Source organism: Micromonospora noduli (genome assembly GCF_003264475.1).
Taxonomy (GTDB): domain Bacteria; phylum Actinomycetota; class Actinomycetes; order Mycobacteriales; family Micromonosporaceae; genus Micromonospora; species Micromonospora noduli.
Genome location: NZ_PYAC01000012.1, coordinates 397307 through 454977 on the forward strand (window position 1 = coordinate 397307; position 57671 = coordinate 454977).

General features: G+C 70.1%; 47 protein-coding genes and 4 tRNA genes (2 of these 51 running past the window's edge). 22 read left to right on the forward strand and 29 right to left on the reverse strand.

What is annotated here, in order from left to right; genetic code table 11:
- Window positions 1-388, reverse strand: partial view of a MurR/RpiR family transcriptional regulator gene (locus MED15_RS16570; RefSeq protein ID WP_112582219.1) — the 5' portion only. It extends 464 nt beyond the left edge of the window; 388 of the gene's 852 nt are visible here — the first part of the coding sequence; the start codon lies at window positions 386-388; the stop codon falls past the left edge of the window.
- Between the two features lie 131 nt (window positions 389-519).
- Between MED15_RS16570 and MED15_RS16575 the strand changes: the two genes are divergently transcribed.
- The 3 genes from MED15_RS16575 (at window position 520) to MED15_RS16585 (ending at window position 6391) form a co-directional block, all read left to right on the forward strand.
- Entirely contained in the window at window positions 520-2121 is a 1602-nt protein-coding gene (locus MED15_RS16575; protein ID WP_112736111.1) for a hypothetical protein, read from the forward strand.
- Window positions 2122-2273: 152 nt separating this feature from the next.
- Window positions 2274-4217 carry a trypsin-like peptidase domain-containing protein gene (locus MED15_RS16580; protein ID WP_146754646.1) on the forward strand — a complete coding sequence of 648 codons (1944 nt, stop codon included), beginning with the start codon at window positions 2274-2276 and terminating at the stop codon, window positions 4215-4217.
- 95 nt (window positions 4218-4312) lie between these two features.
- Complete coding sequence (locus tag MED15_RS16585) at window positions 4313-6391, forward strand: sialate O-acetylesterase (protein WP_146754647.1); 2079 nt, start codon at window positions 4313-4315, stop codon at window positions 6389-6391.
- On the opposite strand, the gene MED15_RS16590 is transcribed toward MED15_RS16585, so the two are convergent.
- The 6 genes from MED15_RS16590 to MED15_RS16615 form a co-directional block, all read right to left on the reverse strand.
- A complete protein-coding gene (locus MED15_RS16590; protein ID WP_167457662.1) occupies window positions 6388-9843 on the reverse strand; it encodes an acyltransferase family protein in 3456 nt (1151 codons plus the stop codon). The two genes, MED15_RS16585 and MED15_RS16590, sit on opposite strands and share 4 nt — an antisense overlap.
- Before the next feature lies 1 nt (window position 9844).
- Entirely contained in the window at window positions 9845-11176 is a 1332-nt protein-coding gene (locus MED15_RS16595; RefSeq protein WP_167457663.1) for a lipopolysaccharide biosynthesis protein, read from the reverse strand.
- 26 nt (window positions 11177-11202) lie between these two features.
- Window positions 11203-12270 carry a glycosyltransferase gene (locus MED15_RS16600; protein WP_112725623.1) on the reverse strand — a complete coding sequence of 356 codons (1068 nt, stop codon included), beginning with the start codon at window positions 12268-12270 and terminating at the stop codon, window positions 11203-11205.
- Complete coding sequence (locus MED15_RS16605) at window positions 12270-13235, reverse strand: glycosyltransferase family 2 protein (RefSeq protein WP_167457664.1); 966 nt, start codon at window positions 13233-13235, stop codon at window positions 12270-12272. Before MED15_RS16605 ends, MED15_RS16600 begins: the two co-directional genes overlap by 1 nt.
- A gap of 90 nt (window positions 13236-13325) precedes the next feature.
- Window positions 13326-14966, reverse strand: a complete 1641-nt coding sequence (locus tag MED15_RS16610) for a sugar transferase (protein WP_244220476.1) — start codon at window positions 14964-14966, stop codon at window positions 13326-13328.
- An 87-nt stretch (window positions 14967-15053) separates the two neighbouring features.
- Window positions 15054-16127 carry an LCP family protein gene (locus tag MED15_RS16615; RefSeq protein ID WP_112582204.1) on the reverse strand — a complete coding sequence of 358 codons (1074 nt, stop codon included), beginning with the start codon at window positions 16125-16127 and terminating at the stop codon, window positions 15054-15056.
- 238 nt (window positions 16128-16365) lie between these two features.
- On the opposite strand from MED15_RS16615, the gene MED15_RS16620 reads away from it, so the two are divergent.
- From MED15_RS16620 to MED15_RS16630, 3 genes are all read left to right on the forward strand, one after another.
- Window positions 16366-17199 (forward strand): O-methyltransferase, encoded by an 834-nt coding sequence (locus tag MED15_RS16620; RefSeq protein ID WP_112725619.1) that lies wholly within the window; start codon window positions 16366-16368, stop codon window positions 17197-17199.
- Window positions 17200-17203: 4 nt separating this feature from the next.
- Window positions 17204-18022 (forward strand): MOSC domain-containing protein, encoded by an 819-nt coding sequence (locus MED15_RS16625; RefSeq protein WP_112601778.1) that lies wholly within the window; start codon window positions 17204-17206, stop codon window positions 18020-18022.
- Between the two features lie 111 nt (window positions 18023-18133).
- A complete protein-coding gene (locus tag MED15_RS16630; protein ID WP_244220477.1) occupies window positions 18134-19123 on the forward strand; it encodes an expansin EXLX1 family cellulose-binding protein in 990 nt (329 codons plus the stop codon).
- A 4-nt stretch (window positions 19124-19127) separates the two neighbouring features.
- On the opposite strand, the gene MED15_RS16635 is transcribed toward MED15_RS16630, so the two are convergent.
- From MED15_RS16635 to bcp, 4 genes are all read right to left on the reverse strand, one after another.
- On the reverse strand, window positions 19128-19655 hold the full coding sequence (locus MED15_RS16635) for a GNAT family N-acetyltransferase (RefSeq protein WP_208646665.1): 528 nt from the start codon (window positions 19653-19655) through the stop codon (window positions 19128-19130).
- Between the two features lie 91 nt (window positions 19656-19746).
- Window positions 19747-19829: transfer RNA gene (locus tag MED15_RS16640), tRNA-Leu, on the reverse strand.
- The gene (locus MED15_RS33500; protein WP_208646669.1) at window positions 19815-20669 is read right to left on the reverse strand and encodes an HNH endonuclease signature motif containing protein; all 855 of its coding nucleotides are present in this window, start codon (window positions 20667-20669) and stop codon (window positions 19815-19817) included. Before MED15_RS33500 ends, MED15_RS16640 begins: the two co-directional genes overlap by 15 nt.
- Window positions 20670-20768: 99 nt before the next feature.
- Window positions 20769-21245 carry a thioredoxin-dependent thiol peroxidase gene (bcp, locus tag MED15_RS16650; protein ID WP_091393498.1) on the reverse strand — a complete coding sequence of 159 codons (477 nt, stop codon included), beginning with the start codon at window positions 21243-21245 and terminating at the stop codon, window positions 20769-20771.
- Window positions 21246-21445: 200 nt separating this feature from the next.
- On the opposite strand from bcp, the gene MED15_RS16655 reads away from it, so the two are divergent.
- From MED15_RS16655 to MED15_RS16670, 4 genes are read left to right on the forward strand one after another with little or no spacing between them, the layout of a single operon-like run.
- Window positions 21446-22162, forward strand: coding sequence for an energy-coupling factor ABC transporter permease (locus tag MED15_RS16655; protein ID WP_112736116.1), 717 nt, complete (start codon window positions 21446-21448; stop codon window positions 22160-22162).
- Complete coding sequence (locus MED15_RS16660; protein WP_112601775.1) at window positions 22159-22584, forward strand: PDGLE domain-containing protein; 426 nt, start codon at window positions 22159-22161, stop codon at window positions 22582-22584. The genes MED15_RS16655 and MED15_RS16660 overlap by 4 nt, the downstream gene beginning before the upstream one ends.
- Before the next feature lie 14 nt (window positions 22585-22598).
- A complete protein-coding gene (cbiQ, locus tag MED15_RS16665) occupies window positions 22599-23369 on the forward strand; it encodes a cobalt ECF transporter T component CbiQ (protein ID WP_112601774.1) in 771 nt (256 codons plus the stop codon).
- Window positions 23366-24124 (forward strand): energy-coupling factor ABC transporter ATP-binding protein, encoded by a 759-nt coding sequence (locus tag MED15_RS16670; RefSeq protein ID WP_112725615.1) that lies wholly within the window; start codon window positions 23366-23368, stop codon window positions 24122-24124. Before cbiQ ends, MED15_RS16670 begins: the two co-directional genes overlap by 4 nt.
- On the opposite strand, the gene MED15_RS16675 is transcribed toward MED15_RS16670, so the two are convergent.
- From MED15_RS16675 to MED15_RS16690, 4 genes are read right to left on the reverse strand one after another with little or no spacing between them, the layout of a single operon-like run.
- Window positions 24108-25220 (reverse strand): hypothetical protein, encoded by a 1113-nt coding sequence (locus MED15_RS16675; RefSeq protein ID WP_112736118.1) that lies wholly within the window; start codon window positions 25218-25220, stop codon window positions 24108-24110. The two genes, MED15_RS16670 and MED15_RS16675, sit on opposite strands and share 17 nt — an antisense overlap.
- Entirely contained in the window at window positions 25217-25933 is a 717-nt protein-coding gene (locus MED15_RS16680; protein ID WP_112698747.1) for a DsbA family protein, read from the reverse strand. The genes MED15_RS16675 and MED15_RS16680 overlap by 4 nt, the downstream gene beginning before the upstream one ends.
- A complete protein-coding gene (locus MED15_RS16685) occupies window positions 25926-26450 on the reverse strand; it encodes a MauE/DoxX family redox-associated membrane protein (RefSeq protein ID WP_112582186.1) in 525 nt (174 codons plus the stop codon). The genes MED15_RS16680 and MED15_RS16685 overlap by 8 nt, the downstream gene beginning before the upstream one ends.
- Before the next feature lie 32 nt (window positions 26451-26482).
- A complete protein-coding gene (locus tag MED15_RS16690; RefSeq protein WP_112698749.1) occupies window positions 26483-27073 on the reverse strand; it encodes a sigma-70 family RNA polymerase sigma factor in 591 nt (196 codons plus the stop codon).
- Between the two features lie 172 nt (window positions 27074-27245).
- Between MED15_RS16690 and MED15_RS16695 the strand changes: the two genes are divergently transcribed.
- The 3 genes from MED15_RS16695 to MED15_RS33830 all read left to right on the forward strand — a co-directional run bounded on the left by MED15_RS16695 (window position 27246) and on the right by MED15_RS33830 (window position 30834).
- Complete coding sequence (locus tag MED15_RS16695) at window positions 27246-28913, forward strand: copper resistance CopC/CopD family protein (protein WP_112601771.1); 1668 nt, start codon at window positions 27246-27248, stop codon at window positions 28911-28913.
- Window positions 28914-28930: 17 nt separating this feature from the next.
- Complete coding sequence (locus tag MED15_RS16700; RefSeq protein WP_112601770.1) at window positions 28931-29665, forward strand: YcnI family copper-binding membrane protein; 735 nt, start codon at window positions 28931-28933, stop codon at window positions 29663-29665.
- A gap of 149 nt (window positions 29666-29814) precedes the next feature.
- The gene (locus tag MED15_RS33830) at window positions 29815-30834 is read left to right on the forward strand and encodes a hypothetical protein (RefSeq protein WP_208646676.1); all 1020 of its coding nucleotides are present in this window, start codon (window positions 29815-29817) and stop codon (window positions 30832-30834) included.
- 120 nt (window positions 30835-30954) lie between these two features.
- On the opposite strand, the gene MED15_RS16710 is transcribed toward MED15_RS33830, so the two are convergent.
- On the reverse strand, window positions 30955-32238 hold the full coding sequence (locus MED15_RS16710; RefSeq protein WP_112736120.1) for a glycosyltransferase 87 family protein: 1284 nt from the start codon (window positions 32236-32238) through the stop codon (window positions 30955-30957).
- 72 nt (window positions 32239-32310) lie between these two features.
- Here MED15_RS16710 and orn point away from each other — a divergent pair, with 72 nt between their 5' ends.
- Complete coding sequence (gene orn, locus MED15_RS16715; protein WP_112730828.1) at window positions 32311-32901, forward strand: oligoribonuclease; 591 nt, start codon at window positions 32311-32313, stop codon at window positions 32899-32901.
- 112 nt (window positions 32902-33013) lie between these two features.
- Window positions 33014-33089 (forward strand) — tRNA-His (locus MED15_RS16720).
- A 111-nt stretch (window positions 33090-33200) separates the two neighbouring features.
- Here MED15_RS16720 and MED15_RS16725 read toward each other — a convergent pair.
- Together MED15_RS16725 and MED15_RS16730 are read right to left on the reverse strand one after the other, a co-directional pair.
- Window positions 33201-34493, reverse strand: a complete 1293-nt coding sequence (locus MED15_RS16725; RefSeq protein ID WP_112736122.1) for a L,D-transpeptidase — start codon at window positions 34491-34493, stop codon at window positions 33201-33203.
- 250 nt (window positions 34494-34743) lie between these two features.
- Entirely contained in the window at window positions 34744-36006 is a 1263-nt protein-coding gene (locus MED15_RS16730; protein WP_112582177.1) for a L,D-transpeptidase, read from the reverse strand.
- A 187-nt stretch (window positions 36007-36193) separates the two neighbouring features.
- Between MED15_RS16730 and MED15_RS16735 the strand changes: the two genes are divergently transcribed.
- Window positions 36194-36269 (forward strand) — tRNA-Lys (locus MED15_RS16735).
- A gap of 108 nt (window positions 36270-36377) precedes the next feature.
- Here MED15_RS16735 and MED15_RS16740 read toward each other — a convergent pair.
- Window positions 36378-36848, reverse strand: coding sequence for a TspO/MBR family protein (locus MED15_RS16740; RefSeq protein WP_112725614.1), 471 nt, complete (start codon window positions 36846-36848; stop codon window positions 36378-36380).
- Between the two features lie 109 nt (window positions 36849-36957).
- Between MED15_RS16740 and MED15_RS16745 the strand changes: the two genes are divergently transcribed.
- Window positions 36958-37266: a hypothetical protein gene (locus MED15_RS16745; protein ID WP_112605750.1), complete on the forward strand. Its 309-nt coding sequence runs from the start codon at window positions 36958-36960 to the stop codon at window positions 37264-37266.
- Window positions 37266-39926 carry a DUF4132 domain-containing protein gene (locus MED15_RS16750; protein WP_112736124.1) on the forward strand — a complete coding sequence of 887 codons (2661 nt, stop codon included), beginning with the start codon at window positions 37266-37268 and terminating at the stop codon, window positions 39924-39926. Before MED15_RS16745 ends, MED15_RS16750 begins: the two co-directional genes overlap by 1 nt.
- A gap of 2 nt (window positions 39927-39928) precedes the next feature.
- Here the strand turns inward: MED15_RS16750 and MED15_RS16755 are convergent, their stop codons facing one another.
- Window positions 39929-41593, reverse strand: a complete 1665-nt coding sequence (locus tag MED15_RS16755) for a Na+/H+ antiporter (protein ID WP_112736126.1) — start codon at window positions 41591-41593, stop codon at window positions 39929-39931.
- Between the two features lie 233 nt (window positions 41594-41826).
- On the opposite strand from MED15_RS16755, the gene MED15_RS16760 reads away from it, so the two are divergent.
- Window positions 41827-41902 (forward strand) — tRNA-Lys (locus tag MED15_RS16760).
- 7 nt (window positions 41903-41909) lie between these two features.
- Here MED15_RS16760 and MED15_RS16765 read toward each other — a convergent pair.
- From MED15_RS16765 to MED15_RS16795, 7 genes are all read right to left on the reverse strand, one after another.
- A complete protein-coding gene (locus tag MED15_RS16765; protein ID WP_244220478.1) occupies window positions 41910-43160 on the reverse strand; it encodes an MFS transporter in 1251 nt (416 codons plus the stop codon).
- A gap of 127 nt (window positions 43161-43287) precedes the next feature.
- Window positions 43288-43632, reverse strand: a complete 345-nt coding sequence (locus MED15_RS16770; protein ID WP_112582170.1) for a YnfA family protein — start codon at window positions 43630-43632, stop codon at window positions 43288-43290.
- 34 nt (window positions 43633-43666) lie between these two features.
- A complete protein-coding gene (locus MED15_RS16775; RefSeq protein WP_112582168.1) occupies window positions 43667-44116 on the reverse strand; it encodes a MerR family transcriptional regulator in 450 nt (149 codons plus the stop codon).
- Window positions 44113-44445: a hypothetical protein gene (locus MED15_RS16780; RefSeq protein WP_112736130.1), complete on the reverse strand. Its 333-nt coding sequence runs from the start codon at window positions 44443-44445 to the stop codon at window positions 44113-44115. The genes MED15_RS16775 and MED15_RS16780 overlap by 4 nt, the downstream gene beginning before the upstream one ends.
- An 85-nt stretch (window positions 44446-44530) precedes the next feature.
- Window positions 44531-44983, reverse strand: a complete 453-nt coding sequence (locus MED15_RS16785; protein WP_112582165.1) for a MerR family transcriptional regulator — start codon at window positions 44981-44983, stop codon at window positions 44531-44533.
- A complete protein-coding gene (locus MED15_RS16790) occupies window positions 44983-46482 on the reverse strand; it encodes a SulP family inorganic anion transporter (RefSeq protein ID WP_112736132.1) in 1500 nt (499 codons plus the stop codon). The genes MED15_RS16785 and MED15_RS16790 overlap by 1 nt, the downstream gene beginning before the upstream one ends.
- A gap of 259 nt (window positions 46483-46741) precedes the next feature.
- The gene (locus tag MED15_RS16795) at window positions 46742-49864 is read right to left on the reverse strand and encodes a hypothetical protein (protein WP_146766724.1); all 3123 of its coding nucleotides are present in this window, start codon (window positions 49862-49864) and stop codon (window positions 46742-46744) included.
- A gap of 76 nt (window positions 49865-49940) precedes the next feature.
- Here MED15_RS16795 and MED15_RS16800 point away from each other — a divergent pair, with 76 nt between their 5' ends.
- Complete coding sequence (locus MED15_RS16800) at window positions 49941-50525, forward strand: SDR family NAD(P)-dependent oxidoreductase (protein ID WP_181541732.1); 585 nt, start codon at window positions 49941-49943, stop codon at window positions 50523-50525.
- Window positions 50526-50601: 76 nt separating this feature from the next.
- Window positions 50602-50952 carry a DoxX family protein gene (locus tag MED15_RS16805; RefSeq protein ID WP_112725607.1) on the forward strand — a complete coding sequence of 117 codons (351 nt, stop codon included), beginning with the start codon at window positions 50602-50604 and terminating at the stop codon, window positions 50950-50952.
- Window positions 50953-50960: 8 nt separating this feature from the next.
- On the opposite strand, the gene MED15_RS16810 is transcribed toward MED15_RS16805, so the two are convergent.
- Window positions 50961-51668, reverse strand: a complete 708-nt coding sequence (locus tag MED15_RS16810) for an ABC transporter ATP-binding protein (RefSeq protein WP_112725606.1) — start codon at window positions 51666-51668, stop codon at window positions 50961-50963.
- A 20-nt stretch (window positions 51669-51688) separates the two neighbouring features.
- Window positions 51689-54562, reverse strand: coding sequence for an FtsX-like permease family protein (locus MED15_RS16815; RefSeq protein ID WP_112736136.1), 2874 nt, complete (start codon window positions 54560-54562; stop codon window positions 51689-51691).
- A 262-nt stretch (window positions 54563-54824) separates the two neighbouring features.
- On the opposite strand from MED15_RS16815, the gene MED15_RS16820 reads away from it, so the two are divergent.
- A protein-coding gene (locus MED15_RS16820) for a glycoside hydrolase family 3 protein (protein ID WP_112736138.1) crosses the window boundary here: on the forward strand, window positions 54825-57671 show its 5' portion. 138 nt of this gene lie beyond the right edge of the window; only the first 2847 of its 2985 coding nucleotides appear in the window; the start codon lies at window positions 54825-54827; its stop codon lies off the right edge, out of view.

The window sequence follows — 57671 nt, forward strand, 5'->3', positions numbered from 1 at the left end:
TTTCGGCGAGCAACCGCCCGGTCTCGGCGATCCGGTCCCGGTCGGCGAGCTGACCGGCCAGTCGGTCCAGGTTGCCCATCTCCGCGCGTACCGCCTGCTGGAGTTCGTTGCCGGCGTCCGTCGATCCGCCCGGAGTCGAGCCGGTGAGGTCGCGCAGCCGGCGGCGCAGCGCCGGGTAGCCGTCGTGGCCGAGCGCGACGGCGAACCGGGTGACCGACGGCTGACTAACGCCGGCCAGCTCGGCAACCTCGGCGGCGGACAGGTACGCCACGCCGGGGGCGTGCTGCACCAGACAGTGCGCGATTCGGCGCTGGGTAGGGGTGAGCCGCACCCCTTGGAACAGGTCGAGCACCCGGTCAGCGGGTGCCGCGACAGCTCCTTCATTCATGAGCTGACTCTATGCATAGAAACTTTCATAGACAACCACCTCGGGTCACCCCCGCCCCCCGTTCGGCCGTCATGACTCGTAACATGCGGGCGTCCAGCGCGAGCAGCATCGCGCCAGCGAGAAGGAGCGTCGTGGTCGCAGTCGAGGACGCCCCGCCCGTTCGCGCCACCCCGCCGGCACCCGCCCGGCGCGTCCGGGCGACGGTCGGCGAGGCGCTGCCGATCATCGCTCTCGTCGGGGCCTTCTTCGTCGTCAACGACATCCGGTCGTGGCTGACAGCCCAGTACTGGGGTGACGAGGCGTGGGTCGCGCTCTCGGTCCGTTTCCCCCTCGCCGATCTGCCGGTGACGACCTCATCGAGCCCGATCGGGTGGAGTTTCCTGCTCCGGCTGGTCCCGGACATCGACCACCTCCGGGTCGTACCCCTCGGTTTCCAACTGCTGACCGTTGTCGCCGCCTACTTCTTCGGTCGTGCTGTTGGCCGGAACCGTGCTCATGGCGTCCTCATCGGCCTTGTGACCGGGCTCGTGGTCCTGCTCCTGCCGGCCCAGCAGATCCGCCACGACCTGAAGCAGTACACCGCTGACGCTGCGGTGGCGGTCTGCCTGCTCGCCCTGGCCGCCTGGACCGAGCAGTCGTGGTCCCGATGGCGGCTCGCCGTCGTGGTAGCGGTGGTCTTCGTTGGGATGCTGTTGAGCCACACGACCGCGATCATCGCGCCCTGCGTGTTCGGTGGCCTGCTATTCGCCGCTGCGGTGCTCTCTCGACACCGGTCGCGGACTGTTCGAACAGCGGTCGCCGGCCTCGCTGCTGGAGGGCTTGCGGCTGCCGTCTACTTCGGTGTCTCCGTCCGCGCGGACAACGACGCCATGCACGGCTACTGGACCTCCTACTTCCCGACCCTCACCTCGCTTCCCGGATACCTCGTGGCCCGGATCAGCAATCTGCTCCCCCTGCTGGGCGTCCCCGGATGGGTCCTCGTCCCACTGCTGCTGCTCGGTGTGCTGACCCTGGTGCGTCAGGGACGCCCTGGCACAGGCGTTGCCGTCCTGCTGGTACCGGTGGCGGCTACCGGGCTGGGGCTCGCGCAGATCTACCCCCTTCTCGACCTTCGCACGTCGCACTTCCTGCTCGTGCTCACCGCGGTGGTCGCCGGCGTTGGCGTCGCGGGACTGGCTGACCTGGTCGCGATGGCGATCCGTCGTAGTCGGCCGGTCGTTGTCCCCAGCGTGATCTGCGCGCTGCTGCTGTCCAGCTACGCGGTCGCCAATCAGCGTTGGTGGCGCTTCGATGGCGACGAGGCCGGCCTCTGGCGCAACCACAGTGCGGTGACGACCATTGGGTCCGCCACCCGCTACGTCGCCACACACGCCGGCCCGAACGACATGGTGGTTGTCGCCGGACCGGCCTGGTTCGGATTCGCGCTCTACTCCGACGACCCGCTCGAACTGGTCGCGCCCGTTGCCAGCACCGTGGGCTTCACTGTGGGCATGCCCAACCGACCGAACGTGGTGCTTCCTCAGGTCGACCCGGCCGGCGGCGCGCGGAGCATCCAGCGGGCCCTGGACGAGATCCTGACGCAGGCATCGATGCGGCCACCGGGAACGCAGGTGTGGCTGGTACGGACCTCTACCCATCCGAGCGAGCCGGACTGGCGTGCCGCGCTGGCCGCCTACCAGGTGCGCCCGGTCACCGCCGGGCCGGAGCCGGTCGTCGTGATCAGCAGGAGGTGACGGCGGGAGCGAGCGGCCCTTCGGAGGGCTGCGAACCGGCATCGGCTCGCTGACAACCCGCACGATGGTTGATCTTTCCTTCCGTCGACCGGCGGGTGGCAAGTTGTGTGCCGCTCGGTACTATCCGCAGGGCGTCGAGCGGAGGAGTGCCAATGCAGCCGGAGGGCCCATACCGGTTTACCCACATGTTGGGCGGATCGCCGGTGGGTAAGGCGTGGGCCGCTATCGATGGGCAGGGCCGTTTCGCTACCGTGGCGGTGCTGGATGCCGCAGTGGCCGCCGACGTCAAGTGGCGACAATCGTTCGTCAGTGTGGCGAACGCTCTCGCCCAGTCGAGCGACGGCCCTGCGTTCACGTACGCGGACTTCTCCGCGGCGAGCCCGTGGGTCGCGTACCCCGCTGAAGCTGGGCCTGGGGCGGCGCGACTGTTCCAGGCCCTCGGCGTCGAGTACCAGGCGGTTGACGTCGCACCGCAGCCTGTGTCGGGTGTGCCGCAGCCTGTGTCGGGTGTGCCGCAGCCTGTGTCGGGCGTGCCGCAGCCCGTGTCGGGCGTGCCGCAGCCCGTCTCCGGGGGCCCGCCAGCGCCGTGGGCCATCCACGGCAACCCGATCCCTGGCCAGGCGGGCGACTCGACCACCCAGCCCGTCTCGGCCGCCCCGGCGTCGCCCGCTGGCGAAACGGCCTCCGCGCACACGGTTCAGATGCCGGTTGTCCAACCCGGCGTGCAGAGCGAGCTGCCCACGCACGATCCGTTCGCCGCGCCCGTCCGTCGGATCAAGCCGTCCCCGCCACCCAAGCGGCGCACCGGGCTGTGGGCCGCGCTCTCCGCGCTGGCCATGGTTGTGGTTGTGGGCGGTGGAGTCGGCATCTGGGCGGTGACGTCCGGCGACCCCGCAGATCCAGTGCCCACGCCCCCGGTGACGTCCACTGCCTTCCCAGGGGAGGCGAAGGCGCTTCCTGGCCTGAAACCATGGGCGGAGGCCGCCCTGCGAAGCCCCGAGGAACGTGCGTTGGCGGTGGCTGGACCGTCCATGGTGTTCCTTGAAGCAGTCTTCACCGGGTACCTCCGAAACAAGGCCGACAACGCGCTGCTGCGCGAGGGCCCGGTCACCGTCAGCCGGCGCTGCAGCGGGTTTGTCATCAACCACGGTGGTTATGTCCTCAGTAACGGGGTCTGCCTGCAACCGCCGCCCGAGATCCTGCTCGGCGGTGCCCTGAACACCGTGGCCAATGTGCTGGTTTCAGAGGGACGACTCGCCGCGAAGGACCTGGATGCCTTCGTCAGGGACCGACTGAAGACCTCGGCATTCACCGGCAAGGGCGCGGCCGATCAGCCCGAGTTGAAGCTGTACGGACAGCTCAATGTCGCCAAGGGTGACGTGACGGCGGCCCCAGCGGTGAGTGGCGCGGTGGTGCGGACGCTTCCCGTCGAAGCGGGCAACCTCACACTCGTCAAGCTCGCACAGGAGAATCTACCGACCGCTGAGCTGAACCCGTCTGCCGTCGTCGCCGCGGACACCTCCGTCATGCTCCTCGGCTACGACACCACGGATACCACCTACCGGTCCGCCGAATACAGAGTGGAAACCAAGACGGTGACCGTCAGCGGGGTGGACGATCGCTCGGCACTGACCGTCTACCGCGTCAACGAGGACTTGGGGCCCTACTCGAAGGGCGGCATAGCCATCGACCCGAGTGGACGCGTCATCGGCATGGTGGATTCCGACCTGCTGCGCACGGACAAGGCCAACCGCATCCTCGTGCCGGTCTCCACAATGGTTGGTCTGCTCGGTGCCGCAGGGATCGGCAACGATCTCGGCCCGGCCGACAAGGTCTATCGCAGCGGGCTGGAGGCGTACTTCGCCGGCGACGAATCGACAGCCGCGGCACGCTTCGACGAGGCGGCCAAATCGTCGCCGGCCAATCTGCTTGCCCAGTCCTACCGCGAGGCCGCCATGGCGAGCGGTCGGAACGGTGGCACGTCGGACCGACCCGCATGGGCGGTGCCGTTGCTCGCTGGTGCCGGTGGGGCCCTGGCCGTCGGGCTTGTGGTGCTAGTGGTGCTCGTCCTCGGGCGTCGTAGAGGCAGCTACTAGGAGGTCCACGGTTGCCCGGTCCCATCCCCGCATTGGGCCGTCTTTGGTCGGTGCCTCGCCTCGCCTGGGTCGCTGCCGGTGTTGTCGGGTTGCTGGTGGCAATCGTCGTCGCGGTTGACTGGCCACCGTCGCACGGCGGCCGGCCCACCGCCGCCTGGTCGGCGCCGGAGTTCGACGACGCGCAGCGACCGGTGACGCCAGTCGACGACACCGCCTGCTCCGCCAATGCCGGCGGCATGGCCGGGTTTGTTCCAGTTAGTGCCGTCGACCTACCCGAACGGGGGGACGGTCGGCCCCCGGCCCCCGTCTTCGACAAATCCGCGACCATCACCGGCGGATTCGACCGGGTCGGCTACTGCCTCGAACTGGACCGCCCAACCGGCCGACAGTGGGTCTGGACGGCAATGGCACCCTTCACCGACGACGTAAACCGGCTGGGCCTGCCCGACCGATCTGACCCGATCGTCCGGCAGCGCGTCGCCGACCTGGAAGTCGCCACGAACGTTCCCGGGCTTACCACCGGGACCGGGCTCACCGGCTATCTGGAGATCTGGCCCAACAGCTATCGTCCTATCGCCTCCCGCCAGATCCCCGCCGCGTCGACTCAGAAGTACGACGCCGACGACGATCCCCAGATCGCCGACTTCTATGGCTCATTCCAGGTGCATCGTGTGGCCGCGAACCGGCCAGCCGCCGAGGTGCCACAGACGATCCTGGCCGTCAACGGCTTCACCCAACGGGGCCGGCCGCTCTCCCTCGGCATCGGATCGGCGCCGGCCGGCAGCTCCGACTGGACCTTCGCCGACAACGCAGGTGCGCTCGGGCAGCGGCGCCTGACCGTGTATGCCCGCCCAGCCCTCCTCGCCGTCGATCAACATCCTGCGGACCGGCAGTTGTACCAGCGGGACGAAGCGGGCGGCGCGACGGTGCTGGTGGCCGGGCGGGCCGTGAACGCGCAGGCCGCCGCAGTGCGGATGAAGGTCGTCAGCGGCTCCGAAGCCTGGGAGGAGAGTGCGGTGATCCGTCCCGGTGGCGCTTTCTCACTCCGCCACCGGATCTCCGCAGCGCTGCGTACGTACCGGATCGACCTCTATGTGCTCGGCGACGGTGTGCATCGTCGCGTCGCCCGGTGGGAGGGTGTCGTGGCCGGCGACGTGTACGTGATCCAGGGCCAGTCGAACGCTGTCGCGGCTGCCTACCGTGGATCGTCGGGGGACGAGGAAAACGAGTTCATTCGCAGTTTCGGTTCGCCGACCCCGGACCCGAGCTTCTCGGCGGCCGAGCGGAGTTGGAACTACGCGGTTTCCGACATCATCCTGCAGCCTGGGTCGGTGGGTCAGTGGGGGATCCGGACAGCACGGCGGCTGGTGGACGCGTACCAGGTGCCGGTGGCCATCCTCAATGGTGGTTTCGCCGGAAAGACGGTGTCGTACTTCCAACGCAGCGACGTCGACCCCGGGGACGTACGTACCAACTACGGTCGGCTGCGCCAGCGTCTCCTTGCCGCAGGGCTGTTCGGCCAGATCCGGGCGGTCTTCTGGTACCAGGGCGAGGCTGACCGAAACGACGCCGCCGGGCACATGGTCGGTTTCACGAACCTGCTGCGTAACTGGCGTGCCGAGTTGGGCACGGACAGCCGCTACTACGTCTTCCAGGTACGGACGTCACCCTGCGATGACAGCTCGCCTGGCCCGCTGCGAGAGGCCCAGCGGCGGATGGCGGACACGCTGGGGGTGACAGTGCTGTCCACCAGCGGCCTTGCCGGCCGACAGAACTGCCACTTCGCGTGGGAGAAGGGTTACCGGGAACTCGGTGACCAGGTCTTTGCGACGGTGGCTCGTGATCTTTACGGGGGTCCGGCCGCCGGGGTGGCGGCGCCGAACCCCCGGTCGGCGACATTCGTCGACGGCCGTACCCGAGTCGTCATTCAGCTCCGCGACAACGACCGGCTCACCGTCAACCCCGGGGCCGCGGCCGACTTCCGAATCACCCGCAGCGGGGTTGCCGTCAGCCGCGTGGAGTACCGCGACGGTGGCCAGTTGGAGCTGACGCTTACCGGCCCCGCGTCCCCCACGAGCGGCGTCAGCTATGTGGGCCGGACCGCGCCGGGGATCGTCACTGGTCTCGGGGCCGGCCTGCTGGCCTTCCAGGACCTGCCGATCGGTGATGCCTAGCCGCCGGGCAAGGCGGCGGGCGTCGTCAGCGCCTTGGCCAGCAAGGGCCGCAGAGCTGCCGTCAACAGAGGCGCGACGCTGCGGGCGTACTCGCTGGTGATGTGTGACGCGTCCCGCCGTACGACCACGCCGTTCACGAACGCGGGACAACGGTCGTCAGGGGCGCAGAACCACCCCCGGGTCGGCACGTACGCGGATCCCGCTTCGCTCCACACGCGTTCGTCGGCCTCCGCGTACGACTGCCACAGCGCCGGAATCTTCGCCACGCAGTCCTTCGGGCTGGAGAAGCGGGTGGCACAAGCGGTCGGGTTCATCGCCGGAGGCGGGGGCTGAAGGGCAACCACCTCGCCGGCGGGTGAGAGCCACCCCCTCGCCGTCCTGGCCGATGCCTCCCAGATGGGCAGCGAGGGCTTCCCGCCCTCTGCCTGCAGCCGCTGTGCGTAGGTGTTGGTCACGATGACCAGCGCCGGCTTCACGTCGGCGATGAACGACCGCACGATCTCCTTGTGGGCCGGGCAGGCCCGGGTGATGCTGTCGTCGTCGGCGACGGTCGTCGCCGACAGCAGCGGGCAGCCGACGTAGGTCATCGGGTGGACCGTCCAGCCCTGCGGCTCCAGCGCAGCTCGGATGGCCGGCAGCCACGCGACGGCGGTCGAGTCGCCGACCACCACTGCCAGGCGTTGCGGATCGACGTTGACAGCGGAACAGTCCCGGCCGCGCGGCGTGGCCGGTCCGCAACCCTGGGAGTCCTCCCGGGCGAAGCCCTGCCGACCCACCTCGGACAGGGCGGGGGTGACTGGCGGCCACTCTTTCGCCCGCAGCGCCTCCTTGACCTCAGCGGCCAGTGCGGTCTCGCTCGTGAAGGCGGCGGGGTTCGGTGCGGGCGGCCGGGATCCGGGGCCGAATGCGACCACGGTGACCAGGACCACGCCTGCGGTGAGGGCCGCGACCGGTGCGCCCCACAAGAGACCGCGCACCCGGGAGCGGGGGCGGCCCGATTCTCGCGGCTTGCTGTCCAGCCACGAGGAGCGCCGGATCGGGTCCTCCAAGAGGTGGTACGAGGCGACGGACAACAAGGCGGTGCCGGCAAGCACGACGAGTTGCGTCTTGCTGCTCTCTGCCGGCAGCACCGCGCCGATCAGGACGATCAGTGGGAAGTGCCAGAGGTAGAGGGAGTAGGAGATGTCGCCGACATACCGTGACGCGGGATTCGTGAGCGGAAACATTCGCGGCGCGCCGCCGGCACCACCTGCCACGACCAACACCGCGGCGAGCACCGGCAGCACCGCACCCGGGACCGGGAATGGTGTCTGGGGGCCCACGAGGAAGAGGGAGGCGATCAGACCTCCGAGGCCGACCCACTGCATGGCGAGCCGGACCCGGGCCGGTAGGGCCGCCCATCGGTGTGCCGTCAGCGCGATCAGCCCACCCACCGCCAGTTCCCAGGCGCGGGAGAAGGTCGAGTAGTACGCGTCGGTCGGGGAATGTCCGGTCTGCCACAGGCCGAAGGCGACTGAGGCGAGGGCCAGCACCGTCATGATGCCGCCGAGCACCCACCGTGCTTTCGGTGCGGTCCAGCGGAGCCGTTGGGCGGCGAAGCCGAGAACCAGTGTGATCAGGACCGGCCAGACGAAGTAGAACTGCTCCTCAACCGAGAGCGACCAGTAGTGCCGTAGCGGCGACACCGGCCCGTCCGCCTGGAAGTAGTCGGTGCCGGCGGCGGCAAAGCGCCAGTTGGCCGAGAAGAGGCCGGCGGCCAGGGCATCCCAGGCTGTCGCGCGCAGGCGCTCGCCGATGAACAGCAGTGACGCCGCGAGATAGGTGGTGACAAGGACCAGCAGCGCCAGCGGAAGGATCCGCCGGATCCGGCGTCGATAGAAGTCCGTGAAGGAGATCCTGCCGGTCCGCTGGTGTTCCTTCAGCAGCAGGCCGCTGATGAGAAACCCAGAGATGACAAAGAAGACGTCGACTCCGACGAAGCCGCCAGCCGGCCAGTGGAAGACGTGGTCGGCGATCACTACGACGACGGCGAAGGCCCGGAGCCCTTGAATATCCGGACGGAAACTGGAAACGGCGACCGTCGCACCAACTGGCATGGACGTTCCGGGGCTGGTCGGTGGTGCCGCAGCGGCATGATTCCGCCCCGTCAGCCACTTGAGGCTGGTGAGCGGCCCTGGCCGGTCTACCAGGTCCACCGGTCCCGGCACCGAGGTGCGGGCCGAGGATGCGGACACCGAAGCGGTCAGCATCAGCAGCATGGCGATCCAGGTCAGCCCGTCAGCCGACAGCGGGTTCCACACGACTTCGGTGAACGAGTAGATGACAAAGAGGACGAGCGGGGTCTTTGCGGAGAAGGCCCGTCCGTCGACGACTGGTCGGTGCAGCAACGCAGCCAACCAGAGGCCCCACAATGTCAGCGCGACGAAGCCCCCGGAGAAGATGGCCAAGACGTAGCCGGAGTGGAAGAAGTGATGAGGCGCATCGCCGATGTCCCGGAGGTAGTACCACTTCGAGACCCCGACGCCGGTAACCTCCGACCCTGCGATGTAATCGCGAACGTGGACCCAGATGTTGCCACGGTTGCTCAGAGTGGTCTTGGACGCGCTCCAGGTCAGGTAGGTGGCCGCTCCCACGGCGCCGACGACCAAGGCAACGCAGAACGCGAAGTTGATCTGCGCGTACGCTCGCCGCCGCTCGAGGAGCGAAGCGCCGAGCAACCATCCGCCTACCGCTGCGAGGGCCAGGAAACTGGTGCGGGATCCGGTGGCAATGATGATCAGCAGGCAGAACGCCACAGCGGACCACCGCTCCCAGCGACGCAGGCCGGAGACCGCCGCCACCGCCGTGAACGAGGCGATCATGGCAACGTAGTTCTCAGAGTCGTAGAAACTTTTGAACAGTGCCCCGGCCAGCGAACACTTCTCCAACTGCCCGCCGGTGCAGGCTCGCCACGACTGCTCATACAGGGCGGTCGGGATGGTCAGCAGCGCCAGGACCGCCAGCCCGGTGTAGGCCACCGCCCGGACACTCACGGCGGTGCGGGCAGCCATCAACCAGACGGCGAGCAGCACGAGCGCGGCCGCCGCGTAGGCCGGCAACCGCGAACCGTAGAACCCGCTCCCGGTGAGGGCGTCGACGCCGGTGGACCAGGCCAGCAGCGCGCCGGCCATCGCGATCGAGATCCGCAGCCACACGTCGGAAGGGCCGCGCAGAACCGCACGGCCGGAGAGCACCAGCCAGGCCAGCAGAGCGATCAGCAACACGCCGATCAGCGCCGAGCTCTTGTCGCCGACGAGCGCGGGCGCCGCGTTGGTGAGCACGGCGAACCCGATCAGAACGACAGCTGTCGCACGGTCGCCGAAGGCGGCGGCGATGTTCCGCGGGACTCGGACCAACCACAGGGCTACCGCGACGCCACCGACGGTCAGCAGGACACCGAAGATGGTGGTCACGTCAGACCCTTTCTCGGTCAGCTGCCGATGCCGCCTCAGCATCGGCTTCGTGGGGCGGGTCGCGTCGCAGGGCAGCGACGAGGCACCCCCACAGCAGGACGGCGAGCAGAGCGTCGCACACCAGACTCGACACGACCGCACCCTGCCACCCGTACGCCGGAATCAGCCAGACGTTCAGGCCGGCGTTTACCACGCCGACCGCAATCTGGGCCACCGTCCGGCGTCCCTGCATCCGGGCACCGGACAGGGTATCGGCGGCGAGGTAGTGGATCGCCTTCAGTACCAGCAGTGCGCTCAGGCCCTGCAGGGCAAGGGTGGCGGCCTCGTATTCGGGGCCGAAGACCACTGGCATCATCCAGGCGAACGCGACGAGAAGAAGGGATGCCGGCACGCTGAACGCCAGGTAGCGCGGCAGCAGCTTGCGTGTGAGCCGCAGTGCGGCTCGAGGGCCGTTACGCCCGGCCTCGAAGAAGTTGGGATACGCGACCGCCGCCATCGACCGGGCGGGCGTGTACGCGAAGTCGACGACGCGGTACGCCGCGGCGTAGATGGCCGCGCTCTCCGTGGTCCCCAGCTTGGAGAGCATCACCTTGTCGAGATCGTTGTACACGGTCTGAGCGGACAGACCCACTGCGAACAGCATGCCGGTCCGCGCCTGCGCCAACGATCCCCGGACTTCCAGCGGAGTCCGACCTGACCCGCGTAGGCCACCCAGAACCACTGCCACGCACACCACCGTCGACAGCAGCACCGAGGTCACGGCCCAGGCGTGCAGGGTGACCGGGCCGGCTGCCGCGGCCAGCACGATGACCCCGACCAACCGGGAGACCTGCAGCAATGCGGGAATGACGGAGGCGAGCAGGATCCGGCCCCGGGCCTGGACGGAGGCGGCCACCGCCTCGATGAGGCGCCAGGCCACCAGATCGGCGAAGGCCAGACAGAAGAGGTCGATCAGGCTCGCCTGGGCACCCCAGATCAGCGCGCCCGCCGCAGCGACCAGCACTGTTGCACCAGCACCGAAAACCACCGACAGCAGCAGCCCTCGGGCCAGGTGCCGGGCCCACTCGGCGGGCGCGTCGGCATGGCTCTGGAAGATCAGGCTCGGTGCTCCGGCCGACGCGAACGGCGAGATGACCGCCACCAAGGCCGTGATGCCGACGAAGAGGCCGTACGTGTCGATGGGCATCTCCCGCGCCAGCAGCACGAAGAGTGCTCCCTGGGCGAGGGTCCGCAGCAGGGTTCCCACGAAGAATCTGCCGGACTTGCGCAGGAAGGCGTCACCTCGGCGGGGTGCCCGATGACGTGGTGAAGCGCTGCGGTCCGGCTCGCCCACGAGGTCGACTGCTCCTTGGGCGAGGGTCATCGTCGTACCGCCTCCACCCACTGTCGGCTGATCCGGGCCGGATCGAAGGCGACAGAGCGGGCGTGCCAGGCCTTCTCGAACTCGACGGGCCCGGGCCGGCCGACACCCGTCAGATGCCTGATCGCCTCGGCGAGGGCGGTCGAGGTCGGGGCCGTCGTCAGCACGCCGGGCACCAGGTCCGGCACCATCTCGTCGACGGCCGACACGGGCATCGCGGCGACGGGGAGTCCCACTTCGGCGGCCTCCACGAGGCTGAAACCGAAGGTCTCCGCCAGCGACGGGTGGACGAGCAGGTCGGCGTCGGCCAGGAGCCCGCGGACGTCGGGGATCCGGCCGAGGAAGGTCACCCGATCCGCCAGGCCGCGCTCGCGCGCCCGGGTCTCCAGCAGTGTCCGCTCCTCGCCGTCTCCGGCAAGCGTCAGGTGGTAGGCGGTGGGCAGTTCCGCGAGCGCGTCGATCGCGCACAGGTGGTTCTTCAGCGGGCGGAGCGCGCCCGTGGTGACCAGCCGGACCCGTGCCGGGTCGGCGACCGGCCGGGGCGGGACGAACGGCGCGGTCGGCACCGGGTTGGGGATCGTGACGACGCGCGACCCCGAGTGCAGATTGCGCACCGTCCGGGCGACGCCGTCGGACACCGCCACGACGAGCCGTGGCCGGAGGGCACCGAACCCGGACGCGCGGGCGAGCATCCGCACCCGACGGTCGGCCCGCATTCGCTCGGGCAGCAGCGAGTGCTCCCAGGCGATGAAGGTCCGAGATGAGCCAGCCAGAGCCGCCCCGACGGGCACGCTGCCCCACAACCCGCTGGCGACGACCTCCACGTCCGGGGGGAGGCTCCGCAGCCGGCGGCGCAGCGGGGGTACAGCTTCCACCAGCCGGGTGAGCCGCGACCCGAGGTCCAGGGTGTCGACGTTGAGATCGTCGAGCCCGTGCGGAACTCCCCGGGACAGAACGGTCGCGGACACCTCCACGCCGTGACGGGCGAGCCCACGCATCACCAGGACTGCGGCGCGCTCCATGCCGTAGTACGGCTCGAGCTGCGGCAGTACGAAGTGCAGACGCATCAGTGTGGCCGTTCGGTCTCAAGCGGTCGAGTGGGGCTGCTGGTGGCCTTCGACTTGCGCATGGCGACCCGTTCCAGGGTCGATCGGGGTACCAGCCCGAGCGCCGCCAGCACCGCGTTCCGGGCCGACGGAGGCGAGTTGCGGCGGATCGCCCGCACCATCTCCCGCACGCCCTCGCGGTCTCGGGCCTGGAGAGCGTAGCGGAGGGTCTGGGCCGCGATGAAGTCCGAGAAGGTCCCCGGTGCCCACACTCCCTCCCAACGCTGGGCCCAGTGCCACGAGGTACGCCAGTCGGCGCCGGCCGAGATCGACCCGGGGCTGCCCACCGTGTAGATCGCCGTCGCCTCCTTTACCTGGACGATCTTCACCCGGGGCAGCCGGGCGACCCGGACCAGCCAGTCCCAGTCCTGGTGTCGGGGGAGCGTCTCGTCCCAGCGGCACTCGGTCGCCAACTCGTACGTGGTCAGGAGCGTCGACGTGGGCAGTGACTGCCGGCCGATGCCGAGGTGACGGCGGCGGAACAGGTAGTCCTCCGGCAGCATGCCGTCGGGGATCACCTCGGCGGGGGCCGGTGTCGGCAGCGGCTCGGCGCCGTCCTTGCGTTGCAGGATCCGGGATGACACGACGGGGCGGAACCCGGCCGCCGCGACCCGCTCGAGCGCGGGCACCTGTGCCGCCAGTTTGGTCGGCAGCCAGGTGTCGTCGTCGTCGAGGAACGCGACGTGGCTGCCTGGGATGGCGTGGGTGACTCCGAGGTTGCGGGCGTACGACCCGCGTCGGCCGCCGCCGGTGCAGACCACCCGGTCGATGTGCTGCCCCAGGTTTCGCACCGTCTGCGGCACCTCCGGGGTGTCACAGACGACCACGATGTGTACGGATGTGCCCTGCTGGGATCGGGCGGAGAGCACCGCGTCGGCGATGCTGGGGCGGCCCGTGGTGGGGATCACGACGGATACGTTCGGCATTGCGTTCTCCATGCGTTGGGGGTACGACCGGCACACCGCCGCCGGGTACGGCCGTAGCCGTACCCGGCGGTGTGCCGGTGCGTTGGCGGATCAGCGGCCGCCGGCGCGGAACACCTCGGTCACCGTACGGAGCACCACCTTGACGTCGAGCCAGAGGGACCAGTTCTCGATGTAGAAGTTGTCGAAGCGGGCCCGGTCGGAGATCGGGGTGTCGCCGCGCAACCCGCTGACCTGCGCCAAGCCGGTGAGCCCGACCGGGACGCGGTGGCGCATCGCGTACTGGGGGTATTCGGCCGAGAACTTCTCGACGAAGTAGGGCCGCTCGGGCCGGGGACCGACCACGCTCATGTCGCCACGGAGGATGTTCCAGAGTTGCGGGAGCTCGTCGAGGGAGGTCCTTCGCATGATCCGACCGATCGGCCCCACCCGACGGTCGTTGGCGATGGACCAGTTGGTCTGCGACTCGTGCTCGTCGACGGGGCGCATGGACCGGAACTTGATGATGTTGAAAGGTCGGCCGTGCCGACCGATGCGCTCCTGGTAGAAGAAGATGCCGGGGCCGCCGTCGATGAGCGTGGCGACCGCGCAGATGAGGAGCACCGGGCTCAGCAGGAGCAGCGCCACCGAGGCGAAGGCGATGTCCGACGCGCGCTTGAGTGCGGACTGCGGGCCGGAGAGGGTGATGTCGCCGATGCTGACGACCGGGACCGCGCCGATGTGGTCGCCGTGCGAACGGGACCCCCAGAGGGGGGTGGCTGCCCACAGGTCGCACTCTGCCGTCCGTGGCCGGGCCAGGATCTCCATGAGAGAGGTCTCGGAGCAGTTCGCGTCCGCGACGATCACCACGTCGCACTCGCGCAGCCGTACGAGGCTGTCGAGGTCGTCGAGGGATCCGATCAGCGGCAGCGCCGACGGGCCGTCCGGGGTGTCGACACAACCCACGAAGCGCAGGCCGTACTGGGGGTAGCGGCGCAGGAGCCGGGCGAGTTCCACGGCGGTGGGGCCACTGCCGACGATGATGGTGTTGTGCTCGACCCACCGGCGCTTGCGAGCGACGATGGCGAATTCGCGGGTGACAGCCCGCCCGAGGATGACCAGCCCTGCCGACGCGGCGACACCGCGGGTGAAACCGAAGACGTACTCGGCGGATTCGTGGCGCATCGCCGCGACGATGGCGACCGCGGACGCCGCGGCCAACAGACGCCCGCAGAGGCTCGGCACCTCGTCGAGGAAGCTCACGTGCCGTCGTGCCCGGTAGAGGCCGCCGCTGGCGAAGACGATCACGGTCAGGACCGTCATGGCCAGGGTGCCGCGCCAGTACTGCTGAGTGACAAGCAACGGCGTCAGCAGTGCCAGGACGTCGACCGGCGCGGTCATCATCCAGGCCCGCAGCCACCGGGTCCTTGTCGAGGCGCGCGAACCGGCGTAGGGCAGGACAGCTGTCGTGTCCAGGCCGGCGCGAGACTCGTGCTTCTCAGGCGCAGGCGCAGGCGCAGGTGCCGGTGCTGGCGAGGCCGAGCGCCGGTCGGCGGGCGACGGGACGGCCGGGGTCTGGTAGCCGGAAGGCTGGTAGCCGGCGGGCTGGTAACCGGGGAACTGGTAGGCGGGAGGGCGACTCCCGCCGCGGCTCCCCTCGTCGTCCCCCTCACCGTCGCCCTGGGCATCGGTGGCGTTGCCGTCGCGGTCATCGGCCGGTACCGGCCGATGCCACATGGCGGGCTGATTGGACATTGTGGACCTCCCCGTGAGGACCGGCTGACCTGGCCGGTCCGTAACTCAGGACAAGGCGGCGGCCGGCAACAGCCACCGGCCCAGGTGTTACTTGGCGCTGGCGAGAATCTCGTCGACGGAGTCCCGGCGCACGGCATCGTAGAAGGTCTTTGCCTTCTCGGTGTTCGCGAAGACGACGCTCTCGCTGCCCACTCGACCGGTGCCCTTCGTCGGGCTGGTGACGAAGGTGAGATTACGGCCGCGGAGGCTCCGCAGGTCTGTCGCCATGCTGACGAGGGACATCTTCTCGTCCACCGCCACGGCGCTCGAGGTCGCCTTGACGAAGGAGTTGAGCCGCCCGGGATTGGTGACGATGCCGCCGGACACGGCCTTGTCGAGGATGGCCTTGATGACCTGCTGCTGGTGACGGATGCGGGCGAAGTCGCCGTCGGCGAACTGTTTGCGCTGGCGGGAGTAGTCCAGGGCCGTCTCACCGTCCATCCGCTGCACTCCTTGCTCGAACTTGCGGAACGGCGGGTGGATCGACGTGAACGACTTCTCCGCGTTGATGTCGACGCCGTCCAGGGCGTCGATGATTTCCTTGAAGCCGGCGAAGTCGACGATCATGACGTGGTCGATTCGCACCGTGGTGAACGATTCGACTGTTTGCACCATCAGCGGAATGCCACCCCAGGCGTACGCTGCGTTGATCTTCGCGTCGCGGCCGCCGTGCCCCCCGTTCTTCGCCTTCGGCACGTTCACCCAGGTGTCCCGAGGGATCGAGACGAGTTGCGCGCTGGACCGGTCCTTCGGGATGTGCGCGACGATGATGGTGTCCGTGCGCGAGCCGCCCGTGCTCTCCGGGTCGCGGGAATCGCTTCCCAGGATCAGGATGTTCATAGCGCCGTTGGCCACCGCCTGCGGACGCCCCTCCTCGGGAACGTCGGCGAAGGCATCCACCCGGTCGATGTCCTTCTCGACAGAGCGGAGATAGAGGGCGCCACCGATCATGCCGCCGCCGCCCAGGATCGCCGCGACTACCAGGCAGATGACAAGGACACGACGCCAGCGAGGGCCACGACGTCGCCGCTTGCCTCCGGCCGGGACATCCTCGTGCGGATCGGCTGCGTGTGGATCGAAGAATTCGGTGTCGGCATCGGTGTACCGCTGAGCACCAGACATGCCGGCGATGCTACTGATTGCGGGTGCCTGTCGTGCACCCTCGTCCTTTCGGGCATCGTGTGCCTGCCGACCGGTGCGGCGAACCCGGCCCTGCGTCCGGACGGACTGCCGGTAACGCCGGCCCGGGAGCGCTTCCCAGGCCCTATTCTGCTGCCCCGACGGTGGGCGGGAACACCGTAGCCATCGGCTTTCGCGATGACCCTCCCGCTGCCGCCCGAACCCTGCTACAACGGCACCCGTGGATCGAATCAAGCTCCGACGGGCCGTCGCGCGTACCCCACTCGCCCCGATTGCCGCCTTTCCCAAGAGGCTTCGCACTGTCGCGCGGCACGACGCGAAGGTGCTGCGCCGCTCGGCGCGCTGGCTGCTGACCTCCCGCGAGCACCACAACTACACGTACGACCTCACCTCGTTGAGCCGCAACCACCTCGCCTGGTTCGTCAGCGTGGTCTGCGACATCCCGGTCAAACAGGTACGGGCGTACCTCGGCGAGATCGAGTCGGACGACGGACTGCGCCAGCACCTCCTGGCAGCGATCGCCGCCTCCGACCGGCGCGGCCTCGCCGACAAGGAGATCCGCTACGCCCGGCGGATCGGTTGGTACGCCATCGTCCGTGCCACCCGCCCCACCCACGTCGTCGAGACCGGTGTCGACAAGGGACTCGGCAGCGTCGTCCTGGCGTCCGCCCTGCTGCGAAACGCCCAGGAGGGGCACCCGGGCCGTGTCACCTCCCTGGACATCAACCCCGAGGCGGGCTACCTCGCCCGGGTCGCGCCGTGGTCGGAGGTCGTCGACCTGGTGATCGGCGACTCGATCGCCTCGATCGGCGCGCTGGACCGCCCGGTCGACCTGTTCCTGCACGACAGCGACCACAGCCGCGCCCACGAGAAGCGTGAGTTCGACGCCGTGGAGCCCAAGCTCGCCCCCGGCGCGATCCTGCTCACCGACAACGTCACCAGCACCAACGTGCTCGCCGAACACGCCGAACGCACCGGCCGGCGGTTCCTCGCCTACCGGGAGAGCCCGGCCAACCACTGGTACCCGGGCGACGGGATCGGCGTGGCATGGTAGCCGGGTGCGGCTGACCTCGATTCACACGTACCCCATCAAGGGTTGTCACCGGCTCGACCACGACGGCGCGTTCGTGCACCAGTGGGGCCTGGCCGGCGACCGGCGCTGGATGGTCGTGGACGCCGACGGGGTCGGCGTCACCCAGCGGGAGACGACCCGGCTTGTCGACCTGCGCGCCTCCGTGCGCCCCGGGGGTCTGTCGCTGCGGGCCGACGGGCAACCCGACCTCGACGTGCCCGAGCCGGCCGGCGGCGAACCGGTAGCGGTCCGTACGTTCCGCAGCCGCACCTTCCCGGTCCCCGCGCTGCCGGCCGGCCAAGCAGCCGACGACTGGCTCGGCGCCCTGCTCGGTCGACCGGTCCGACTGGTCTGGCTGGCCCAGCCGACCCGCCACCTGGCCGCCGGGACCCGCGAACACGACACCGGTGACCAGGTCAGTTTCGCCGACGCCTACCCGGTGCTGCTGGCGAACGCCGCCTCCCTCGACGCCCTCAACGACTGGCTGGCCGAGGCGGGCGAGGAACCGGTGCCGATGACCCGGTTCCGACCCAACCTGGTCGTCGACGGTGCGCCGGCCTGGGCCGAGGACGACTGGGTCGGTCGGCGGCTGCGCATCGGCGACCGGATGTTCCAGGCCGCCGGGCCGTGCGACCGCTGCGTGGTGACCACCACCGACCAGGAGACCGGGGTACGCACCAAGGAGCCGCTGCGCACCCTCGGGCGGCACCGCAACATCAAGCAGAAACTCCTCTTCGGACTGAACCTGGTGCCGCTCGACAGCGGACCCCTGGCGGTGGACGCCCCGATCGTCGTCGCGCCCTGACCGGGCCGCCGACCAGCAATCGGCACGCCACAGTCACCGTCCGTCGATGCTGTCTTAGCTTTGGCTTAGCCCGCTTGTCGGTACCCGACCGGGTCCGGCAGCATCGCCGTCGTGACGGACGGAAGCGCTGTCGACATCAACATCGACCTGGACCACCCTCCAGAGGACCGGCCCGCGCCGTCGTCCGGCGCGAAGCCCTGGCTGGTCGCCACCGGCGTCACCGTCCTCGCGGCGACGCTCGGGCTCACCCTCACCCTGCGCTCCGGCTCCACCCCGGCCTGCGCCGCCGGCCGGACGCTGGCCGCCGCGCCACCCACCGGCAACGCCACGCACACCGGCAAGGCCACCTTCTACGACTCCAAGGGCGCCGGCGGCAACTGCTCGAACCCGGCCGCCCCGGCCAACCGGCTCTACGTCGCGCTCGGTCCGGCCGAATACTCCGCCGGTGCCGCCTGCGGCGGATTCCTCGACGTCGTCGGCCCCAAGGGCACCGTCCGAGTGCTCATCATGGACCAGTGCCCGGAGTGCGAGCCCGGCCACCTCGACCTGTCCCGCGAGGCGTTCGCCCGGATCGCCGACCCGGTCCAGGGCCTCGTTCCGGTCACCTACCGCGCGGTGGTCAACCCGCCGCTGCCCGGACCACTCACCTTCCGGATCAAGGAGGGCGCGTCGCAGTGGTGGTTCGCCGTCCGCGTCGGCAACCACGGCAACCCGCTGCGGTCCGTCGAGGTCCGGCAGCGTGACAGTGACCCCTGGCAGTCGGCCGCCCGGCAGGACTACAACTACTGGCTGATCGCCTCCGGCGCCGGGCCGGGCCCGTTCAACGTCCGGGTCACCGACGTGTACGGCAACCGGGCCACCGTCGGCGGCATCCGGATGGCACCGGGCCAGGTGCAGAACAGCACGGTCCGGATGTACGCACCCGGTGCCGGGGCGGCCACACGCCGCACGCCCGCGTCGACCCGACCGCCGAGCAGCCGACCCGCCGTCACGCCGACGCCGACTCGTCGCTCGGTCGAGGTGGCGAGGACGAGCGCTCCGGCCACCGACGCGCCGACCACCAGCTCGGCCCGGGCCAACGCCCGGTGGTGCGAGGGCTGACCGGTCAGTCGGCCACCGTCAGATCGAGCCACATCAGAATCTCGTCCCGGTCGTCATCGGGTGCCACCCGCAACGCGCCCGGCAGCCGGCCGATCTCCCGGTAGCCGAGGCGGCCGTAGAACTTGTCCAACCCCAGCCCGTCGCGCACCGTGATGTGCAGCGCCTCGTGGCCCAACTCCCTGCCCAGCCGGGCGGCCTCCATCATCAGCGCCGAGCCGTAGCCGGCGCCCTGGGTGTCCGGGTGGACCATCACCCGCTTCAGCACACACCAGTGCGCCGTCAGCGGAAAACGGTTGTCACTGAAGATCAGCATCGCCGTCAGCCGGTCCCCGGAGTAGCCGACCAGCAGCCGGTCCGGTCCGTCCGCGATGCCGGCGAAGGTCGGATCGGCGGTGACGTGCACGTCGGTGGCGGTGACCGGTGGCACGAAACCGACCGCCCCGCCGGCGTTGCTGACGTCCACCCAGAGGTCGACGATCTCGGCACGTAGCTGCGGGGTCAGGTCGGGATCAAGGACGAAGCGCAGACTCACGCCCGCCATCCTGACCCAACGACCAGGGCCGCGGCCCGCGACAGTGACGCGCCCGACAACCGGCGTTCAGCACGTGTTTTTCGTTGTCCTGTGCGGGAGAGGGGATTCGAACCCCCACATCCTTCCGGATACAGGTTCCTAAGACCTGCGCGGCTGCCATTACGCCACTCCCGCCAACTCCCTGAGTTTAGAGTGTCTGGCTTCGGCGGTGTTGAGCCCGGCCTCCTTGAGGATGGTCGAGATCGTGCCGTGACCAACTCTGCATCCCCCACCAGGCAGATTGCGGAGAACGCTGGACAGCCGCTTCGGTCCGACATCCGGGTGCGCCAGTGCCTGTTCTATCACCGCGTCGCGATAAGCCATCGAACGCCAACTGCGGCTCGGACGCGGCTTCAACACGCCGTCCTGCTCGAGCCTTCGCCGAGCCTTGTGCAGGAACGCCGGAGTCCAGCCCAACTGCCGTGCCGCCTCCAGGGCCGTCACCTGCTGTGCGTCGACCCGACCGAACAGGTCGACGAGTTCCGTCCGGGTGGCCGGTCGGCGATCGGAGCCGGTCGTCCCGCCGCAGCGTTCATCCCCATCGGTCGGAGTCGTGAGAATGGGGAGGTCGGAAGCCCGTTTTCCTCGTCCGGCGTAGGTAGCGGTCTGGCTGTGGCAGTTCGGGCAGAGGAGCCGCAGGTTCGGAGGCCGGTTGTCGAGAAAGTCCCCGTTGATGTGGTCGACGTGCAGGATGAGCGACGCGCCTCGCCACACCGGCCCTATCCCACAGCCCTCGCACTCCTCCGGCACGCCGAGTGTGCCCAGCGCCCACTTCAACCGCACGCCGGGCGTCCGGCGGGACCCGTCGGGCAGCACAACCAGAAGCTGCGCGGATGTGGTGCGCCGTTCGCCGCGCCGCCCCTTGTTGTGGGCCTGCCTCGTGAAGTGCGACGTGTCGATGCCGAACCGCTTGAGCTGCCGGCTGATGTGCGCGTGTGAGCCACCGCTGACGCGTACGCCGAGCAGCCGCATCACCTCGGTGATGTTGCGGGCGACGGCGGCAGCGGCGGCCAGCGCTTCGGGCGTGTATTTGTATCGAACCACTGACGGACCGTAGCGATCCGGTACGACAGGTCAGTCCAGGCCGAGGTCGCGGCGGAGCTTGGCGACGTGTCCGGTGGCCTTGACGTTGTAGAGCGCCCGCTCGACCTTGCCGTCGGCGTCGATCACGAACGTCGAGCGGATCACGCCGGTGACGGTCTTGCCGTAGAGCTGCTTCTCGCCGTACGCGCCGTAGGCGGTCAGCACCGACTTGTCCGGGTCCGACACCAGCGGGAAGGTGATGGCGTCGCGTTCGCGGAACTTCGCCAGCTTCTCCGGCTTGTCGGGGGAGATGCCGACGACCTCGTAGCCGGCGGCCTGGAGTGAGGCGAGCGAGTCGCGGAAGTCGCAGGCCTGCTTGGTGCAGCCGGGGGTCATCGCGGCCGGGTAGGCGTACAGGACGACCTTGCGACCTCGCAGGTCGGCGAGGGAGAGCTGGTCGCCGGTGTCGGTGGCGAGGGTGAACTCGGGCGCGGGGTCACCGGGGGAGAGGCGGTCGGGCGAGGTCATGGCCCCGACCCTACCGCCGTGCCGGCGAGCGCCGCCGCCGGCGCGACGCGTCGGCGTGTGGGGGTACGACGCGGGTCGGCGGGGCCTGACCTGGAGTGATCAAGCCCATGCGTTGTTGCCAGAGTCTGGCAACAACGATGGTTGGGAAATAGGCTGACCCACGCCGGCCCGGTCGGGCCCGCTGACGCGTGGGAGGTCGCGTGGAGACACTGGCGATGCACATCTCGAACGGGATCATCGACGGTCCCGTGGCGGCGATCTTCGCTGCGCTCGCTCTTGCCGCGCTCACCGCCTGCGTTCTGCGCGGCCGGCGCGACCTGGACGACAGGCTGGCCCCGATGGCAGGCCTGGTGGCGGCGTTCATCTTCGCCGTCCAGATGCTCAACTTCCCGATCTTCACGGCCGGTGTCAGTGGTCACCTGCTCGGTGGCGCGCTCGCCGCCATGCTGGTCGGCCCGTGGGTCGGCGCGCTCTGCGTGGCCGTGGTGCTGGTCGTACAGGCACTGATCTTCGGCGACGGCGGCGTGGCGATGCTCGGCCTCAACATCACCAACATGGCGTTGCTCGGCACCGCCGCGGCGTACGCGCTGATCGCGCTGCTGCTGCGGGTGCTGCCGCGCACGCGGGCCGGTCTGGCCGTTACCGCGTTCGTCGCCGCGACGCTCAGCGTGGTGGTGGCGTCGCAGGGCTTCGTCCTGGAGTACTGGCTGGGTGGCACCACCGACCTGGGCAACAACCTGGGTGGCCTGGCCGGCACGATGGCCGGCGTCCACCTGCTGATCGGCATCGGTGAGGGTCTGATCACCGCGACCACCGTGCTGACCGTCGCGAAGGTGCGCCCCGACCTGGTGTACGCGCTGCGATCCCTGCGCGTGCCCGCCGCCCCCGCCGTCCCGGTCGCCGGAGGTGTCCGATGAAGAACCGCTCCTGGGCCTTCCTGGCCGGCGGCCTGCTGGTCGCCCTGCTGCTCGCCGGCGTGGTGAGCAACTACGCCTCCTCCCACCCGGATGGGCTGGACTCGTCCCTGCTCAAGGGCTGCACCGTCGACGCCGACGACAACATCGTCGGGGGGAGCTGCCCGGCCCAGCAGGCCCGTGACCACGAGTTGGCCGACAGCCCGCTCGCCGACTACGGCGTACGGGGTGTGCGCAACAGCTTCGTCTCCACCGGCCTCTCCGGGGTGCTGGGGGTGCTGGTCACCTTCGCGATCGGGGCCGGCGGGTTCTGGCTGCTGCGCCGTCGAGGCGCCACGCCGACCGACGGTGACGCGGCGACGCCCACCGAGGGCGACTCGGCGACGTCCGGCGACGTCCGGCGACGCGCCGACGCGGCCAGCTGAGCGGGGGTACGCGGATGGGGGCCGGTCACGGGCACGTGCTGTACCGCGAGTCGGACTCGCCGGTGCACCGGCTCCCGCCCGAGGTCAAGATCGTGGCGATGGTGGTCTTCACCCTCGCCGTGGTGGCCACTCCACGCGAGGCGTTCTGGGCCTTCGGCGCGTACGCCGTGCTGGTGGCGGCGGTGGCGGCGCTGGCCCGGGTGGGCCCACGGTGGTTGCTCAGCCGGGCGTTGATCGAGCTGCCGTTCGTGCTGTTCGCGGTCGCCCTGCCGTTCCTCGGCAGCGGCGACCGGGTCGAGGTGCTGGGCCTGCGGCTGTCCGAGGACGGGCTGCACGGCGCGTGGAACATCCTGGCCAAGGGCACCCTGGGGGTGCTCGCCTCGCTGCTGCTCGCCGCGACCACCACCACCCGGGACCTGATCGTGGGGCTGGACCGGCTGCACTGCCCGCAGGTGCTCACCCAGATCGCCACGTTCATGCTGCGCTACCTCGACGTGCTGGTCGGCGAGGCGCGGCGGATGCGGGTGGCCCGGATCTCCCGGGGCGACGACCCGCGCTTCCTGTGGCAGCTGCGTGGCTTCGCCGCCGGGATCGGGGCGTTGTTCCTGCGCGCCTTCGAGCGTGGCGAGCGGGTCTATCTGGCGATGCTGTCCCGGGGCTACACCGGGCGGATGCCCGCCGTGTGGCAGGGCGAGGGTGCGGCGAGCGCCGGTCAGTGGCTGGTCGCGGCGACCGTGCCGGTGTTGGCGGCCTCCATCGCCGCCACCGCCGTCGTGCTGTCATGATCGGTGTCGTGCAGACCGCTGTCTCGCTGGACGTTCGGGGCGTTCGTTACGCGTACCCGGACGGGCACGTCGCCCTTCAGGGGGTCGACCTGAACGTGCCGCGGGGCGACCGGGTGGCGCTGCTCGGGCCCAACGGCGCCGGCAAGACCACGCTGGTGCTGCACCTCAACGGCATCCTGACCCCGACCGAGGGCAGCGTGAGCGTCGGCGGGCTGATGGTCACCCCGGATCGGGCCGTCCTGGCCGAGGTACGCCGCCGGGTGGGCATCGTCTTCCAGGACCCGGACGACCAGTTGTTCCTGCCCACGGTGGCGGAGGATGTGGCGTTCGGGCCGGCGAACCTTGGTCTGCGGGGGGCCGAGTTGGCCGCCCGGGTGGACGAGGCGCTCGCCGCTGTGGGGATGAGTGAGCACCGGGACCGGGCCCCGCAGCACCTGTCGTTCGGGCAGCGCCGCCGGGTGGCGGTGGCCACCGTGCTCGCCATGCACCCGGAGATCCTGGTGCTCGACGAGCCGTCGTCGAACCTGGACCCGGCGGCCCGACGGGAGCTCGCCGAGATCCTGCGCGGCCTGCCGGTGACCCTGCTGATGGTCACGCACGACCTGCCGTACGCGGCGGAGCTGTGCGAGCGCTCGGTGATCCTGGACAACGGCCGGATCGTCGCCGACGCCCCCACCAACACGCTGCTCAACGACGCTCCCCTGCTGGCAAGACACCGCCTGGAGCTTCCCTACGGGTTCACCCCGCAGCCGTAGACCCACTCTCGGCGGCCTCGACCCGCGGTGCCGCGGCGGTGGTGCGGGAGGTGGCGTGCAGGCGCAGGATGCCGGCGGCTGTCGCGCCGGCGCCGGTGATCAGGAAGAGCGCCACCATCACTCGGGCGGCCGCGGGCGACCAGGGCACCGGAGCTATCGCACGGGCGAACACGGCGGCGTTCGACGCTCCGGCGAAGAGCGCCAGGCAGGCCCCGGCCAGCGCGACCACGAAGTCGGCGGCCGGGCGGCGGCTCAGCGCGTACCAACCGGCGGCGATCGCGCCGAGGCCGGTGAACAGGGACCAGATCTGCCCGGAGAGCAGTCCGACCAGCACCCCGCCCACGCCCTGGGCGCCCGCGTCCAACTCCCGTCCCACCGGGTATCCGACGGCCAGCACGCCGCCGACGATCAGCAACACGCCGAGCGCGGACAGCGCGCGACCGCCGGCCGGCGCGGTGGCGGCGAACAGGCCGAGCCCGCCCACCGCGAGCAGCAGCACGATGGTCGCGGCCCACCAGGTGTACGCGTCCGGCGGCGGCACCCAGTCCAGCGTGCCGCCGATCACCACCGGGTCGGTGCCGTCGCGCAGCGGAATCGTCCAGTCCCGGACCCGTTGCTCGCGATCCGGTGCTGCGCGTACCGCAGCCGGTGGTGCCGACTCCTGCCACAGCGCGCGCTGGTCGTGCCAGCGCGCGGTGGTGCCGTCGTCGATCCGTTGCCAGGAGGGTGCGGCGGCCGGGTCCGCCTCGGGCGGGAGTGCGGTGTCCCCGGCGATGGTGCGGTTCAGGTACGTGGCGGGGGAGTGGCTGTTCTCGAAGACCCCGTCCGGGCCGACGCGCAGGTACGGCTCGCCGGAGTAGCCGATGACCTCGATGGCGCGGCCGGTGCGGTTGGTCAGCTCCAGTCGGGCGCCCGCCTCGATGACGCGTACCTCAAGCCCTGGCCGCGCCGGTGCGACCCCTGTGGTCCGGGTGCGGTAGTCGGTGCCGTCCGGTGCGTCCGCGCCGTGCGCGGCGGCGGGGGCCGCGCTGATCACTGTCAGCAGGCCGGCTGCGGCGGCGATCAGGCTGGCGCGGCCCAGCAGGGTACGGATCACTTGCCGGCCGCCGCCACGGCCGCGGTGAGAGCGTCCGGGGTGGGGTTCTCGACGGGTTGACCGTTGACCTTGACGGTCGGCGTGCCGGTGACGTTGCTCTGGCTGGCGTCTTCGGTGACGTGTTCGGTCCAACTCTTGTACGTGCCGTCCTTGACGCAGCTGCCGAAGGAGCCCCGGTCGAGGCCCACGCTGGTGCCGATGTCGATGAGCTTGTCGTCGGTGAGCCCGGCACTGCCCTCCGGCGGCTGCTGGGCGAAGAGCGCCTTGGCGTACTCGTGGTACTTGCCGCCCGCCGCAGCGCAGCCGGAGGCGGCCGAGGAGCGGGTGGAGTAGTCGGTGGTGGAGAAACGGTTGAGGTACGCGACCGGGTGGTAGACCACCTTCGCCTTGTTCTCGGCCGCCAACTGTTCGAGCGTGGACCCGCTGGCCTGCTCGAACTGCTTGCAGGCCGGGCAGAGGAAGTCCTCGTAGACGTCGACGGTGACCGGGCCGCCGCCGGTGACGATGCCGGTGCCCTCCGCGTTGGCGCCGGGTGGGGTGGTGAAGCTGTCGGAGCGCTGGTTGGACCAGACGGCCCACCCGATGACGCCGGCGATGATCAGGACGACGACCGCGGCGGCGGAGACCCAGATCGTGCGGCGGCGGCGCCGCTCGCGGGCCAACTGCTCGCGGACCACCCGGGCGGCGTCCCGCTGCCCCTTGCGACTACTCATCCTCGTCCTCCACAACGGGTTCGCCGGACACCCACCCGTCCACCGATACCGGCGTACGTGGCCAGATCAGCAGAAATCCGGCCAGAACCAAGAATCCCAGGTCCCGGAGGATCTCCGGGAGGTAACTGGGTGCCTGCCCCGCGGCCAGCTGCCCGCCGCTGCCGAAGCAGCCGCAGTCGATGGCCAGTCCACGCGCCCAGGCCGAGGCGATCCCCGCGATGAAGACCACCAGGAGCGCGGCGGACACCCCGGCGACGAGCCGGGTGGCCAGCCCGAGCAGCAGCAGCACGCCCAGCGCCAGTTCGACGAAGGGCAGCGCCGCGCCGATCACTGTCGCCACGTCGTACGGCATCACCTGGTACGCGTTGACCGCCCGCCCGGAGGCGGCGAGGTCGCTGACCTTCGACGCGCCGGCGACCAGCCAGACGGCGGCGAGGCCGAGTCGGGCCGCGATGCCGAGCCACGGGCGGACCAGAGGCCAACGGTGGCCCCGGGTGGAAGGTGCTGTCACGCTCATTTGTCGTCCCGTCCGCGCCGGAAGTTCCGCGTTCAGCCGGCCAGGGCGTCGCCGACCGCCTCGACCAGGTCGTCCCGGGCCCGGGCGACCCGGGACCGGATGGTGCCCACCGGCACCCCTTCGACGGCGGCGGCCTCGGCGTACGACAGGCCGAGCAGTTGGGTGAGCACGAACGCGGAGCGCCGCTCGGGGCCGAGGCGACGGACCAGGTCGGCGGCGCCGAACTGGCCGGCCGGGTCCGGGTGCGGTCGGTCGGTGTACGCGTTCGCCACCAGGCGCTCGTCGAGCCGCCGCCGCCTGACGACGGTGCGCAGGTGGTCGGCGCAGGCCCGGCGGGCGATGCCGAGCAGCCAGGTGCGGGCGCTGGAGCGACCCTCGAAGGCGGGCAGTGCCCGGAACGCCCGCAGGTAGGTCTCCTGAGCCAGGTCGTCGGCGCTGTCCGGGTCGACCAGGGCGGCGGCGAAGCGCCAGACCTCGGCCTGGGTCAGCCGGACGAACGCCGCCTGGGCGGTGGGGTCACCGTCACGGGCGGTCAGAGCCCACTCGGTTGCCGGGTCCCGGGCGACCTCGTCGACCGGCTCTGCCGGACCGGCGGCACCGGAGTCACGCGGGACAGGGATCACGACACACCAGGTTACGCGGCAGTCGGCGGCGCGTCAGGGTCGTTCGGCCCCTGGATGGTCTGCGCCACGTCGGGAACTTTTCCCCGACCCGGGCCGACTACCAGTTCATGACGTGCGACCACAGAAGCGACCACCCCCCTCGGGTCGCCGACGGGGACACCCATCGGCGACCATGGCCGGCATGACTGTCGCCCCCCGCCGTTGGGCCGCCAGGCTGGCCGCAGCCGCCGGCCTCCTGGTCACCGTCGTCGCCTTGTTGATCGCGCCAGCCACCTCCGCGAGCGCCCACGCGGTGCTGCAGAGCAGTAGTCCGGCCGCCGCCTCCATCGTGCCGAGCGGGCCGTCCGAGGTGGTCCTCACGTTCAGCGAGTCGGTCCGCAAGGTGCCCGGCAAGATCCGGGTCATCGCGCCGGACGGTTCCCGGGCCGACCGGGGCGAACCGTCGTTCAGCGGCGGTGTGGTGACCATCCCGGTGGACCCGGCCGGCGCCCGCGGCACCTACCTGGTCAGCTTCCGGGTGATCTCCGCCGACAGTCACCCGGTCTCCGGGGCGTTCACCTACTCGGTCGGCGCACCCTCGACCCCACCCGTCGACTCCGGCACGGACAGCCGCGCCAACCCGGTGGTGGGCACGGCGGTGAAGGTGGCCCGCTTCCTCGGCTACGCGGGCCTGGTGCTGCTGGTCGGGCCGGCGCTGGTGCTCGCCGCGCTCTGGCCGCGACGGCTCTCCCGGCGGGGGCCGACCCGGCTGGCCTGGACCGGCCTCGGTCTCGTTGCCTTCGCCACCCTCGCTGACCTGTGGTTGCAGGTGCCCTACACGGCCGGTGGTGGTCTCTTCGACGTCACCGGCGAGGGGTTCGGCAGTGTGTTCGGCAGCGCCTTCGGCGCCGCCCACCTGGTCCGACTCGGCCTGCTGGCGGCGTCCGTCTTCCTGCTCCGCCCGCTGCTGGCCCGGCCCGCAGGCCGGGCGGACGCGATCATCCTGGCCGTGCTCGGCGGCGCCGCCCTGCTGACCTGGCCGCTGGCCGGGCACCCGGCGGCGTCCCCGGCGCCGGCGGTCTCCGTGGTGGTCGACGCGGTCCACCTGGGCAGCATGGCGGTCTGGCTGGGCGGTCTGCTCATGCTCGCCGTGTTCCTGCTGCGCCAGGCCGACGAGCGGGAGCTGGGCGCGATCCTGCCGATCTGGTCTCGCTGGGCGGCGCTCGCCGTCTCGGCGCTGCTGCTGGCCGGCACCGTCCAGGCGCTGATCGAGGTGGCCACCCCGCAGGCGCTCTTCGACACCACGTACGGGCGCTTGCTGCTCGCCAAGATCGGCCTGTTCGCGTTGGTCATCGCCGTGGCCGCGTACTCCCGGAAGTTGGTTCGTAGCCGCGTCGCGGCCCAACGCCCGGCGCCGGTGCGCCGGGCGGTCCTGGTGGAGTTGGCAGTCACCGTGGTGGTGCTGGCCGTGTCCGCCACGCTCGTGCAGACCACGCCGGCGCGTACCGCCGCGGCCGGCCCGTCCTCCGGGGCCGAGTCCGGCTTCTTCAGCACCAGGCTCTCCAGCCCGCTCCTGACCGTCGAGGTCGAGGTGAGCCCGGCCGAGCGGGGCAACAACTCGGTGCACCTGTACGCGTACGACAAGGCCAACCAGCCGCTGCTGGTCGCGGAGTGGAAGGCGACCGTCGCGCTGCCCTCGGCCGGGATCGAGCCGATCGAGGTGCCGTTGCTGCGGTTGACGGACAGTCACGCCTACGGCGACATCAGCCTGCCGACCCCCGGCGAGTGGCAACTGAAGATCACCGCCCGAACGACCGACATCGACCAGGCCACGGTGACCGCCACCGTGCCCATCCGTTAGAGAGGTTCGCGAAACCCATGACCCGACTCCGGCGTACCGCAACCGCCGCTGCCGCCCTGGCGTTCACCGCCGCCGCCACCGCTGTGCTCGGCTTCGCCGGACCGGCGTCCGCACACGTCACGGTGAACCCGAAGGAGGCGTCCCAGGGTGGCTACGCCCGGGTGGCGTTCCGGGTGCCCAACGAGAGCGACACCGCGTCGACCACCAAGCTGGAGGTGGTGCTGCCGGAGAACGCCCCGGTCGGCTCGGTGTCGACGATGCCGGTGCCGGGCTGGACGGTCACCACGGAGAAGCGCAAGGTGGACCCGCCGATCGAGGTGCACGGCAGTCAGCTCACCGAAGCGGTCTCCAAGATCACCTGGACGGCCTCCGGTGACGCGGGGGTGAAGCCGGGTCAGTTCCAGGAGTTCCCCGTCTCGATGGGACCGCTGCCGCAGGTCGACTCGATGGTCTTCAAGACCCTGCAGACCTACTCGGACGGCAACATCTCGCGGTGGATCGACGAGCCGGCGCCGGGTGCCGAGGAGCCGGAGCACCCCGCTCCGGTGCTCACCCTGGCCGCCGCGGCGACCCCGGCGGGTTCGGCCACGCCGACCGCAGCCGTCGCCTCGCCCGACGACGATGACGACGACGACGGCAACGGGCTCGCGGTCGGCCTCGGTGTGGCCGGTCTCGTCGCCGGTCTGGCCGGCCTGGTGCTGGGCGGGCTGGCGTTCACGCGTACCCGCCGGGAGCCGGTCGCCAAGGCCTGACCCTGTTCCACCCGCTGGCCCGCCGGATCTTCCGGCGGGCCAGCGCGCTTTCCGGAGCCGATGCCGACCGTGCCGTGGATATCCCCTGATCAGACGGCATACGTCGGTAAGGTCGGCCGGGTATTTGGCTACGGAGGGGGACGGTGCGGATGCGGTTCGTGCGGATGATCGCCGGAGTGCTGCTGTTGGTCGTGGGAATTCCGGCGCTGTTCGCCGGCGGCGGGCTGTGGCTGGTGAGCCGACACGCCGACCCCGGTGGGTCCTTCGCCGCCCGTTTCGAAACGGTCCGCACGCCCGGTCACGCGATCGTCGTCACCGACCTCGACCGGTTGCTGCGGCAGGAGGCGCCCTTCGCGCGTACCGCGCAGACCCGACTGCGCCTGGACGCCCGCACCACCGGCGGGCCGGCCTTCGTCGGTTTGGCGCCCACCGCCGAGGTGCGTGGCTGGCTGGAGGCGGTGCCGCACGCCACGGTCCGCCGGGTGGCGCTGGCCAGGGGTCCGCTGCCGGTCCGGCTTGATCCGGCCGGACCGGCCGCCGACACCCCGGGCGTCGCGACGGCCGACGGGCCGGTCACACCGCTGGGCCGCCCCTTCTGGGTACGCGAGGGGATCGGCTCGCTGGAGTGGAGCGCGGACGACCTCGCCGGCGAACCCATGAGCCTGGTGGTGATGCGCCCCGACGGCGAGGCCGACCTGGCCCTGGACCTGCGCGCCGAGTTGCGGGTCGGGTGGACCGGCCCGGCCACCTGGGGTCTGTTGACCATCGGCGTGCTGCTGGTGGTGTGCGCGGCGCTGCTCCTGCTGCGGCCGCTACGGCCACGCGAGGTGATCTTCGTGGTCGAGCCGGATCAGGTGCCGGTGCTCGCCGGCCGGCTCGGGGTCACCTCGCTGAGTGGCCTGGGCCTCCGGCAACCCGATCAGACCCCGCCGTTGCCGGCACGACAACTCGCCCCGGTCGGCTCCGGGGCCCCGGAATCCGCCCGGCCGGCGATCGGCGCGGCCCGCGCGGCCACCCTCGCCGACCTGGACGAACCGGTCCGGCTGCCCCGCCCGCCGGAGGTGACGCTGAGTCTCGCCTGGCCGCCGGCCGACGTGGACGAGCCAACGGCCCGGCCGGTGGCGGCCGCGCCAGGCGACGAGCCGGCCCGTGGCGGCCCTGGCGGGTGACGGCCCGGCCGGTGGCGGTGGGTGAGACGGCGAGTGGCCCTCCGCGCTGCCGACGCGGAGGGCCACTCTCACCGGGGGATCGGTGCTACCCGAGCGACGCTTGAGGTAGATGAGGACAGGTTAGCGCCGAACATGGTTACTCGGGAGGTCTGTCCAATTGGTGCGATTTTCCGCACCGAGCCCCGAGCGCACCGGCAACGCCACCAGCAGCAGCAGGCTGAGCAGCACGTAGGTGTTCTGCACGACGAAGTCCACCGGGTCGTGAGTGCGGACCGGTCCCGCGCCCCAGGCCTGGAACGTCACCACGCCGTAGATGGTCACGGCGGTGATGCCCAGCGCGAGCCCGGCCAGCCACCGACGCCGGCGTGCCTCGTCCGGGCGGTCCGCGCTCAACGCCGCGTCGGCGAGCAGCACCACCGCCGGCACGAACCAGTAGATGTGGTGGGTCCAGGTGATCGGGCTCGCCAGGGAACCGACCAACCCGGTCAACGTCAGGCCCGTCAACGGGTCACCGGCCCGCGCCGCGCGGGCGGCCCGCCACAGCCCGTAGCCGGCGACCGCGGCGACCAGCAGCAGCCAGAGCAGCCGGTCCGGCTTCTCCGGCTCGGTGAACCGGCTGAGCAGGCCGAACAGCGACTGGTTGCCGACGATGTCGGTGCGTCCCACCCGCTCGGTGGTCCACAGCTCGTGCGTCCAGAACCGCCACGAGTCACGAGGGGCGATCGCCGCCGCGAGCAGGGTCGCCGCCGCCGCGGTCGCGCTCGCCACCGCCGCGGCCCGCCACCGCCGGGTGGCCAGCAGGTACACGATGAAGATGCCGGGAAAGAGCTTGAGCGCCGTCGCCAGCCCCACGCCCACCCCGGCCCAGCGTCGTGCCTGCGGTACCGCGAACAGCAGGTCGGCCAGGATCAGCACGACCAGCAGCATGTTGATCTGGCCGAAGGTGATCGTCTCGCGGATGCTTTCCACCGCCAGCACCAGCAGTACGGCGGCGACCAGGGTGAACCTTCGGGGCAGGTCGTGTCGGGCGATCACCGGCGTCACCAGCCACCGGGTGGTCAGCACCACGGCCAGCACGGTGAGCGCCGTGAAGATCGCCACGGTGACGCCGAGCCGCAGCAGACCGAACGGCCACAGCAGCAGCGCGCTGAATGGTGGGTAGGTGAAGTACAACTCGCCCTGCACCCGGTCGGGCTGGACGTAGTCGTAGAGCGGGTGGCCGACGCGCCACCAGTCCATCGCGGACATGTAGATCTTGAGATCGAAGAAGTTGTGCACGAGGCCGGGCAGGTACAGCGCTGGCAGCACAGCGCCGAGGGCCACGACCGCGACCAGGCGACGGACCGTACGGCCGCCGGGATCGTCTTCGGTGACGGCGGGCGGTGCGACGGGTTCTGCTGGCACCCCGAAACCCTAGCGGGCCGGTCCGCCGAGAGCGCGCAGCCGCGGGGCGTGGGCTGCGCGTAGGCTGTCCCGGTGGCTGATCTCCTCGTCTGGATCGACTGTGAGATGACTGGGTTGGACCTCGGCAGGGACAAACTGATCGAGGTTGCGGCACTGGTCACCGATCCCGACCTCAACGTGCTGGGTGACGGTGTCGACGTGGTGATCCACGCCGATGAGGCGGCACTGGAGGGGATGCCGGAGATCGTGCAGACCATGCACGCCAAGTCCGGCCTCACCGAGGAGGTCCGTCGTTCGGCGGTCACCCTCGCCGAGGCCGAGGACCTGGTCCTGGACTACGTCCGCACCTTCGTCAAGGATCCGCGTACGGCGCCGCTCTGCGGCAACTCGATCGCCACCGACCGGGGCTTCATCGCCCGGGACATGCCCCGCCTCGACGCGCACCTGCACTACCGGATGATCGACGTGTCGTCGATCAAGGAACTCTCCCGCCGTTGGTACCCCAGGGTGTACTTCGGTCAGCCGCAGAAGGGTCTCGCGCACCGGGCGCTGGCCGACATCCGGGAGAGCATCCGGGAGTTGGAGTACTACCGGCGCACCGTCTTCGTTCCGCTGCCCGGCCCGGATGTCGAGACCGCCAAGGCCATCGCCGCCGAACTCTGACCGCGCCGGCTCGTCCCGGGCAGCAGGGAACCCGCTGGACGAGGTGCGTCGCGGTGTGGCTATTATTGGTCCGCACCCCGCCCGGAGCGATTGACCGGGCGACGGCGGCATGGTGGCTGTAGCTCAGTTGGCAGAGCACCGGGTTGTGGTCCCGGTTGTCGTGGGTTCAATTCCCATCAGTCACCCCACTGGTTTCACTACTCAGGCCCCCTCCTCGGAGGGGGCCTGAGTCGTTGTGGGGGGCGAAACAGGGAAGCACGCGAAAGCCCCCTCCGAGGAGGGGGCTTCCGTCGGCTGGCTCAGGCGGTCGGCGTGGGGGACGGGGTGACCGTCCCGTCCGGGGCCGGGGTGGTGGCGTCCGGGTCGGCCGGAGGCTCGTACGGAAGGGCGCTGCCCTTGACGTACTCGTCCCAGCTCATGTTCCAGTCGGTCCAGCCGTTGCCGTTCTGCAGCTTGCGCTCGGTGCCCTTGACAGTGATCGGGTCGCCGATCTGGGTGTTCTTGAAGAGCCAGTCGCCGTTGGCCATCGACACGTTCACGCAGCCGTGCGACACGTTCGTGGTGCCCTGCTGACCCTCGGACCAGGGTGCCGCGTGGATGAACTCCCCGCCCCAGGTGAGGCGCTGGGCGAAGTCAATCTTGGTGCGGTAGCCCTCCTCCGGGCCCAGCTCCTCGAACGTGTCGAAGACCGTCTTGCGCAGCTTCTCGATGACGACCATGGTGCCGCTGGACGACGGGGTGCTCTTCTTACCCAGGCTGACCGGGATGGTCTTGATCACAGAGCCGTTGCGGGTCACCGTCATCCGCTTGGTCTTGTTGTCCACCGTCATGACCACCGACGCGCCGATCTTGACGTCCACCGAGAGGTCGGCTCGGCCGTACCAACCCGCGCCCATCGGCAGGCCGCCGGCCTGCACCCGGTAGGAGACCTTGCTGTCGGGCTTCCAGAACTCCTTCGGCCGGTACCGGATCTCGGTGGGGCTGACCCAGTGCCAGATCCCCTCCTGCGCCGGGGTCGAGGTGACGGTCATCCGGCGCTGCACGTCGTCGCGGTAGTCCTCCGGGATGGCCCGGCTGAACTTCACGATCAGCGGCATGCCCACCCCGACCACCTGGTTGTCACCGAGGAAGCTGCTCACCCGTACCTGATTGCCGGGCTTGGCCATGGTGGTGAAGGTGCTCGTCGCGGTGGCCGGACGTCCGTCGTCGCCCTTGGCGGTCACGGTGGCCGTGTAGCTCGTGCCGTAGGCCAGCGCGCCGGTCGGCAGCCACGACTTGCCGTCCTTGGCGAGGGCGCCGTCGACGGTCTTGCCGGCGGCGTCCTTCAGCTCGACCGCGGTCTCCACGGCGTCCTTCGTGGTGAAGGTGATGCCGGTGGACGCCGGCACGTCCTTGGCGTCGGCCGCCGGCTCGCTGATCGTCGCCGCGGCCTTCGGTGCCGGGTTCTCGCCGCCGCCGTGCCACGAGGACGGCTTGCCCCCGTCGCCGTCGGTGCAGGCCGAGGTGAAGGCCAGCGCCACGGCGAGAAGCCCCGCCGCGAACACGCGGCGTCGCCCACCGGGCCTGATCAGCTGGTCCTGGCTAGCTCGCATGAATTCCCTCACAGTTGTGGTCGCTGCCCCATCGTCTCTTACTGACGCGCCAGAGCCGGTCCCGGTTGCCGAGGGTGAACCGAAACACGCCATCAATAGTGCCCGAATCCTGCTACTATTCGGCGTTTCGTGAGCCTGGTTCGTCTCCGTGCCCGGAGTGCGGGGGCCGCCGCGCTGTCATCGAGCGGCGGGAGTGCAAGGGTACGCCGGCCCGGCCAACGGCCGAGCCGGCGCAACGAGGGCCGACGGCTCAGACCGCCGGACCGGCCCCACCACCGGGCACCGGCAACGCGCTGCCCTTGATGAACTCCGACCAGCTCACGCTCCACGCCGTCCAACCGTTACCGGCGGCGATCCTGCGCTCGGTGCCCTTGATCGTGATCGGGTCACCGATCCGGGTCTTGTCGAACAACCACCTGGCGTTCGCCATCGACACGTTCACGCAGCCGTGCGAGACGTTCTGCCGTCCCTGCACGTGCTCCGACCACGGCGCGGCGTGGATGTACTCGCCACCCCAGGTGAGCCGCTGGGCGAACTGGATGTCGGTCACGTAGCGATTGGCCGGATCCGGGTCGTCGCGGGTGTCGAAGACAGTGGCTTCCTTCTTCTCCATCACCACCATCGTGCCGCTCGACGACGGTGTGCTCTTCTTGCCCAGGCTCACCGGGATGGTGCGCACCGGCGCGCCGTTCTCGTACACAGTCATCTTCTTGTTGGCGTTGTCGACCTTCATCTCGAACGACCGGCCGATCTTTGCGGTGGCCTTGCGGTCGACGTCGCCGTACCTGCCGTTGCTCAGCGGCACCCCCGCCAGGGCGATCCGCACGGTGATGGTGGTGCCCGGCTTCCAGTACTCCGGGGCCCGGTAGTAGGCCTGCGTGCCATTGCTGACCCAGTGCCACGCGCCCGGCTGCGGCGGGTCGGTCCGGACGAACATCCGCTTCTGCACCGCCGCCCGGTCCTTCTTCGGGATACCCGGGTGGAACTCGGTGACCACCGGCATGGCCACCCCGTAACTCTTGTCGTCGAAGAGGTACAGGCCGGAACCGATTGTCGACTTCGGCTTGGCCATCGTGGTGAAGCTGCTGGTGCCCTGGCTGCTCGTGCCGTCCGACGCGCTCGCCGTCACCGTGGCCGTGTAGCGGGTGCCCCACTTCAGCGGAGCGGACGGCACCCAGGCCGAGCCGTCGGTACGCAGCTTGCCCTCGACCGAGCCACCGCCGTCCGCCGTCAGGGTGACCGCGGACACCTTCCCGCCGCCCGGGAGTTTCGCGCTGATCTCCGTGCTCACCGGTCGGTTCTTCGTGCCGTTGGCCGGGCTCAGCGTGAGCGGCGGCCCGCTCGGTGTGCTCGGCGTCGAAGGTGCGGCTGAGCCAGGGGTGGCACTCACGTCCGAGGACGCCCCGCCAACGAATTCCGGCTTCTTCTTGTCGCCGCCGCATCCGGTCAGTGCCAGCGACGCCGCCAGAGTCAGGGCGCCCACCACCGCCCCGGCTCGCGTGAACCGTGCCATGCCCACCTCTGTTCTCGCGTACCTGGCGGACATCGTGCCGCATCACCGCCCCAACCCACGCCCCGATCTTGGCGGCGGTGGCCGGTTTGGGGCTTTTTGCCGGCAAAGCTCGACCGAAGGGGGGACCCGGGTAACCGAATTGGAGCGCGCCTTCCGGGGGTGCTAATGTTCTCTCCGTTGCCGACGAGCGCCGCTAGCTCAACTGGCAGAGCAGCGGACTCTTAATCCGCGGGTTCGGGGTTCGAGTCCCTGGCGGCGCACCAACGATCAAGGTCCTGACCTGGTGATTCACACCGGGTCGGGGCCTTTTTTGTGTCTTCGGTACGTCCGGTAACTGGCGGACACACGCGGTACGAGGATGATCTTCCGGATCAACGGTTGGTGTTGAGGCGGACGATGGTGCCGTTGAGGGCTGTCGCGAAGAGCGTCCACGCGGCGTACGGGGCCAGTGCGACCGCCGCGACGCGGTCGGTCCGTGCGGCTCGGCGGAGCAGCACGAGGTTGGAGGCGTTGAGCGCGGCGATTTCGGCCAGCGCGATGGTGGGTCGGTGGGCCTTGAAGAACAGCGCGCTCCAACCGAAGTTGAGGGCCAGGTTGAGCCCGTAGGCGCGGGTGAACGCGGCGCGGTCGGTTCCGCTGGTGCGGTCCAGCACGCGGGCGCCGGCCACCGCGATCAGGGCGTACAGCGGCGTCCATGCCAGCGGGAACGCCACGGGCGGGGGTTGCCAGGTCGGCTTGCGTAGCCGTTGGTACCAGCGTGAGGAGGCGTCGGTGACCGTCGCCCCGGCGGCGGCTGTCACGGTGACCGCTGCCGCGGTCCTGGCCAGGGTTGGTAGTCGCATGCGGTTCAGCTACCCGGCCTGCGACGGATCAATCGCGTCCCGTTCACCGGCCGGCGGGCGGTGCAACGAGAGCGGAACGCTGTCGGGGTGCTCGGTTAGCCTCGGCGCCATGCCGATGATCACAATCGCCGATGAAGTGACCGGAGCGCCGAGCGGTCCTGAGTGGACCATGGACATCTTCGAGGAAGAGGTACGCCTCGGCGAGTTGATTCGGCGGCGGGTCTTTCTGGAGGTCGCGGAGTCCGGCGGGCACGTCGATCCGGAGGAGCGGACCCGGGCGACGCTCGAGGCGTTCGGCCGCAACGGCTTCGTGGTGCTGGTCGACGACCGGCAGGTGACGGCCCTGGACGACAAGGTCCACCTGCACGCGGGGTCCCGGATCACGTTCCTCAAGCTCGTCCCGCTGGTGGGTGGCTGATGGACACGTACGACCCGGAGCAGGCGCTGCGTGACGTGATCACCACGGTCAGGGGGTGGTGCGAGCGGGGCGGTGACGCCCTCAACGAGATCGACGGGCGGGACTTCGTCAATCGGGTGAGCATGGTGTGCGGCTGGGCACCGGACGGCACCGGGCCGGCGCTGCTCGCGGCGCTCAACGACCCGGCCGGACCGTACGAGCTGGCGTCCCCGCAGATCGAACTGCTGCCGGACGCCACACAGCGGGCCGAGGAACTCGCCGCCGCCGTCGCGGCGCTGAATGGTGATGGGGCGGATGACGACCGGCGGGCCGCCGCGGCGATGACAGTGATCGACAATCTGCCGCGGTTACCCCACAGCCGGAACACCTTGTGGGACGTCGCCCGCGGCGAGGTCTGGGAGCGGGCGAAGCAGCTCCTGGCCGTCCAGCCGGTGCAGGCGCGGCAGTTGGTGTTCGACGCATTGGCGGTGCCGGGGCAGGACAGCGACGGGCGCAACGGGCTGATCCGCGCTCTGTGCTCGGCCGGCGGGTTGACTGGATCCGGCTGGCTGGAGCGGCTGGGCGGTCAGGCGTGGCTGGGATTCGGACGGTGGAGCGCGTCGCTTGTGAGCTTCACCCGGGAGTCGCTACAAGCCGAGCACCTCGCCGGGCGTTCGCACCCGGCGGCGCTGGCGACCTGGCGGCGGACGCGGATCGAGCGCGTCCACTCGGACATGGGCGACGAGGGCGAGGCGATGTGGCCGACCGTCAACATCGGCGAGCAGTGGGCTGACCGGGCCGTCGCGGACATCGAGGCGATGCCGCAGGAGCGCCGATCCAGGTGGCAGGCGTTGCTTGCCCACTGCCTGCTCGGTGCGGACAAGGCGCGGCCGACGGCCGCCTGGCAGAAGAGCGCCCGGGTTCTGCTCGACGCGGTCGGCGTCGACGAGTTCACCGATCGGCTCGACGACTGGCTTCCGCTGGTGGGTCTGCCGCGCAGTCTGCCGCTGCGGATGACCACCTGCTGCCCCGGTCACATCGAAGATTTCCCGCCGCGGCTGGCCGACCGCCACAACGTCGGGGTGCTGTGGGGCCTGCTCTGGACGCGAGCGATGTGCCCGCCGTCGGAGGAGACCCTGCGCAGCCTCGGCCACATCGCGGAACGGGCCGCCCGCAAGGTTCCCGGCCACGGTCCGTCGAGCCCGAAGCTGGCGAACGTCGCGGTCGCGGTGCTCGTCGACACCGATCACCCCGCCGCCCTCGCGCAACTGGCGCGGCTGGCGTCGCGGCTGACCTACAAGAGCACGCTTCGCATTGTCGAGAAGGGCCTGACCAAGCACGCCGAGGCGCTCGGCATCGGTCGAGAGGACGTCGAGGAGATGGCGCTGCCCGGTTTCGGGCTGCCGCTCGCGGACAAGCTGGGTGACAGCTCGTACGAGGTCGAGGTGCGCGGCGTCGACGCCGTCGTGGTGTGGCGCAACTCCGACGGCAAGGTGGTCAAGGCGCCTCCGGCGCAGGTGCGCAAGGACCACGGCGAGGAGTTGAAGGAGCTGAAGGCCACAGTCGCGGATGTCGGTGCCACGCTGATCGGGACCCGCGACCGCCTGGAAGGGCTGCTGCGGCGCAACCGTACGTGGACCGTCGAGCAGTGGCGGGAGCGGTTCCTGGACCACCCGTTGGCCCGGACCCTGACCCGACGGCTGATCTGGACCGTCGACGGCGTCGCCTGCTGCTGGGGCGGCGACGCCCTGCGGACCGTGGACGACACGGTGTTCGAGCCCGCCGGCGACGCCATGGTGAGGCTGTGGCACCCGGTCGACGATCCGACCACGGTCCTGGCCTGGCGGAACTTCCTGGCCCGGCACACGATCACCCAGCCGTTCAAGCAGGCGCACCGCGAGCAGTACCTGCTGACCGACGCGGAACGGGCCACGGGCACATACTCCAACCGGTTCGCCGCGCACATCGTGCGCCAGCACCGTCTCATCGCGCTGCTGTCCCGGCGCGGCTGGTCGCACGTTCGACACCGCAACGACGGCGCGAGCTACCAGGACCCCTGGCTGGCCCTTCCGGACTGGGAGCTGCGCGCCGTGCTGCACATCGCCGGGATCGAGGATCAGGGCGACGACCTGATGTTCGACACGATGGGGACCGACCAACTGGTGTTCGTCCGGGGGGAACGTACGCCGGTGCCGCTGGAGGAGGTTCCGGCGGTCGTGCTGAGTGAGGTGATGCGCGACGTCGACCTGTTCGTTGCCGCGGCCGGGGTGGGCAACGACCCGAACTGGTACGACGGTGGTCCCCAGGGCCGGTACCGCGACTACTGGTCGCAGAGCAGCTTCGGCGACCTCACCCCGACCGCTAAGACTCGCCGGGAGGTGCTGGCCGAGCTGATTCCCCGACTGGCGATCGCCAACCGGTGCACGTTCACCGACCGGTTCCTCGAAGTACGGGGTGACCTGCACACGTACCGCATCCACTGCGGCTCGGGCAACATCCTGATCGCCCCGGAGGATCGGTACCTGTGCATCATCCCCGACTCGGCGAAGGCGAAGGGACCGGAGATGTTCCTGCCCTTCGAGGGCGACAGCCGGCTCGGCGAGATCATCAGCAAGGCGTTGCTGTTGGCCGCCGACAAGAAGATCAAGGATCCGGTGATCCTGCACCAGTTGGCACGTTGACGTCAGCTGGAAGCCCGCCTCGGCAGTAGCAGCTCCTCGTGATCGAGTTCACGTTCCAGGACGCGGAGTTCCTCGTCCGGCAGTCGGCCGGAGTCGCGCCAGCGCACGAGCTCCTCGCGCTGCGCGTCGATGGCTGTCCGCCGGACACGAAGAGCCGCCTCGTACTCCGGTGAGGTGGGCAGCTCGGATGAGCCGCTCTGCTCCAGAAGGTCCAGCCGCCCGCGGTAGCGCGCCAGTCGGGCCAGCAGTTGCGTACGGGTGGTGTTGACGGCCACCGCGCTGTCCGGCTCCACGGCGGCAACCTCGTCGAGGCGGGCCAGGGCGGCCTCGACCGCCGCCGAGCGGGCCTCGTTGCGTACGCGGGCCTGGTCGGTTTCGTTGGCGCGCAGGCCCAGCATCCGCACGAGCGGCGCGAACGTCAGGCCCTGCCCGACGAGTGTCACCAGGACGACCACGAAGGTGCAGAACAGCAGGAGGTCACGGTCGGGAAAGGGTGCGCCGCTGTTGGTGGTCAACGGCAGGGTGAAGATCGCGGCCAGACTGATCACGCCACGGGTGCCGGACCAGCTCAGTGCCACCACTTCACGGGAGGTGAGCCGGCGGGCGTTGCGGTCAGCGCGCTCGATCCGCCGGGCGCTCCCGGGTTCGTCGGGGGCGTCCTGCTCGGAGATGCCGCCCAGCCGGGTGTGCAGCGACCGGGGGAGGGACTGGGTCATAACCAGCCACGCGGGGCGCAGCAGGAGCACCACGCCGACCGATACCGCGACAGCGATGACGATGGTCGACCTGTCGTACTGACGTAGGCCCTTGACGACTTCGGGAAGCTGCTGGCCGATGAGCAGGAAGACGAAGCCTTCGAGGAGGAAGTCGACCAACCGCCACACCGCGCTGGTCTGCAACCGGGCGGCCCCCGAGGTGAGCTGCGGCGTCTTGTGACCAACGATCAGCCCGGCGATAACCACGGCGAGCACCCCGGAGACGTGCAGTTCCTCGCCCAACAGGTAGGCCACGAACGGTGTCGCGAGCGAGATGGCATTCGACAACAGTGGGTCCGCGGTGAACGGTCGGGCCAGACGTACCAGCCAGGCCACGGCCGCTCCCACGGCGACCCCGCCGACCGCCGCCAGCACGAACTGGGCAACAGCGGACGGAAACGAGAACTCACCACCCACCGCGGCGGCCACCGCGACGCTGAGCATCGTCAGCGCGGTGGCGTCGTTGAGCAGCCCCTCGCCCTGAATGATCGTGACCATCTTCGGTGGCAGGTTCACTCGGCGGCCCACCGCCAGGGCGGCCACCGGGTCGGGCGGCGCGATGGCGGCGCCGACCGCGATCCCGGCAGCGAGCGTCGCCCCGGCGACGAACAGGTGGAACCCGATGCCGACCAGCACCCCGGTGAGGAGCACCAGCAGCACGGACAAGCTGACCACGATGCGCAGGTTCCGGCGGATGTCCAACAGTGAGGAGTCCAGTGCGGCGCTGTAAAGCAACGGCGGCAGCACGATCATGAGCACAAGGTCGGGATCAAGGCCGATGTTGGGGCCGGGGAGCAGCGCGTACACGATGCCGATGAGCGGCAGAAGCGCCGCGGCCGGCAGACCGGTGCGGGCCGCCACCCACCGCACGACGACGATGACCGCGACAGCGGCGAGCACGAACAACAACATCGAATGGGTGCTCACCTGGCTACTTCCCCCTGGAGCGGCGCGAGGTTCTTCGGATCCACTGCGGGCTCGCGGCCGAGCCGGCCGTTCGGCGCTGGTCAGCGCAGCAGGCAGCAGTAACGAGCGTACCCGCTTGATCAACCGGACCTGGCCGGCTGCCGGACCCGGCCGTCGTGCCCAGCACCGGCGACAGCATCTCCCGGCACCGTGCTAACGTCTCGTCCCGTTGCCGACGAGCGCCGCTAGCTCAACTGGCAGAGCAGCGGACTCTTAATCCGCGGGTTCGGGGTTCGAGTCCCTGGCGGCGCACCAGCGATATTCAGGGGGCATGGCCAATCGGCCGCGCCCCCTGAATTGCGTTCTCCGGCGGGGCAACGCGGATCACGAGTGGACCACGACGTCCCAGCGCCCACACGATGAGCGCGAAGCAGCAGAGCGCCGTTCCCGCGATGGTGACCGCTGTCCAGCCGCCCGCGGACCAGAGCGCGGTCGCGGCGGCGGAGCCGATGGCGGCGCCGACGAAGTTGCCGGTGGCCAGCGCGGTGTTGAGCCGGCTCCGGGCCTCGTGAGAGAGGGCGAACAGTCGCGCCCGGTTCAGCAGGGCCTGCGTCTGGAGGGCGACGTCGAGCATGACGATCACGATGATGAGGAGGACGACGGACCGTACGGCGAACGCCGCGACGACGAAGGCTGTGAGGGCCAGTATCCAGGCCGCGCCGGTGGCCGGAAGCGACCAGCCGCGGTCGTGCAGCCGTCCGCCGCGTAGGCCGGACAGGACACCGGCGAGTCCGGCCAACCCGAACAACCCGATCACCGCCACCGGGTACCGGAACGGCGGGCTGCTGAGGAGGAACGTCAGCGCCGTCCAGAACAGCGAGAACGCGGCGAATCCGGTGGCGCCGAGGACCAGCGTCCATCGGGCCGCCCGCTCGCGCACGACCACCGCGCCGACCGAGGCGATGAGCTGCGCGTAGGGCATGCGTGTCCGTGGTGCCAGCGGTGGAATCGCGCGGTGGAGCACGATCGCGAGCAGGACGGCGAGGACCGCGGCGAGGGCGAAGATCGTCCGCCACCCGGCGGCGTCGGCGACGAGGCCGCTGATCGTGCGGGAGGCCAGGATGCCGGTGAGGGTCCCGGATCCGACGACGCCGACGATCCGACCGCGCTGGGCGTCGCCGGCAAGGTCTGCGGCGAGCGGAGTGAGGATCTGCCCGGAAATCGTCGTCACGCCGAGCACGCCGAGTGCGAGCAGGAGTACGCCGATCGACGGCGCCAGCGCGCACAGCAGCAGTGCGGCGGCCGAGGTCAGCAGCATGATCGGGACGAACCGGCGGCGGTCCAGGACGTCACCGAGCGGTACGAGCAGCAGCACACCGACGGCGTACCCGAGCTGCGTCGCGGTGACCAGCCAGCCGGCCGTCGCGGTCGTGACGCGTAGATCGCCTGCGATAAAGCCGAGCAGTGGCTGGGCCCAGTACAGATTGCCGACGGCCACTCCCGCGGCCAACGCGAAAAGGAACGTCAGCCGGCGGCCCATCCCTGACGGCGGTGCCATGCGGGGTGCTGCCACCCTGCCACGCTACGACCTGGGGCAAAGCCTGTGCCGTGGCGAGGGCTGAGCGTGCAGGACCGCTCTGATGCCCAGGTTCCCGGGTCGAATTGCCAGGGGACTTCGGGCCCGCTGGTCTTCGTGGCGATCAGGAGCCGCCTGCCGAACGCGGCGCGTACATGATCAAGGCGACGCCGATCAGGCAGATGCCGGCGCCGATGACGTCCCACCGGTCGGGCCGGAACTTGTCGACGATCACGCCCCAGGCGAGGGATCCGGCCACGAACACGCCGCCGTAGGCGGCGAGGATGCGCCCGAAGTTCGGGTCGGGCTGGAAGGTGGCGACGAATCCGTACGCGCCGAGGGCGATGACTCCGGCGGCGATCCACCACAGGCCGCGGTGCTCGCGCCAGCCCTGCCAGATCAGCCACGCCCCGCCGATCTCGAACAGGGCGGCGACGACGAACAGCAGGATCGAGCGGACGACGGTCATGCGTGGACCGTACCGATGTGCCCGCAGCCCCCGATCATGCCGGTGACCTGGCCGAACAGGCACCTCCTGGAGCGATGGTGGCGAAGGGGATGGGGCAGCACGGCTGGCCGGCGCACTCGACGAGGTCGTCGCAGCCGGCCTCCACCGCAGCGCGCAGTGTGCCGGCGATGACCTGCAAGTCAGCGATCTTCGCCTCGACCTCGGCGAGCTTTGCCTGGGCGCGGACCCGTAGGCCGGCGTCGGGGTGGCGACCGTGCCGGTGCTGGCCCGCGTCGAGGAGTTCGGCGACCTCGTCGAGGGTGAACCCGAGCCGCTGGGCCGCTTTGATCACCCTCAGCACTGTGACCGCTTCGGCTGGGTAGAGGCGGTGCCCGCCCAGACTTCGGTCTGGTTCGGCGAGCAGTCCGCGGCGTTCGTAGTAGCGCAGCGTCTGCGCGTTCACCCCGGCTGCGGCGGCGACCTGGCCGCTGCGTAATCCGCTCATGCCGTCATCCCGGCGGCGGCTCGCAGCGCGAGCGTGTCGAGGACGTCGACGTGCGCGGCCGGCACCCGCACGTCGAGGCGCAGCGTGCCGGTGTCGGCGGCGAGGGTGAACGAGAAGAACGAGCAGCAGCAGCTTTCCCGGCCGATGAGGTCACGGGCGGTCGCCTCGGCGGTCGGGCCGAGACGCCACAGCAGTTCGGTGGGGGACAGCCGCTGCTGCGCCAGCAGGGCGGTGGCGAACAGGTCGTCGAATTCGGCGAGCCGCAGCGGCCGTTGTCCGCTTGGCAAGGTGCACGACTCGGGCACCCACGCCTGGGAGTCAGTGGTCATACCGACGACGGTAAGCGTGTACCTGGGTACCGGATGCAAGCCTGACGCTCGGCAAGCTTGCCAACCGGTCGCCACGGCCCAAGGTTCAGACAGGTGGGCGTTCATGGTGGTCGATTTCGGCGCGGAGCGTGTCGGCGAAACCTTCGGCCGTGGCGAGTTGGTCGCGCAGGGCGGTGACGCGGGTGGTGGCGGCGGTGTGGAACATGGCGAGCCGGTCGAGCAGGGCGGCGCGGTCGGCGCCGGTGGTGGTGTCGAGGGCGTCCAGGACGGTGAGGAGGTCCCGCATCTCGTCGAGGGTGAAGCCGAGGGGTTTCATGCGTTTGACGACGGCGAGGCGGTCGAGGTCGGGTTCGGTGTAGAGGCGGAAGCCGCCCTCGCTGCGGGCGGAGGGGACGATCAGGCCGGCTTCCTCGTAGTGGCGGATGGTGCGGATGCTCAGCCCGACCCGTTCGGCGGCCTCGCCGATCTGCATGAGGCGGCCGGTGGCCGAGCCGGAGACGTGCTGCTCCGGCTCGGTTTCCCGGCTGGTGGTGGCCATCAGTGGCCGACGCCGAGCTGACCGGCGAGGGTGTCGTGGATGCGGGCGCTGGGCTTGTTCAGTTCGATGATCTCGACGGTCTTGCCGCGGGTGGCGTACTTCTGCGTGATGGCGTCGAGGGCGGCGACGGATGAGGCGTCCCAGACGTGGGCGTGGGTCATGTCGATGACCACTGTCTCGGGGTCGTTCGCGTAGTCGAACTGGCCCACCAGGTCGTTGCTGGAGGCGAAGAACAGCTCGCCGCGCACCGAGTAGATCCGTGTGGTGCCGTCCGGGTCCAGGACGCTGGTGACCTCGACCAGGTGGGCCACCCGCCGCGCGAAGATCACCATGGCGGTGAGGACGCCGACCACGACGCCGATGGCGAGGTTGTGGGTGGCCAGGGTGGTGGCGACGGTCGCGACCATGACGATCGTCTCGCCGTACGGCATCCGCTTGAGCGTGGCCGGGGCGACGGAGTGCCAGTCGAACGTCGACACCGCCACGATGATCATCACGGCGACCAGGGCAGCCATCGGAATCACCGCCACGACGTCGCCGAGCGCGACGACCAGGACCAGCAGGAACACGCCGGCCAGGAACGTCGACAGCCGGGTACGGGCGCCGGACGCCTTCACGTTGATCATCGTCTGGCCGATCATGGCGCAGCCACCCATGCCGCCGAAGAAGCCGGTGACGATGTTGGCCACGCCCTGACCCCAGGACTCGCGCGTCTTGCTGGAGGGGGTGTCGGTGATGTCGTCGACGAGCTTGGCCGTCATCAGCGACTCCATCAGCCCGACCAGCGCGATCCCCAGGGCGTAGGGGGCGACAAGGGTGAGGGTGTTCATGGTCCAGGGGATCTGCGGCAGGCCTAGGGTGGGCAGGCTGTCCGGCAGGGCTCCCTCGTCGCCGACGGTCGGCACCGCCACGCTGGCGAAGACGGTGACCAGGGTCAGGACCACGATGGCGACCAGTGGCGCCGGGATGGCGCGGGTGAGCCGGGGGAGCCCCACCATGATCGCCAGGGCGACGGCGACGAGCGGGTAGACCAGCCACGGCACGCCGAGCAGGTGCGGGACCTGGGCGGCGAAGATGAGGATGGCCAGGGCGTTGACGAAACCCACCATGACGCTGCGCGGGATGAACCGCATCAGCTTCGCCACGCCGAGCACGGCGAGCAGGATCTGGATCGCGCCGCCGAGGATTACCGCCGCGATCAGGTAGTCCAGCCCGTGTTCCTTCGCCAGCGGCCCGACGACGAGGGCGATGGCCCCGGTCGCGGCGGAGATCATCGCCGGACGTCCTCCGCAGATCGCGATGGTGACTGCCATCGTGAACGAGGCGAACAGTCCCACGCGGGGGTCGACACCGGCGAGGATCGAGAACGAGATCGCCTCCGGGATCAACGCCAGGGCGACGACCAGACCGGCGAGGACCTCGGTGCGGAACACCTTCGGCGACAACCAGGACGGACGGGACAGACGCGGCCGGTTGACCGCGGACAGCACAGGAGACATACAGCCATTTCCACTCGGACGTCCCGTGGACGCACACAACTCGGGCAGCTACTCGCCGATCAGCGACAGCCGTTTGAGCGGCTTCAGGCCGTCATTGCCCGGACGCGTCACAGTCGCCGGGGGAGCCATGCGGCCTCGCTCTGAGAGCCGACAGCGAACCTACCCTTCCGTCAGGGGAGAGTTCACCGAACGTGGTGATCATCACCGAACCTGACACAAGGCGTTGCCGGCGCCCGGAGACGCCGGCAACGCCCCTGGGTCAGTTGGCGTGGGTCAGGCGTGTGGTGATGCGCAGGCCCGTGAGGGTGTCGTTCATCCACGGCACCCGCTCGCGGTGCAGACCTGCGGACATCTGGTCCGCCCACACCTCGTACCGCTGCATGAGCGTGTTGGCGCGGGACCGCGCGCTGGTGATCAGACAGTCACCCAGTGGGTCACCGGGAAGGTTGGACGAGTCGACAGCGGGCTCGCAGGGCACCTTGAGGCTGACCTGGTCGCGCAGTGGGCGGCTGGGGTCGAGCGAGCACGGCGTGGGCCCGCAGAGGGTGTAGTTCCCGCTCGCCTTGGCGTAGGCGTTACCGATCTTGGCGTCCGTCGGCATGTTCACCGGAATCTGGTACTGCCCGAACAGGTTCGCGGACAACACGTCGTCCGAGTCGAGGGCGTTGGGCAGACCCAACCGGGTGTACGCCTGGAGCAGCCGCGCCGCCGTGTTCACCTTCTTCAGGGCGGTGGGCACCGGCCCGCTGACCTGGGTGCTCTGGTCCCGTACCCGGTCGTACATGGACTTCTGCCGGGCCTGGAGGAAACCGCGCAGGGTCGGGGTCAGCGTGGTGTCCAGCGCCGTGTTGTTCACGACCGTCGCGCCGCTCGCGAAGGCGTACCGGCCGGACGGCCACTTCGGGGTCAGGCCCTGCTCGGGCGTGGTCTCGCTGTCACAGTTGAAGAACTCGCAGTCGACCTGGTAGACCTGCTCGTCGGGCCAGGTGTAGTCGGCGGTCCGGGAGTTCTGCCAGGCCGTGGACGAGTTCAGCCGGAACCGGCTGTGGATCTGCAACCGCAGCTTGCCGTAGTGGCGGATCACTCCGGTGCCGTAGCCGGTCGTACGTGTGTAGACCCAACTCGGCGTGTAGCAGTGGCCGACCTCGGGCAACTCCCGTACACCCGCCGGCGGCTCGTCGAGGCGCGGCGTGTAGGCGTACTGGAGTGCCCGCACCATGTTCGACATCAGGTCGTAGCGAACGTTGCTGGGCCGGTCGATCTGCCTGGTGCCGCTGCACGAGGGCACCGTCGTCTCGTCGGCCTTCGCCGGCGCCGGCGCGAGTGGCTTGTCGGTGTCCCAGAACAGGTCGTAGTTCTTGGGCGTCTTCACCTGTACGCCGTTGGCGTCCGGCTCGTAGCGGACCTGGACCTCGTTGGTCCGGAAGGCGGTCAGCGCGGTCGACAGCTCATTGGTGGCGGCGACGTACTCGTTGACCAGCCCGGTGATCAGGCCGTTGGCGTTGCCGTTGGCCGGTCGACCGAAGCTGGCCGCGAGGTCGGCGATGCGGGTGCCCTCCGCCTCGATCTGCGCGGCGCGGCCGGCGCTGACCTGGGCGGCGTACGTCGGGTTCTGCAGCATCAACATGGCGTACGACTGCGCGCCGAGGTTCCACACCGTCGGGTTGCCGACCGGCGTCGACGGTTCGACCATCGAGGGGTCACGTCCGCTGGCGACCCGAGCCAGGTAGTTGATCGACCGGGCCTCGCCGAAGCTGTTGAGCACTGTGGTCGGGTCGACCGCCGGGTTGTCGGCGTCGGTCCGGGGCACCACGAAGGCGGCGCCGCTGGCCAGCTGTGTCGAGGTCAGGTGGAACTCGTTCTCCGGGCCGACGAACTCGCCGTACGTCGGGATCGGTTGACCGAAGTTCTCCAGGTAGCCGATGTACTTGTTGATGTCGGCGCGGGCGTCGTGCAGGGTGGCGTCGCCGATCGCGGCCAGCACTGTGGCGGCGATGTCCTCCAGGCGCAGGCCGAGCTGGGCGACCTGCTGCTGGACGAGGGTGATCTGCGCGGTGTTGCCGGCGATCGCGGCGTTCAACTTGTCGAACTGGGCCATCATGTTCGCGTACACCGTGTTGATCTGGGCCTCGACCCGCGCGAAGCTGGCGCGCATCTCGTCGCCGAGGGCCCGCACCTCGTCGCGCAACGCTTTGACCTGAGCCAGGATCTGTGCGTCCAGCGACGGTCCGCTGCTGCCGAAGAGCCCGACGATCGACATCACGGCACCGAAGACGTTGCCGGTCATCGCCAACGTCGCGGTGCTGAAGATCGAGCCCGCGAGCCCGCGGCCGGTGATCGCCGCCGCGTACTTGGAGATCGCGCTGATCGTGGTGAGGACCGCCTCCCCGATCACCTTGGACTTCTTGCCGGCGGCGGGGTCGGCGAACCCGATGATGGTGGAGACCATGCCCACCCCGGCCCTGATGTCGGAGATCGTCTGCTGCCGATCCTTGTCCCGGTCCTCGGCGGCCTTCTTGGCCGCCGCGGTGCACGCGGCGCTCGGCGGCCCTTCCGGCGGGCACTTGCTGTTGTTCTCGCCGATCTCGAGACGGATCTCCAGGCTCAGGCCGAGCAGCTCAGCGTGCAGGGAGGCCAGCTGCTGCTTGGCCGCCGCGACGTACGCCACCGAGTCGTCCCGCAGCGCCAGGATCGCGTCGAGGTCGACATGCGAAAGTCCGGCATCCTGCCGGAGCTCCTCGTAGGTGTTGGTGATGTCCACCCCGATCGGCTCGCCGAGGACGGCGTTCCAGGCGGTGGCGACGGAGGCGCTGGCTGCCGCTGCCTGTCGGACCGCGGACCACACCGCGGCGAGAGCGTCGTCACGGCCGCGCAGCCACTGGGCGGTCCGCAGCGCGCCGGAGGCGAGTTCCTCGCGGGTGTCCCACGGCTCGACAGTCTTGCCGATCACGGCCCCGACCAGGCCGGTGATCTCCGGCGAGGTTCGGGTTTCCCCGCCGGGCGCGCCGAGCAGGATGTCGACGGACTTGAGCAGCAGGTCCTGTTCCGGCAGCAGGAGGTCGAACGTGGTCAGCGATTCGTCGAGCAGCTGCTGGCGTGCGGTGAGCTGGGTCTGTGCCTGTTCGGCCGTGGCGTTCGGGTGCAGACGGTGCCACTGAGCGAACTCGGCCGACAGCACGACGGTGGTGATCCGAGCGGCGCCCTGGAGATGGATCTCGGCGACCTGGCCGAAGGCCCGGTCGGTGAGCGCTGCCTGAGGGACGGGGACGGGGACGGGATCGGCCAACGCGGGCTCACCGAAGAGCACGCTTGCCGCGGTGACAGCGATCATCGCCAGCACGGCAGTCCCGCGCCTGGTGCGCGTGGAACGTTTGAATGTCATGCCGCGAACGTATTGAGCAGCCTGAAAGGGCGCTGAAACCGCGCTGACCCGCGCAGGGTGCCGCTCAGCCGGCGGCTTGCAGTTCGCCACCAACCACCTCGGGCACTTCGCTCTCACCGGGCTCCTGCTCGACCTCCTGCTGGCCGGCCGGGATCCGCGGGTTGTCACTGTCACCTCGGTCAACCACCGGCAGGCCAAGGTGCGCTTCGGCGACCCGACCGGCGAGCGGGGCTACTCCCCGATGGGCTTCTACAACACGTCCAAGCTGGCCAACGCCATCTTCGGCTACGAACTGCACCGGCGGCTCAGCGCCGCGGCCAGCCCGCTGCGCAGCTTCCTCGCCCACCCCGGCTACACCGCGACGAACCTGCAGAGCAGTGGCACCACACCGATCTGGCGGCTGCTGCTGGGCCGCATCGGCAACCCGCTCCTCGCCCAGCCTGTCGACCGCGGCGTCTGGCCGCAACTGTTCGCCGCCACCGACCCGGGGGCGCAGCCGGGCCAACTCGTCGCCCCCGGCGGGCCTGGCGAACTACGCGGCCATCCCGCGCCGGCGAAACTCTCCGCGGCGGCGACGGACCCGGAGCACGGCCGGCGTCTGTGGGAGCTGTCCGAGCAGGCCACCGGCGTGCGGTTCGGCTCGCTGCGACCAGCGAGCTGATCGCGGAACATCCCGGAGCCGTCACATTCCGCCGCGTCAGATCGTCCAGGTGGCGAGCAACCACAACGGAGGAAAAATGTTCGCTGCCTACGTCACGGTCACCATTCTGGCGTCGGTCTTCACCGGCTTCGCCGCCGTCACCTACCTGATCGGCCACGACTACCCGAAGGCGCAGGCGGACATGAAGCGCGTGCCGCGCTCGTGGGTACCGCGGTTGGGCGTGGCGCTGGCGGCAGGCTCGTCGGGGCTGCTGGCCGGCTTCGCCGTACCGCCGCTGGGCACTCTCGCCGCCGCTGGGCTGGTGCTGTACTTCATCGGCGCGCTGATCGCGCACCTGCGCGTCGGCTCCCGTCAGCTGGTGGGCCCGGCCGTATTCTTCGTCACCGTGGTGGCCGCGCTGACCCTGAACGTGCTCTACCGCTGGTGAACCGTCAGCTATGACGTGAGGCGCCCGTCCCGCATCTGGACGGCTCGGTCGCAGCGTGCGGCGATAGCTGTGTCATGGGTGGCCATGATGAGAGTCGTGCCCTGCTCGTCGCGCAGCCTCAGCAAGAGGTCGACGATCGCGGTGCCGGTCTGACTGTCGAGATTGCCGGTGGGTTCGTCGGCCAGCAACAGGGTCGGTTGGTTGATCAGTGCCCGGGCGATGGCGACCCGTTGCTGCTGCCCGCCGGAGAGCCGCGACGGCAGGGCGGCGGCCCGGTCGGCGAGCCCCACCATCGCCAGCAGCTCATGGGCGCGGGCGACCTTGTCGAAATCGGTGCGGAACGGGATCAGCGGTGCCATGACGTTGTCCAGGGCGGTGAGCGTGGGCAGCAGGTGGAACCGTTGGAACACGAAGCCGACCCGCCGCCGGTAGGCCGCCAACCCCCGGCCGGACAGGCCGGTCACCTCCTGACCGCCGACCTCGATGCTGCCACCGTCACTCCGTTCGATGGCGCCGATCAGGTGCAGGAGCGTCGACTTGCCCGAGCCGCTCGGCCCGGTCATCGCGATAGCGGTCCCGGCGGCGATCGCGAGGCTGACGTCGTTCACCGCCACCAGCGGTGCACCGTCGGGCAGCGGGAATGACTTCCGTACCCGGGTGAGACACACAAGCGGCATGGTGACCGTGCTCGACGCCGCAGCTGACGTCCGTTCCATCGGACCTACTCCTTTGCCGCTCACCCCTCGGCGAGCAGGTGGGCGGTGGGCAGTCGGCGGAGCACGGCGATCGGCACCACCACCGACAGAGCGGAGACGGCGACGCCGAACACCAGGGCGGCTCCGGAACACCAGAGGATTGGAACGGTGACGCCCCCGGTGAAGGCCGCCGCCGCGCCAAGGCCGGCAGCGGCACCGAGCGTGCCGCCGATGGCACCCATGCCGATGGCCTCGATGATGACCAGCCGGTTCAGCATGGCGTCGGTCCAGCCGACGGCACCGAACAGGGCGAACTCGGCCGCGCGTTCGGAGATGTTGAGATAGAGCACGTCAGCGACCGAGACGATGCCCAGCATGATCGTGACCGCCACCGCGATGTGATCGACGGTGCGGGCCTGGAGGGTGATGGCGTCACCGAGCAGGGTGCCGGTGATCGCCCCACGGAACGCGAACGTGATGGCCAACAACATGGTCAGCGCGGCCACCCCGATCATCAGACTCAGCGCGCCGAGCGCGGTCCGACCGGGTGTGCGGGCAAGGTTGGCCAGGGCGAGGGTGACCAGCCGGCGCGGCGCCTGCCGGCGGAGGGCGAAACCCGGGACGGCGGGGCGGATGATCTCGCCGGGGTCCGGCCGGGCGGCCCGCCAGGCCGGCCAGCCGCCGGCGAGCAGGGCAAGGGCCATCGCTGCAGGTACGGCGAGCAGGGTGTGGATCCAGGCGATGTTGAGCCCGAGACCAAACGCGATCCCGAGCGCCAGCCCGGTGCCCGCGATGCCCGCGGCGAGACCGATGCCGACGATCTCGATGAACATCAACTGGAGGAGGTGCCGTCGGCCCCATCCGAGGCAGGTGAGGATGCCGAACTCGGTGCGTCTGGCGCGGATGGCGGCGGTGTTTGCGTTGAGCACCGCCAGCGCGCACACCCCGAGCACCAGGACGGACAGCAGCACGCTCTTGCGGTCGGCCGCGCGGACGAGCACGGACGCGACGCCCTTCTGTACCCAGGGCTCGGCCACGGCGAGGTCGGGCCGGCCGTAGTTGCCCGCCGGGTAGTGCACAGTCACCGCGGTGGGTGACGACCCCAGGGTGATGTCGACCTGCAGGCCGGTGCGTTGCGCGATCTCCTCGGCGATCAGCCGGACCCGCTCGCGGGAGACCGGGTCGATGCCGACGTCTCCGGCCAGCCGGACTCGCACCACGCTGATCGGTGAGGTGGTGTTGAGCTGGTACTCCGGGTAGCTGGGCTCGGTGCTGTACGCGCCGGGGTCGAAGATGGCTGGCAGGGCCGCCATGGTGGTGAGCATCAGCGGTGGTTGGCTGAGCAGGCCGGTGACGTTCGAGTTCGGGGCCAGCCGTCGGCCGCCCAGCGCCTGCCGTGACGCTTCGTCGGCGCCCTCGGCGCCCGGGTTGAAGTACGTGTCCATAGGCACGGCCGACAGCGCGCTGCCCAGCGAAACCTTGGCGGGGTCGAAGGTGCCCACCGCGCCCAGCGCGGCATCGGGCATGCTCACGTCCCCCGGCTGCTCCTCGTAACCGTGCGCCAGGTTCCGATGGACGGCCACCTCGCTGCGCACGCTGGTGTCGGCGAACTCCATCGGCACGTGCCGGGACGACCCGCCGTCGTCGGCGCCCTGACCCCAGATCTTCAGGTCGTACGGATCTGGCTGGGCCCGCAGACCGTTTCCGGCCCGCACCCTCTTCGGCGGTCCGACGGTCCAGAACTGGTCGAGCCACCTGGTGTTCGACGTTGCCAGGTCGTACTCGACGCCGAGGTCGTCGGGACGGAGCATCCGGTCGAGCAGGTTCTGGTACGGCTCTTCGAACGACATCGCCCGTTGGGCGACCGGCGTGCCGGACTCGTTGACTAGAGCGGCGCGGAGCCGCTGGTCGTCGGCGGATCTCCGGACCAGCTCGGGCGCGTCGGAGTTCAGGCGCTGCACTGTGACGTTGAGCGTCCTGTCGACCTGGGGTCGGTCCGCGACGAGGATCGGGAGCACCGAGTAGGGGTACGGCATTCCGTCCAGCCGTCGTGAGGTCGGCGCTTCCGCCGAGGTGAAGTATCGGCCTGAGGTGACGGCCTGGTCCAGCCCCGCCAGCGCGGCCTCCGACTCCGGGTCGACCGCGGCCATCAGGAACGGCACCGTCCATGCCAACGTGACTGTCGGCCGCATCGCCTTTCCCTCGCGATCCGTCGAACCCATGCCACCGACGCACGTCAACGACGATCGGGCTCGAAGGTCGGTCGGTGCGAGCCACTCCTCGGCGGTGATGGCCGGAGCTGCTGGGCAGATCTTCACCCGCTGGCCGTCGGCGTCGACCTCCTCCGGCGGTGGCAGGCCCCCGCCGCTCTTCAGTTCGCTGTTCGGCACCACGTCCAACCGATTGCGCGTCGCGTACAGAAACGCCGGCCCGTCCGGGATCTGGCTCAGCCCCGCGTCCGTCGCCCAGGTCGGCTGGACCCGCAACACCTGACGCTCGGCGGTCGGGTCAAGGTGATCCGACAGGTCGACAGTCACGGGCACCGTGCGCATCACGTACCCGACCATCGCGACAGGTGCCGCCACCGACACCCCGCGCACCGCCTGGATCTCGTGCCACTGATCGTGGGTGATGCCGCCACGCATGCCGGCCAACTGGCCCGACTGGACCAGATTGCGCTCCTGCTCCAGCGGCAGCACCGCGTCCTTGGGGCGTACCAGCAGGTCGTAGACCGGGCGGTAGTTGGCGCTGACCGTGCCCACCGCATCCAGTCGGGAGGTCACAGCGGCCCCGGTGAGCACTGTGAACCCGGCTACCGCGACGGCGATCATCGAGAGCAGGGCCAGCGACCGGCGCAGCCGTACGCGCCACTGCGACGCGGCTATCCCCAGCATCGACGCCCCGCCCCGCATCATTGGTCCTCCTGTGGGAAATCATACGACCTTTCTCCCTCTCCGCCTGTCCGACGGTTTGTCGACGGAGGGAGCAGGTATTGCCCAGTCATTGGCGTGCATCTATAGTTGCGCGGATCACAACAATCATGGCCGTGGTGACGCGGCCGGGTCGTCGAAGCGCTTCGACGATTCGTCGTTCAGGCCCGTCAGCCGGGTGTCGAGCCTGGTCACGCCGGTCTCGGCGCCCCGCTGGGCGTCTGTCGTACGACATGAGGAGAACCGCATGCGGAACTGGCGCCTTCGGCGCGGAATCACCGCGCTCGCGCTTGCCCTGCTAGCCCTACCGGCCGTTCCCGGCACCGCGCTCGCCGAACCCACCTACCCGTTCCGAGATCCCCGCCTGCCCGTGAACGTCCGGGTCGACGACCTGCTCGGCCGGCTCACCCAGGACGAGAAGATCTCCTGGCTGCACCAGTACCAGCCGGCCATTCCCCGGCTGGGCATCGGCCTGTTCAAGACCGGCACCGAGGCGCTGCACGGGGTGGCCTGGTCCACCGACATCGACAACAACGGCGCGGTGGTCAAGGCTCGCGGCACCGTCTTCCCACAGCCGGTGGGCATGGCGAGCACCTGGAACACCGACCTGATCCGGCAGGTCGGATCGGCCGTCGGCGACGAGGCGCGCGGCTACCACGCGCAGAACCCCCGGGTCTGGGGGCTCAACCTCTGGGCGCCGGTGGTCAACCTGCTGCGCGACCCCCGGTGGGGCCGCAACGAGGAGGGCTACTCCGAGGACCCGCTGCTCACCGCCGAGATCTCCACCGCGTACGGGTCGGGGATGACCGGCGGTGACCCCAACCACCTGAAGAGCGCGCCGACCCTCAAGCACTACCTGGCCTACAACAACGAGGTCCGACGCGATGTGACCTCCTCGAACGTGCCGCCTCGGGTGCTCAACGAGTACGACCGCGCCGCCTTCAAACCGGCCATCGCCGCCGACGCGGCGACCGGGATGATGGCCGCGTACAACCTCGTCAACGGCCGTCCGGCCACAGTGGACCCGGACCTGGCCACCGTGGTACGCGACTGGACCGACCAGCCGCTGATGAACGTCACGGACGCCTGGGCGCCGAACAACCTCGTCGCCTCGCAGGGGTACTACGCCACCCAGGCCGAGGGCAACGCCGCGATCATCAAGGCCGGCCTCAACAGCTTCATCACCGACGACACCAACGCGCAGCCCACCATCACCGCCATCAAGCAGGCCCTCGCGACCGGCCTGCTCACCGAGGCGGACATCGACGCCCGGATCCGCGAGATCCTGAACGTCCGGTTCCGGTTGGGTGAGTTCGACCCGGGCGGCGGCCGGTACGGCGGCATCACCCCGGACGTCATCAACAGCCCCGAACACCAGCGACTGGCCCGGCAGGCCGCCGGCGAGGCGATGGTGCTGCTGAAGAACGAGCGGCAGGCGCTACCGCTGGACCCGGCCCGGACCCGCAAGGTGGCGGTGCTCGGCCCGCTGGCCGACACCCTCTACTCGGACTGGTACGGCGGCGACCTGCCGTACCAGGTGACGGCGCTCGACGGCATCCGCGAACGGCTGGGCAGCTCGGCCAGTGTGAGCGGGCTCGACGGGGCGGACCGGATCGCGCTGAAGGACGTGTCGACCGGCCGGTACGTCTCGGCCACCGGCACCACCGACGCCGACCGCGTCCTCGGGACCGGCGCCACCCCGGCGCTCGTCGCCCAGTTCGACGTGGTCGACTGGGGGCAGGATGTGGTGACGTTGCGCAACGCCGCCAACGGCCGTTACCTCGGCTACAACTGGGGGCCGTTCCTCACCCGTGACGAGCAGCCGAACGGTTGGTACGTCCAGCAGCAGTTCAAGCTGGAGCCGCAGGCCGACGGAACAGTGGTGCTGCGCTACGTCGGCTACGAGACCAAGGAGAGCTGGTTCGGCGCCGACACGTACGTGACCATCGGCGACGACGGCGCCCTCAAGCTCGGCGCATCGACCCCGGCCGCCGCGACCCACTTCAGTCGCGAGGTGATCAGCAGCGGAATCGACCGGGCCGTGGCGGCAGCCAAGGCGGCCGACACCGCCGTGCTTGTGGTCGGCAGTAACCCGTTCATCAACGGCCGCGAGGCGCACGACCGGACCTCAACGGCGCTGAGCGCCGGCCAGGAGGCGCTGGTCAAGGCCGTGGCGAGGGCCAACCCGCGGACCGTGCTCGTGCTCCAGACCAGCTACCCGGTCACCATCCGATGGGAGCAGGAGCACGTGCCGGCAATCGTCTGGACCACCCACGCCGGCGCGGAGACCGGTCACGCCGTCGCCGACGTTCTCTTCGGTGACCGCAACCCGTCCGGCCGGCTCACCCAGACCTGGTACCGCTCGGACTCGCAACTACCGCCGGACCTGCTGGAGTACGACATCATCTCGTCCGGGCAGACCTACCTGTACAGCCGCGCGAAGCCGCTCTACCCGTTCGGCCACGGGCTGTCGTACACCCGCTTCCGGTACGGCCAGCTGCGGGCCGGTGCGCAGTCGGTCGCGGCCGACGGCACCATCACGGCCAGTGTGGACGTGACAAACGTCGGCAGTCGGGCGGGGACCGAGGTCGTTCAGCTCTACACCCACCAGCGCACCTCGCGGGACACCACCCCGATCCGCCAGCTCAAGGCGTTCCAGCAGGTGGAACTCGCGCCCGGGCAGACTCGTACGGTGACCTTGCGCCTGCCCGCCGCCGACCTGGCGCACTGGGACGTCACCCGCAGCAGGTGGGTGGTCGAGTCGTCCGTCCACGACCTGATGGTCGGGGCGTCCGTCGAGGACATCCGGGCCCGCGCCGCGGTCCGGGTCCGCGGTGAGACCATCCCGGCCCGCGACCTGTCCCGGCCCACCAGGGCGGAGACCTTCGACAGGTACGCGGGCGTCCGGCTCGTCGACGAGACGAAACCCAGCGGTACGGCGGTCGGTGCCACAGCCGCCGGTCAGTGGATCTCCTTCGACGGTTCCGCGCTGCGAGCCGACGCGCGCACCTTCACCGCGAAGGTCGCCAAGGCCGGTGCGGGCGTCGGCACGATCCAGATCCGGATGGGGTCGCCCACCGGCCGGCTGCTCGGC

Coding starts and splice junctions, on each gene's coding strand:
- MED15_RS16790 (WP_112736132.1), bottom strand. CDS start 46,482: ATGTCTCCTGTGCTGTCCGCGGTCAACCGGCCGCGTCTGTCCCGTCCG.
- MED15_RS33830 (WP_208646676.1), top strand. CDS start 29,815: ATGCGGTTCGTGCGGATGATCGCCGGAGTGCTGCTGTTGGTCGTGGGA.
- MED15_RS16700 (WP_112601770.1), top strand. CDS start 28,931: ATGACCCGACTCCGGCGTACCGCAACCGCCGCTGCCGCCCTGGCGTTC.
- MED15_RS16745 (WP_112605750.1), top strand. CDS start 36,958: ATGCCGATGATCACAATCGCCGATGAAGTGACCGGAGCGCCGAGCGGT.
- MED15_RS16750 (WP_112736124.1), top strand. CDS start 37,266: ATGGACACGTACGACCCGGAGCAGGCGCTGCGTGACGTGATCACCACG.
- MED15_RS16580 (WP_146754646.1), top strand. CDS start 2,274: ATGCAGCCGGAGGGCCCATACCGGTTTACCCACATGTTGGGCGGATCG.
- MED15_RS16730 (WP_112582177.1), bottom strand. CDS start 36,006: ATGGCACGGTTCACGCGAGCCGGGGCGGTGGTGGGCGCCCTGACTCTG.
- MED15_RS16815 (WP_112736136.1), bottom strand. CDS start 54,562: ATGATGCGGGGCGGGGCGTCGATGCTGGGGATAGCCGCGTCGCAGTGG.
- MED15_RS16660 (WP_112601775.1), top strand. CDS start 22,159: ATGAAGAACCGCTCCTGGGCCTTCCTGGCCGGCGGCCTGCTGGTCGCC.
- MED15_RS16685 (WP_112582186.1), bottom strand. CDS start 26,450: ATGAGCGTGACAGCACCTTCCACCCGGGGCCACCGTTGGCCTCTGGTC.
- MED15_RS16615 (WP_112582204.1), bottom strand. CDS start 16,127: ATGTCTGGTGCTCAGCGGTACACCGATGCCGACACCGAATTCTTCGAT.
- bcp (WP_091393498.1), bottom strand. CDS start 21,245: ATGACCTCGCCCGACCGCCTCTCCCCCGGTGACCCCGCGCCCGAGTTC.
- MED15_RS16770 (WP_112582170.1), bottom strand. CDS start 43,632: ATGACCGTCGTCCGCTCGATCCTGCTGTTCGTCGTCGCCGCCCTGTTC.
- cbiQ (WP_112601774.1), top strand. CDS start 22,599: ATGGGGGCCGGTCACGGGCACGTGCTGTACCGCGAGTCGGACTCGCCG.
- MED15_RS16755 (WP_112736126.1), bottom strand. CDS start 41,593: ATGTTGTTGTTCGTGCTCGCCGCTGTCGCGGTCATCGTCGTCGTGCGG.
- MED15_RS16785 (WP_112582165.1), bottom strand. CDS start 44,983: ATGGCCACCACCAGCCGGGAAACCGAGCCGGAGCAGCACGTCTCCGGC.
- MED15_RS16740 (WP_112725614.1), bottom strand. CDS start 36,848: ATGCGACTACCAACCCTGGCCAGGACCGCGGCAGCGGTCACCGTGACA.
- MED15_RS16605 (WP_167457664.1), bottom strand. CDS start 13,235: ATGCCGAACGTATCCGTCGTGATCCCCACCACGGGCCGCCCCAGCATC.
- MED15_RS16610 (WP_244220476.1), bottom strand. CDS start 14,966: ATGTCCAATCAGCCCGCCATGTGGCATCGGCCGGTACCGGCCGATGAC.
- MED15_RS16805 (WP_112725607.1), top strand. CDS start 50,602: ATGTTCGCTGCCTACGTCACGGTCACCATTCTGGCGTCGGTCTTCACC.
- MED15_RS16780 (WP_112736130.1), bottom strand. CDS start 44,445: ATGACCACTGACTCCCAGGCGTGGGTGCCCGAGTCGTGCACCTTGCCA.
- MED15_RS16600 (WP_112725623.1), bottom strand. CDS start 12,270: ATGCGTCTGCACTTCGTACTGCCGCAGCTCGAGCCGTACTACGGCATG.
- MED15_RS16695 (WP_112601771.1), top strand. CDS start 27,246: ATGGCCGGCATGACTGTCGCCCCCCGCCGTTGGGCCGCCAGGCTGGCC.
- MED15_RS16725 (WP_112736122.1), bottom strand. CDS start 34,493: ATGCGAGCTAGCCAGGACCAGCTGATCAGGCCCGGTGGGCGACGCCGC.
- MED15_RS16795 (WP_146766724.1), bottom strand. CDS start 49,864: ATGACATTCAAACGTTCCACGCGCACCAGGCGCGGGACTGCCGTGCTG.
- MED15_RS16775 (WP_112582168.1), bottom strand. CDS start 44,116: ATGAGCGGATTACGCAGCGGCCAGGTCGCCGCCGCAGCCGGGGTGAAC.
- MED15_RS16670 (WP_112725615.1), top strand. CDS start 23,366: ATGATCGGTGTCGTGCAGACCGCTGTCTCGCTGGACGTTCGGGGCGTT.
- MED15_RS16810 (WP_112725606.1), bottom strand. CDS start 51,668: ATGGAACGGACGTCAGCTGCGGCGTCGAGCACGGTCACCATGCCGCTT.
- MED15_RS16680 (WP_112698747.1), bottom strand. CDS start 25,933: ATGAGTAGTCGCAAGGGGCAGCGGGACGCCGCCCGGGTGGTCCGCGAG.